The organism is Pseudomonas sp., assembly GCF_028293835.1.
Taxonomy (GTDB): domain Bacteria; phylum Pseudomonadota; class Gammaproteobacteria; order Pseudomonadales; family Pseudomonadaceae; genus Aquipseudomonas.
This window is the reverse complement of record NZ_JAQGNX010000156.1, coordinates 1-44,268: the sequence shown is the minus strand read 5'-3', so window position 1 is coordinate 44,268 and position 44,268 is coordinate 1. Positions and strand designations below refer to the sequence as shown.

At 56.8% G+C, this 44,268-nt stretch carries 35 protein-coding genes; 15 read left to right on the top strand and 20 right to left on the bottom strand.

Features of this window, described 5'->3' with window-relative positions:
• Window positions 1-590: 590 nt before the first annotated feature.
• The 5 genes from JWR17_RS21140 to lpdA all read right to left on the bottom strand — a co-directional run bounded on the left by JWR17_RS21140 (window position 591) and on the right by lpdA (window position 8,738).
• Window positions 591-2,477, bottom strand: coding sequence for an acyltransferase family protein (locus JWR17_RS21140; protein ID WP_299834486.1), 1,887 nt, complete (start codon window positions 2,475-2,477; stop codon window positions 591-593).
• A 28-nt stretch (window positions 2,478-2,505) separates the two neighbouring features.
• Entirely contained in the window at window positions 2,506-3,813 is a 1,308-nt protein-coding gene (locus JWR17_RS21135; RefSeq protein ID WP_299834484.1) for a hypothetical protein, read from the bottom strand.
• A 4-nt stretch (window positions 3,814-3,817) separates the two neighbouring features.
• Window positions 3,818-5,128, bottom strand: coding sequence for a hypothetical protein (locus JWR17_RS21130; RefSeq protein WP_299834491.1), 1,311 nt, complete (start codon window positions 5,126-5,128; stop codon window positions 3,818-3,820).
• A 393-nt stretch (window positions 5,129-5,521) separates the two neighbouring features.
• A complete protein-coding gene (locus tag JWR17_RS21125) occupies window positions 5,522-7,141 on the bottom strand; it encodes a glucan biosynthesis protein D (RefSeq protein ID WP_299834482.1) in 1,620 nt (539 codons plus the stop codon).
• A 196-nt stretch (window positions 7,142-7,337) separates the two neighbouring features.
• Complete coding sequence (gene lpdA / locus JWR17_RS21120) at window positions 7,338-8,738, bottom strand: dihydrolipoyl dehydrogenase (protein ID WP_299834480.1); 1,401 nt, start codon at window positions 8,736-8,738, stop codon at window positions 7,338-7,340.
• A 1,089-nt stretch (window positions 8,739-9,827) separates the two neighbouring features.
• Here lpdA and JWR17_RS21115 point away from each other — a divergent pair.
• The 5 genes from JWR17_RS21115 to cfaB all read left to right on the top strand — a co-directional run bounded on the left by JWR17_RS21115 (window position 9,828) and on the right by cfaB (window position 17,312).
• On the top strand, window positions 9,828-11,810 hold the full coding sequence (locus JWR17_RS21115; protein ID WP_299834478.1) for a protease modulator HflK: 1,983 nt from the start codon (window positions 9,828-9,830) through the stop codon (window positions 11,808-11,810).
• A gap of 11 nt (window positions 11,811-11,821) precedes the next feature.
• A complete protein-coding gene (locus JWR17_RS21110; RefSeq protein WP_299834476.1) occupies window positions 11,822-12,853 on the top strand; it encodes a protease modulator HflC in 1,032 nt (343 codons plus the stop codon).
• Window positions 12,850-13,908, top strand: a complete 1,059-nt coding sequence (locus tag JWR17_RS21105; protein WP_299834474.1) for a protease modulator HflK — start codon at window positions 12,850-12,852, stop codon at window positions 13,906-13,908. Before JWR17_RS21110 ends, JWR17_RS21105 begins: the two co-directional genes overlap by 4 nt.
• A complete protein-coding gene (locus tag JWR17_RS21100; protein ID WP_299834472.1) occupies window positions 13,905-15,851 on the top strand; it encodes a heavy metal translocating P-type ATPase in 1,947 nt (648 codons plus the stop codon). Before JWR17_RS21105 ends, JWR17_RS21100 begins: the two co-directional genes overlap by 4 nt.
• Window positions 15,852-16,127: 276 nt before the next feature.
• Complete coding sequence (gene cfaB, locus JWR17_RS21095; RefSeq protein ID WP_299834470.1) at window positions 16,128-17,312, top strand: C17 cyclopropane fatty acid synthase CfaB; 1,185 nt, start codon at window positions 16,128-16,130, stop codon at window positions 17,310-17,312.
• Window positions 17,313-17,315: 3 nt separating this feature from the next.
• Here the strand turns inward: cfaB and JWR17_RS21090 are convergent, their stop codons facing one another.
• Together JWR17_RS21090 and cls are read right to left on the bottom strand one after the other, a co-directional pair.
• Window positions 17,316-17,780 carry a hypothetical protein gene (locus JWR17_RS21090; RefSeq protein ID WP_299834468.1) on the bottom strand — a complete coding sequence of 155 codons (465 nt, stop codon included), beginning with the start codon at window positions 17,778-17,780 and terminating at the stop codon, window positions 17,316-17,318.
• A gap of 135 nt (window positions 17,781-17,915) precedes the next feature.
• Window positions 17,916-19,355, bottom strand: a complete 1,440-nt coding sequence (gene cls, locus JWR17_RS21085) for a cardiolipin synthase (protein ID WP_299834466.1) — start codon at window positions 19,353-19,355, stop codon at window positions 17,916-17,918.
• A 156-nt stretch (window positions 19,356-19,511) separates the two neighbouring features.
• Between cls and JWR17_RS21080 the strand changes: the two genes are divergently transcribed.
• On the top strand, window positions 19,512-20,033 hold the full coding sequence (locus JWR17_RS21080) for a DUF3617 domain-containing protein (RefSeq protein ID WP_299834465.1): 522 nt from the start codon (window positions 19,512-19,514) through the stop codon (window positions 20,031-20,033).
• A 13-nt stretch (window positions 20,034-20,046) separates the two neighbouring features.
• On the opposite strand, the gene JWR17_RS21075 is transcribed toward JWR17_RS21080, so the two are convergent.
• Window positions 20,047-20,940, bottom strand: a complete 894-nt coding sequence (locus JWR17_RS21075) for a zinc ABC transporter substrate-binding protein (protein ID WP_299834463.1) — start codon at window positions 20,938-20,940, stop codon at window positions 20,047-20,049.
• Window positions 20,941-21,414: 474 nt separating this feature from the next.
• Here JWR17_RS21075 and JWR17_RS21070 point away from each other — a divergent pair, with 474 nt between their 5' ends.
• Complete coding sequence (locus JWR17_RS21070) at window positions 21,415-22,644, top strand: N-acetylmuramoyl-L-alanine amidase (protein ID WP_299834461.1); 1,230 nt, start codon at window positions 21,415-21,417, stop codon at window positions 22,642-22,644.
• Between the two features lie 9 nt (window positions 22,645-22,653).
• On the opposite strand, the gene JWR17_RS21065 is transcribed toward JWR17_RS21070, so the two are convergent.
• Window positions 22,654-23,001 carry a glutamine synthetase gene (locus tag JWR17_RS21065; protein ID WP_299834490.1) on the bottom strand — a complete coding sequence of 116 codons (348 nt, stop codon included), beginning with the start codon at window positions 22,999-23,001 and terminating at the stop codon, window positions 22,654-22,656.
• 145 nt (window positions 23,002-23,146) lie between these two features.
• Between JWR17_RS21065 and zigA the strand changes: the two genes are divergently transcribed.
• On the top strand, window positions 23,147-24,355 hold the full coding sequence (gene zigA / locus JWR17_RS21060) for a zinc metallochaperone GTPase ZigA (RefSeq protein WP_299834459.1): 1,209 nt from the start codon (window positions 23,147-23,149) through the stop codon (window positions 24,353-24,355).
• Window positions 24,356-24,376: 21 nt separating this feature from the next.
• Here zigA and JWR17_RS21055 read toward each other — a convergent pair whose 3' ends face one another.
• Complete coding sequence (locus JWR17_RS21055; RefSeq protein ID WP_299834458.1) at window positions 24,377-24,733, bottom strand: NADH:ubiquinone oxidoreductase; 357 nt, start codon at window positions 24,731-24,733, stop codon at window positions 24,377-24,379.
• A gap of 40 nt (window positions 24,734-24,773) precedes the next feature.
• Here JWR17_RS21055 and JWR17_RS21050 point away from each other — a divergent pair, with 40 nt between their 5' ends.
• A complete protein-coding gene (locus JWR17_RS21050) occupies window positions 24,774-25,736 on the top strand; it encodes a GTP-binding protein (protein WP_299834456.1) in 963 nt (320 codons plus the stop codon).
• A gap of 39 nt (window positions 25,737-25,775) precedes the next feature.
• On the opposite strand, the gene JWR17_RS21045 is transcribed toward JWR17_RS21050, so the two are convergent.
• The 5 genes from JWR17_RS21045 to uvrD all read right to left on the bottom strand — a co-directional run bounded on the left by JWR17_RS21045 (window position 25,776) and on the right by uvrD (window position 30,812).
• Window positions 25,776-26,171, bottom strand: coding sequence for a DUF3301 domain-containing protein (locus JWR17_RS21045; protein ID WP_299834455.1), 396 nt, complete (start codon window positions 26,169-26,171; stop codon window positions 25,776-25,778).
• 116 nt (window positions 26,172-26,287) lie between these two features.
• Window positions 26,288-26,773 (bottom strand): acyl-CoA thioesterase, encoded by a 486-nt coding sequence (locus JWR17_RS21040; RefSeq protein WP_297836764.1) that lies wholly within the window; start codon window positions 26,771-26,773, stop codon window positions 26,288-26,290.
• A gap of 195 nt (window positions 26,774-26,968) precedes the next feature.
• On the bottom strand, window positions 26,969-27,376 hold the full coding sequence (locus tag JWR17_RS21035) for an SMI1/KNR4 family protein (protein ID WP_299834453.1): 408 nt from the start codon (window positions 27,374-27,376) through the stop codon (window positions 26,969-26,971).
• A gap of 161 nt (window positions 27,377-27,537) precedes the next feature.
• A complete protein-coding gene (locus tag JWR17_RS21030) occupies window positions 27,538-28,395 on the bottom strand; it encodes a Tim44 domain-containing protein (RefSeq protein ID WP_299834451.1) in 858 nt (285 codons plus the stop codon).
• A gap of 233 nt (window positions 28,396-28,628) precedes the next feature.
• Window positions 28,629-30,812, bottom strand: coding sequence for a DNA helicase II (uvrD, locus tag JWR17_RS21025; protein ID WP_299834449.1), 2,184 nt, complete (start codon window positions 30,810-30,812; stop codon window positions 28,629-28,631).
• Between the two features lie 244 nt (window positions 30,813-31,056).
• Between uvrD and JWR17_RS21020 the strand changes: the two genes are divergently transcribed.
• The 3 genes from JWR17_RS21020 (at window position 31,057) to JWR17_RS26395 (ending at window position 34,626) form a co-directional block, all read left to right on the top strand.
• Complete coding sequence (locus JWR17_RS21020; RefSeq protein WP_299834448.1) at window positions 31,057-33,093, top strand: EAL domain-containing protein; 2,037 nt, start codon at window positions 31,057-31,059, stop codon at window positions 33,091-33,093.
• A 219-nt stretch (window positions 33,094-33,312) separates the two neighbouring features.
• Window positions 33,313-34,179 carry a transcriptional regulator HexR gene (gene hexR / locus JWR17_RS21015; protein ID WP_299834446.1) on the top strand — a complete coding sequence of 289 codons (867 nt, stop codon included), beginning with the start codon at window positions 33,313-33,315 and terminating at the stop codon, window positions 34,177-34,179.
• A 201-nt stretch (window positions 34,180-34,380) separates the two neighbouring features.
• Window positions 34,381-34,626 carry a PA3496 family putative envelope integrity protein gene (locus JWR17_RS26395; protein WP_366944185.1) on the top strand — a complete coding sequence of 82 codons (246 nt, stop codon included), beginning with the start codon at window positions 34,381-34,383 and terminating at the stop codon, window positions 34,624-34,626.
• On the opposite strand, the gene JWR17_RS21005 is transcribed toward JWR17_RS26395, so the two are convergent.
• Entirely contained in the window at window positions 34,565-35,530 is a 966-nt protein-coding gene (locus JWR17_RS21005; protein WP_299834444.1) for a LysR family transcriptional regulator, read from the bottom strand. The two genes, JWR17_RS26395 and JWR17_RS21005, sit on opposite strands and share 62 nt — an antisense overlap.
• Before the next feature lie 203 nt (window positions 35,531-35,733).
• On the opposite strand from JWR17_RS21005, the gene JWR17_RS21000 reads away from it, so the two are divergent.
• Together JWR17_RS21000 and oadA are read left to right on the top strand one after the other, a co-directional pair.
• On the top strand, window positions 35,734-37,149 hold the full coding sequence (locus JWR17_RS21000; RefSeq protein WP_299834442.1) for an acetyl-CoA carboxylase biotin carboxylase subunit: 1,416 nt from the start codon (window positions 35,734-35,736) through the stop codon (window positions 37,147-37,149).
• Window positions 37,150-37,158: 9 nt separating this feature from the next.
• On the top strand, window positions 37,159-38,967 hold the full coding sequence (gene oadA / locus JWR17_RS20995) for a sodium-extruding oxaloacetate decarboxylase subunit alpha (RefSeq protein ID WP_299834440.1): 1,809 nt from the start codon (window positions 37,159-37,161) through the stop codon (window positions 38,965-38,967).
• Window positions 38,968-39,171: 204 nt separating this feature from the next.
• Here oadA and JWR17_RS20990 read toward each other — a convergent pair whose 3' ends face one another.
• Genes JWR17_RS20990 through JWR17_RS20975 form a run of 4 tightly spaced genes read right to left on the bottom strand, consistent with a single transcriptional unit; the run spans window position 39,172 to window position 43,973 of the window.
• Entirely contained in the window at window positions 39,172-42,144 is a 2,973-nt protein-coding gene (locus JWR17_RS20990) for an autotransporter domain-containing protein (RefSeq protein WP_299834438.1), read from the bottom strand.
• Window positions 42,145-42,201: 57 nt separating this feature from the next.
• Entirely contained in the window at window positions 42,202-42,876 is a 675-nt protein-coding gene (locus JWR17_RS20985) for a GNAT family protein (protein ID WP_299834437.1), read from the bottom strand.
• 16 nt (window positions 42,877-42,892) lie between these two features.
• Window positions 42,893-43,339, bottom strand: a complete 447-nt coding sequence (locus JWR17_RS20980; protein ID WP_299834435.1) for a GNAT family N-acetyltransferase — start codon at window positions 43,337-43,339, stop codon at window positions 42,893-42,895.
• 10 nt (window positions 43,340-43,349) lie between these two features.
• The gene (locus tag JWR17_RS20975) at window positions 43,350-43,973 is read right to left on the bottom strand and encodes an FMN-binding negative transcriptional regulator (protein ID WP_299834434.1); all 624 of its coding nucleotides are present in this window, start codon (window positions 43,971-43,973) and stop codon (window positions 43,350-43,352) included.
• An 89-nt stretch (window positions 43,974-44,062) separates the two neighbouring features.
• Between JWR17_RS20975 and JWR17_RS20970 the strand changes: the two genes are divergently transcribed.
• On the top strand, window positions 44,063-44,268 hold a 206-nt coding region (locus JWR17_RS20970), incomplete at its 3' end, for a GntR family transcriptional regulator (protein ID WP_299834432.1).

The following is a 44,268-nucleotide window of genomic DNA, read 5'->3' as shown; positions in this document are numbered from 1 at the left end:
TTCCTGTCCGGAGAACTGAAAAACCTGCGGGTTGTAATCCCTTTTCAGGTGAGCGACGGTCAGGGTGAATCTGTTCTGATTGTTTAAAATCGGCATGGGCAACCCTGTTTTGTAAACTTAAAATTCAGTGGTGGATAGGGTTGCGCAGACGGAACCATGCTGTATGTAGGATTTGTTACCTAATAGGGGAGGGCGTTTCCTAAAGGTGCGCAATACAAAGACTTCAGACGCGGAAGCATTGGGTTTTAATGTATAGGTCAAATATTATTACATCGTTTTTAGAGTTTATTAGTTGATATTAGCCCTTAGTGTCGGACTCACATCTGCCAGCACTCAACGTGACTTGAAACTTGGACTATTAAGTTGTTGGGCAGTGGCGTAGCAGGTGACGGAGGCGCAGATTTAAAACAAAAAAAAGCCCGCACAGATCATCAATCTGGCGGGCTTCGCTTTTATCAAACATCAGAATTATCTATATTTTTACCAATTTGCAGATTCCGCTTTATCGGCGAGGGTTAGCTGCTGCGAATTACTCGTCTCCGAGCAAGCCCGCTCCTACATTTGGTCGTAAGTAGGACGTGCAAACCCCCTCAATTCAACTTTTCAATCTCCGGCATCACAAAATTCTTGACGATGTATATCGACCCTTTTTCACTCAAATGCCCCGAGTCGATCTGCAGCAGCGTGTTATCCCCTTGCAGCCTCACCAGGCAAGAATCCTCGACGCATAGTTTGTCGATCAACGACACGAAATCCACGGCGTTGTGGTCGATTGAGCTTTGGGTGGCGCGGTCGGAGATCATGACGCTGCGGTCGAGGGCAGCGTCGGTGATGTGGGAGTCGTTGGCGCCCCAGTGGCGGTTGGCGATGACGCTGGGCAGGGAGGGGCTCCATTGTGGCAGCGGGCCCATGAGTACGACGTGTTTGACGCCGTAGCTTTTGAGCCGTGCGGCGATTTGGTCCCAGTGGGTTTTGTCGTGCTCGTCTTTTTGCGCGATGACCACAACGTCTGGTTTGTCGGCCTGGATGCTTTCCAGCGCGGTTCTGTTGGAGTAGTTGCAGGCGATGCGCGGAGGGATTTGCAGGCCCCCTTCGTCGGTCAGGCTGGGTTTGCAGGCGGCCGAGGTGACTTGGTAGAACGGCGTGTCTTTGGGCAGCAATGTTCTTAAGCCCAGGGACAGTGCCTGGGCGTGGGAATCGCCCCACAGGAAGACGCCGCCTTCGCCGTGTTTTGCCGTGCAGGACGGGTCGATCGCTTTCTGCCCGCGCTGGGTGAAGGCGGAAAACGCATCGCACTTGAGCCAGTAGGTTTCGTACAGGTTGTTTTGCCGGTCGGCGTAGTCCTGAACGAAACGTGCTTTATCGGAGATGCTGATGGCGCGCAGTGGCGTAACGGCGCCCTGGGTTGCTCTGACGGCGGCGCCAGCGGCAAACACCAATACAATCAGGCTGCTGACAGTGGCGAACTTCCAGGGGCGTTCGCGTTTTACCTTGGAGGTGCTCTCGATCAGCGAGAACGAGGCGAAACCCAAGGCGAATGAAGCGGCAATTCCCATCATGGCGCTGCGAGTGTCGCTCAGGTACCCGGCGTAGCTCATGAACACCACCACTGGCCAGTGCCAGAGGTATAGCGAATAGGACAGTTTGCCGGTCCATTGTGAGAAAGGGTTGTTGGTCATGACCGAATCTTGCCGCGCCGAGACGATCACCAACAGTGTTCCCATGACAGGCAACAGCGCCAGGTAACCCGGCCAGACGTCTTTTTCGGACAGGATGAAAAAGCTCACCAGCATCAAGCCAATACCCAAGGCTTCAAGCGCGCGTTGGGGCAGGCTTTTGAGCTTGATCGGGAACAGGCAGGCGATGCCGCCGGCCAGTAATTCCCAGGCGCGGGCAGGCAGCAAGTAGAACGCAGGTTCTGGCCAGTTGAACGACACGTACACGCAGGCGAGGAAACCGACAACGCTCCCGGCCAAAACAATCCAGCGCAGCAGGTGCAATGAAATCATTCGGCTGAGTAGCAGCAAGACAATCGGGTAGATCATATAAAACTGCCACTCCACCGAGAGTGACCACGTGTGTAGCAACCACTTCTCGTGGGCGCCAGCGGTAAAGTAACCCGCTTCGGACCAGTACACGAAGTTGGAAAAGAACCCCAGGCTGCTGGCGACGTGTTTGCCCAGCTCGCTGTATTCCAGTGGCAGCAGGTAGAACCAGCCGAAGACCAACAGCGCGCAGCACATGACCGCCAACGCCGGGATGATCCGTTTTGCTCGGGATTTGTAAAAAGCGATCAGGCTGAAGCTGTTTTTTTGCAGGCCTCGGAAAATAATCCCCGTGATCAGGTAGCCGGAGATCACGAAGAATATATCGACGCCCGCGTAACCACCGGGCAGCCATGCCGGGTTGAAGTGGAACAGGACGACGGCGATAACCGCAATCGCGCGTAGTCCGTTGATGTCTTTTCGAAAGTCCATGGCGATTCTATCCAGAGGCGGCAAATACTCAGCGTTTAACCATCTCGTTTGGGGCGTTCAGGCTGATGATTTTGGGAAAGCCGGTGAGGGTCACGGTCGCTGCACATTGCCCGGCGCTGCAGGTCCACGACGTATCGGTGTTGATCTGTCCTTTCGTCGGGTGTGCCGTGTCGATGAGTTGCAACCTGCCTGAGAGCTGGGCGTTGCCGACCACTTGTTTGTCTTGGGAGCGCCCGTCAGCCCAGCCGACAACCACGTGTTCCGAGCCTTTATTGAAATAAAGCAGGTAAACGTCGTTGGCCAGGGTGCTGGGGCCGGGGTCATAGGTGTAATCACGAACGAACGGGCTGACGGCTTTGAGCACGTCATAGCCAGGTTTAGGGTCCAGGTTCGGGTAGAGCAGGCCGAAGTTGTGTTCTTGATCGGTCTTGTCTTGGCCATCGTTGACCAGGTCGTACCACCACATGCCTCTTAGGCTCGGGATGGTCCGGGCCAGGAAAAACGTCCGCGCGATGTAGGAAGCGACAGTTTCCGGCGTGTTGCCACAGTTGCCGGTGTGGCTGGGCCAGCTGACTTCCGTCAGGTAAATCGGAATCTCCTTACCGGCTTTTTCGTTTACGTGTCGGACGTAATCACGGACCCATTTGGCCCAGGCTTCGGGGGTGTTTTGACCCCTGCCGGCGCAATGCACATAGGGGTGAACCGACAGGCCGTCGATGTGGTCCAGTATGCCGGCGTCGATCAAGCGATCGGCAAAACCGAAGTTCATGCCTTCAGGGGTGACGGAGCCCGCGAGAATTTTCGCCTTCGGATCGTTTTTACGAATCAACGGCACCGCTTCTTTGACCAACGTGGCGTAGTCGGCGGACAGCTTGGGGTCTTTGGGCCCTTCCAAGTCCCACTCATTCCAGATTTCCCAGTAGTCGGTTTTGCCGGGTAACTGGCGGGTCACGTAGTCGACGTATTTAAGATAAGCCGTCTTGACCTCTGGCGTCCGGGGTTTGAGGTTGCCGTGGAATTGGGTGCTGTAGTCGAGAATTGTCAGTGTGGTCAGTTTCTTGTCTTTAGTGGTGTTCAGAAAAGTGCGCCATGGCGCCACGATGCGTAGTTGATTAGCGGCCCATTCTGCCGTGGACCAATACGCGTCGTCTTTGACGGCGGTAATGCCAGCGTCAGAAACCATCTGCAGGGCTTTGGCCGGTGATGTTTCGTAGTTCATCAAGTGTGTGGCGATCCCGACGATAAAAACATCCTCAGCGTGGGACGCGGTACAGCACAAAGCCAGAGAGAGCGACAAAGCACAGGCAGAAATGCGGATTTTCGAAGGCATATGCATAGTCTCACCGCAGTTCGGGCAGTACAGAAAGTTCACCCAATCCCTGGGCTTTTGTCGTCACTGCGGCGGCGCTGGGGGAGCCTGCAAGCGCTCGCCCGATGGCGATGCCCATTAACAGGTTCGAGAGAGTGATTTCGAACATGTCGGTGGTCCAACTGGTCACACAGATGAACACGCTAATAGCGAGCAACGCGTTATCCATGCGCGAGGGACGGTCGCGCAATATGAAAAACATAGGAATTTGCAGGATGTACAGTCCGATTCCGATGATGCCGAACGTTCCCCATAGGTACATGACGCTGCTGTCCGAGCCGGACAATATCGCTGCACCTGGGACGGGGAACATGATTTGGCTGCTGCCGAACATGCCCACACCGGCCCCCGTCAGGCTCCAGCCCTGGTGATACAGGAACTGCGCAACGTTCGGCCAAGTATTGATCAAGCGGTCGTAGAGCGACATCAGCGAGGACTCGCCGCTGGTGATCTTGGCGGGGTCGAAGTCGAACGACACGCCAATGATGGGCAGCAACAACCCAATCGCAACGATTACAACGAACACCGAGGAACTGGTCCAGCGCAGACGCGAGAGCGCCATGACGCCGAGTGTGATGGCAAAGGCGGCGGCCGGTGCTTTACTGGTGGTTAGCACAATGGTGCAGAAACCCACGGCGGCAATGATGCAAATCATGACTCGTGAGCGGGTAAACATCGCCATGTACAGGCTGTAGACCGCAAGCAAAGTAGACAGCGCGTTGGAAACGCGGGTAAAGCCGGCGAGCCGGTCGAATTCGTCAGCGGCCCAGGCGGTGTTGCCCGCCAGCTCAGTGTTCCCCAGCATGTAGCTGTAGCCTTTCCAGGGAACGGTGGTGAATTTGTCCAGCAACAATCCCATCACGGAAGCGGCCATGCACACAACGATGACCCGACCTAACAGCTGTTTGCGATACAGAATGTGTTCGCTGCACACCGCGCCGAACAACAGTGGGCTGAAGTTATACAGACTAAACGCAACGTTGGTCACACTGGCGCCGTGCAGCATGGCCAGAGCGATTGAGAGCATGAGCAGCAGCAAGCTCATCCAGAGAATACGAGTCGCCTTGTACCGGAGCAGCTCCAGGGTAAAGAACAGCAAGCAGGCGAATTTTGGCAGGTACAACAGCGGCGAAACCCCCACTTGATCGAAGTAGTAGCGTAAGGCGCCGGCGAAGGTCTCGCTGACGATCACGCTGATTGCTACCCACACGATTAAGGTCGATTTATTAAACGTCAGGATCGACGGCCGTTCAGTCGAACTGAGAGCGGATTTGGACATTATGTTTGCAGCCTCTCAGGCGTAGGAAGTAAGAACTATCAGTAAGGAAGTAGGCGGCGCTGACCAACGAAGCGTAGGCATAGCTACCGCACGTCGTAGAGTCGAGGGAATCTGCGAGCGCATTAAACGAGGTGCTTTGGAGGAGTCGATATGGATATATCAACGTCACTTGAAGGCGCTGTCAAATTAAATCGTCAATTTTTTAGCGCTGATGCCCGAGCGGACCAATTCGCTCGTCTTAAGTGGTTGATAGTTAACGACAGACATAAAATTGACGCGAATTATTTGTACATCTTTGGGCTGCTAATGCATTCAACCTATGACTCGTGGACGTTACACATATGTAAAATCGGCTGACGTTTGAGGCGTCAGCCGATCAAATAACCGCAGTAGTTTTCAGCTATAACGGCGTTTTTCGGGTGCTGGCGGGAAGTACTGGAACAGCCAGGTTTCACTCAATGTTCTGTCCTGGGTGCGAATGAACAGACGCAGTTCTACGGGGTCGACCGAGTCGCTGTTGGGGTACCAGTCAAAAGTTACGCGACAGCCTTTGATGTCTGAAATCACCAATACGTTGAAATCTTTCACCGTGCCGCCAGAGACAGTCACCACCGGTTCGATAACGGTGCCGTCTGGTAGCCGATCGAGGCCCCCACCAGTGAAATCTACGGCAAAGCGACGAGCCCAGACTTCCGGGTAATGTTCGCCTGGCGCCCAGCCCTCGAGAAACCCGCCCATGCCTGAGCGAGTAGCGTGCACGCGGGCCAGCGGCGTTCCAACCGGGGGTTGTGCACTCCAGTACAGTTTGTAGCCAAAGTTCAGTGAAGTGCCCGCAGTGACCGGCGCTTTGGGTGTCCAGAACGCAACGATGTTATCCAGGGTCTCGCCGGTAGTGGACAGCTCCAGCAGGTTGACCGAACCTTCGCCCCACGGCGTGGTGGGCTCGACCCACAAGCTCGGGCGCTGGTTATACCAATCGACCGTGTCCTGATAGCTGGAAAAATCATGGTCGGTCTGGACCAGACCAAACCCCTTGGGATCTTTGTCAGCGAAGGCGTTGAATTGCAGCTTGGCCGGGTTATTCAGCGGGCGACAGATCCACTCACCATTACCGCGCCACATGGCCAAACGGTCGGAGTCGTGAATCTCCGGGTGAATGGTGTCACACATACGCCGCTCGTAAGTGCCGCAGCTGAACATGCTGGTCATGGTCGATATGCCCAGTTGCTCAATGTCTTTGCGGGCATTGATGTGGGCGTCGATGGCCATGACCACTTGATTGGCCTGACAGTCGATATCGAAACGGTACGCGCCGGTCGCGCTGGGAGAATCGAGCAAGGCATACACGACGAAGCGCGTGTTGTCTTTGGTCGGCGCTTCAAACCAGAACTTGGTGAAATTGGGAAACTCTTCCCGGCCCTTGGCATAGGTGTCGATCGCCAGGCCCCGTGCAGAGAGGCCGTATTGCCCGGAACTGTCGACGGCCCGGAAGTAGCTGGCGCCCAGAAAGGACAGGATGTCGTGAGTGGCGATTTCCGGTGCTTTAAACAACTTGAACCCGGCGAAGCCCAAGTCGCCTTTGAGCTGGGATTTATCTACGCCGCTTTTGTCATAGTTATACAGATCGGGCCGGAAGTGCACTTCGCGCGACTGACCGCTCTGTGGGTCGACGCTGTACATACGGATAGGTTGTTTAAAGCCCATACCGACATGGAAAAACTGCACGTCCAGTTGACCCTTATTGTCGCCCCACAGTGAATGGGCCGGGTCGTACTGAATGGCGTTGAATTTTAGCGGCTCTAAATTCGCCAGCGTTGGCGGCAGCTGTTCATTGGTATCAACGAAGGGCGTACTGGCCAGTTGTTTGGCGTTGGCTTGCAGGCCTGTAAAATCGAAATGCTCGACGTCGCCATCAGCCGTGGCTGCGAAAGCCCGAGTTGCGAATAGTCCGGATGCGGGCAAGCCAGTGTAGGCCGCGAGCGCTAACGATGCTTTCAGTAGATTCCTGCGATTCATAACGGTGAAGCCTCAAAATTAATACCGTGCTGCCCTGCACATGAGCGTGGGGAATGCGCCCGATCAAGCCCCAGGCGCATACAACTACCCACCACTAGATAACAAAGTTGATGACCCGTTCGCTACGGGGCGTAAAAAAAATGACAGTGGGCTGTGGGGAAAACCGCTATTTGGCCTCTGCGGTGTGGCTGCAGGGTCAGGCTTGCATGGCCATGCCCGCGACGTTCATCGCCGCTTGGCGCAACGCTTCGGAGCGAGTCGGGTGGGGATGGCAGGTCATCGCTATGTCTTCGGCCGATGCCGAGAACTCCATCGCAACGCAATATTCGCCAATCATTTCGCTGACGCTCGGGCCAACCAAGTGAACCCCCAGGATTTCATCGGTGCGTTCGTCGGCCAGTACTTTGGCGAAGCCTTCGGTTTCATGGTTGATCCTGGCGCGGCTGTTGGCGCTAAACGGGAATTTCCCGACCTTGTAGGCCCGTCCTGCGCTCTTTAATTGCTCTTCGGTCTGACCGACGCTCGCCAGCTCCGGGCGGGTGTAGATCACGCTGGGGATCAGGTTGTAATTGACCTCGCTGGCCTTGCCAACGATTTGCTCGAGGCAAGCGATTGCTTCGTCTTCCGCTTTATGCGCCAACATCGGCCCGGAGGTAACATCACCGATCACCCATATGCCTGCGGCTGAGGTGCGATGCTGTTTGTTTTCCAGCATGCCGCGATTATCGGTCGCCAGGCCGACACTCTCCAACCCTAGCCCTTTGGTGAAAGGCCGACGACCGATACTGACCAGTACGTAATCAGCTTCGATCAATTCGGCTTCACCGCCCGCGGCGGGCTCGACACTAAGCTGCACGCCAGTGCCCGAAGACGTGGCCTGCACGACTTTGCAGCCAAGCTTGAAAGTGATGCCTTGTTTGGCCAGGGAGCGCTGCAAGGTTTTACCTGCTTCCAAATCGGCACCGGGGCAAATTCGGTCGAGGTATTCCACCACCGTCACTTGGCTGCCCAGCCGACGCCAGACCGAACCCAGTTCCAGGCCGATGACCCCGGCGCCAATCACTACCAGGTGCTTAGGCACTTCGGGCAGTGACAAGGCCCCCGTGGAGTCAAGGATGCGCTTGTTATCGATTTCGACACCCGGCAGCGGCATGGGCTCCGATCCTGTGGCGATAATGATGTCTTTGGCCTGAAGTTCGGTTTCAACACCCTCGTTGTTGGTGACAATCACTTTTCCCGGCCCGGCGATTCGGCCCCAGCCCTTAATCCAGTCAGCCTTGTTCTTGCGGAACAGGAACTCGATGCCCTTGGTTAAGGCCGTCACGCTCTCGTCTTTCTGCTTCATCATTTGTGCAAGATTAAGGGTGGGTTTGACTTCAATACCCAGATTTGCAAATTCGGATCCGACCGCGGCTTCGTACATTTCCGACGCATGCAGCAGCGCTTTGGAGGGCATGCAGCCCACATTCAGGCAGGTGCCGCCCAAGGTTACGCCACCTTCAACGCAAGCGACTTTCAATCCCAGCTGACCGGCACGGATGGCGGCGTTGTACCCACCAGGGCCACCACCAATGATGACAACGTCATAGTTACTCATGGGTTAACTCCAGAATAAAGAATCGACAGTGGAGGGAAGCGTAGACGGTCTGGAAAAAGGTTCGGACAGCCGTCTGCACATAAAATTATGTACGTAATATGATCGGCCGATAGAGGCTTGGTCAAGTCGCCAGCAGGTGAGCCTCTCTCAAACAATGCATAACCTGCTGCGATACACCGATCCGGTGCGCACTTATTCGCGAAGAAGATCACTCGGTCTGCCTGAGTCACCTCGGCCCGGCAAAGGCCTTCGCGAATAAATTAGCCCCACCGGTTCTGTCTTGGGCCAGCTATTGCGATTTGATGCCGACCTTATCGCAGCTTTCTACGCTGCCAGGTATTGCGGGGTCGCTGAGGAAAGTGGTCGATGGAAACTTGCTGTTGGAATTGAAGTTGATGCGAGAACCCCGGATGGTAATTGCGCAAGGATCGGCTTTGACATATAGCGTTTGGCCACTTTTAAATGTAAGGCGATGGATTTGCTTGCCGCCCTCTTGGCTTATTTCGTGGCTGACAACGTCCAGCAGATTGCACAATCCAAGGCTCGAGCCAGGCTCATTGATGGTCAGGCAGCTCGTGTTACTCATTTCTGACGCGCATACGGGTACGCGGAAATCCAAATGGTTATTCATATTGGTGGCGCCGTATATTGGATAGAGGCGGTGAATGTAATCATTCGGACTTGTAGCAGCAAGGCACTTAGAAACTGATTTGTAACGGCGCATAGTGTGCTGTAACCAAATACAATTTCAACGCCTAGGAGTTTTCTGAGTTTGTTGTAGGACTTGTTACGTTAAAAAAAGACCTAAGCATTAGACTTCCTGCTTGAAGTGCTAACGCATGTTCGATCTGTAATAGCCTTAAACTGAAATTTGGATAGAAGGTTAATATTTCGGCAAATATTCTGCGGTACACCTGCGGTGAAATTGAAGTTAATAATCAGAAAATCTGCCGCTATTTCATCAATACAGGTCCATGCTGAAATTTTTAGCAACATCTGAACAAAAATTTCACGTCCTTTGTTATATCATAACGCTCGTTGGGCCATGCCCCACGGGTGTCTTCATTATGAGTAAGGTCTGGAGTGTCGATGCGGGTTGATCTGGATGGCGAAAACGCTGGGCTTGATGGCTTGCCGCGTTTTCAAAGGGCCGCGTTTCATACTCGTCGGTTGCTTCGGCTGGGCTGCGGTCTGGCGGGATTGGGACTGTTGGGCTTGGTCCTGGCGATGTTTGCGATGCTGTTTTCGCCCGCAAGCTTATGGTCTGCGGTTCTGATGAACAACGCTGCCGCGCTGTGGGTGTTGGTCGCGGGAATGCAGTCCGCGTATTGGATAGCCCGCTGGCGTGCGCACGCCCTGGCGGTTTCTCACGGCTCGGTGATTATCGAACCGCTAACGGTAGACGGTCCCCTCGATCCTGATCAACCGCCCGGTTGGTATGACCGAATGTTAGGTCGTGTCAGCGGCAGCAGCGTATCGCTATTGACCCACATCGGGCTGCCGACTGTTTGGCTTGGTGGCTGGGCATTGCTATCACTGTTGGTCGTTAAGTGGGCATGGAACCTCAGCCTCGTCGGTTCGGCGCTAGGCCCCATGGGCAGTATCGTTGGGGCCGTTGCCCTGTTAATGGCCTTCGGGTTGTTGGTGCTGGAGCGTCAACTGACCCACGAATTGACGGCTGAATGGCCGGAAGCCGCGCAGCTCGCGCAACTGACCCGGGTGGCAATTGCCAGCCTGTTGCTCAGCGCGCTGTGCCTGTTCTTCTCGACACCTGATCGCGTCTGGCCTGCACGCCTTGCCGTGCTGATCGGGCTGTTGCCCGTTTTGGTGGCCTTGGAATTTCTCCTGCGGGCGATCATGTCGCTGTTCAGCCCTCGTAGCGAACGAATCGAACCGCGGCTGTTGGCCAGCAGCTTCATGGCCGGTCTGCTGCGCTGGCCACCGCAGCCGTTATTGGCGTTGCAGAATGAACTGCACAACCGATTCGGTATAGACCTGCGTCAAATATGGGCGTTTACCTACATGCGCAAGGCGTTTTTGCCGGTGCTGGCGGTGGTACTGGGCCTGGGTTGGGTGCTGAGCGGTGTGCATGAGATTCCGATGCAGGGCCGTGGTATCTACGAGCGCTTCGGCAAGCCGGTACAGGTTTACGGTCCCGGTTTGCACGGGGGGTTGCCTTGGCCTTTCGGGCGTATGTTGGCCGTGGAAAATGGCGTGGTGCACGAGCTCGCCACCAGTGTTTCGGAGTCCAACGCGGTTGAACAGGTTCTCGAACCCGCTGAAGGTCCGGCGCCGCTTAGCGCCAATCGTCTATGGGATGCCACCCATATCAACGACAAATCTCAAGTGATCGCCAGTAGCGCAGGCGACAAGCCTTCTGCGCAAAAGCAGAGCTTTCAGATCGTTAATATGGACGTGCGGTTCGTCTATCGCATTGGCTTGACTGATCAGGCTGCAATGGCGGCGACTTATAATACTGCCGACATCCCGACGCTGATCCGCAGCACCGCGAGCCGAATCCTGGTGCACGATTTTGCCTCTCGAACCCTTGATGAGTTGCTCGGTGAACAACGAGCAGCGCTGTCAGCCGACATCGGTAACGCCGTGCAGGCCGATCTGAAGAAACTCGACAGCGGGGTAGAAATCCTCGCCACCGTCGTCGAGTCGATTCACCCGCCTGCGGGGGCAGCCAACGCTTATCACGCGGTGCAGGCGGCGCAGATTGGTGCCCAGGCATTGATCTCTCGGGAGCGCGGCGCCGCCAGCGAACAGTCTAACCTCGCCGAACTGAACGCCAGCGTGGTAACCGATAACGCTTCGGCAGGTGCCCGTGAAGTATTGGCGACGGCCCAAGGCGCAGATCTGCGCTTCAGTGCCGAGCGCAAGGCGTATGACCAGGCCGGCAAGGCGTTTTTGCTCGAGCAATACTTGACGCAACTGAGCCAGGGGTTGACCCACGCCAAGCTGTTGATTCTCGATCATCGGCTCGGCGGCGATGCTGCACCGACCATCGATTTGCGTACTTTCACGTTACCGGCAGACCCAACGGCGCCGAGTAAAGCCGTCCATTAAGGAGTCGTCCCTTGAGTCTGTTTCATTCCCACGATCATCATGACCACGCGGGCCACGATCACGGCCATGCCGGGCATCACCACGGTCATCAGCATGGCGATACATCGACGCCAGCCGCTTTCCCTTGGCGCCGGACGGCATGGGCGCTGCTGCTGATTCTTTTTGCCGCTGCGGCGGCAAGCCTGGTGCAAGTGCGCTCGGGCGAAGCGACGGTCATTACCCGTTTCGGCAATCCATCGCGGGTGTTGCTCGATCCCGGCTTGAGCTGGCGCTGGCCGGCACCGTTCGAGGCAACGATCCCGGTTGACCTGCGATTGCGCACCACTTCTAGCGGTCTGCAAGACGTCGGTACCCGCGATGGCCTGCGAATTATCGTGCAGGCCTATGTCGCTTGGCAGGTGCAGGATGATCCGGACAATGTGCAACGTTTCATGCGTGCGGTGCAGAATCAGCCGGACGAAGCAGCACGGCAAATTCGAACCTTTGTCGGCTCGGCGCTGGAAACCACCGCAGCGAGCTTCGACCTGTCGAGCCTGATCAATACCGATGCCGGTCAGGTAAAGATCGCTGATTTCGAAGACCAATTGCGGCATCAGATCGAACAGCAATTGCTCTCGACCTATGGCGTTCGCGTCTTACAAGTGGGCGTCGAGCGTCTGACCTTGCCATCGGTCACGTTGAACGCGACGGTCGACCGTATGCGCGCCGAGCGTGAAACTATCGCCACGGAACGGACGGCTGTGGGTAAGCGCGAAGCGGCGCAAATTCGTTCTGCCGCTGAACGTGACGCCCGGATCGTCGAGGCGGACGCCACAGTCAAGGCGGCAGATATCGAAGCGCAATCGCGGGTCGAAGCCGCTCAGATTTACGGCAAGGCCTACGCCGGATCGCCACAGCTCTATAACCTGCTGCGTTCCCTGGACACCCTGGGCACAGTAGTCACCCCAGGGACCAAACTGATTCTGCGCACTGACGCTGCGCCATTCCGCGTGTTGGTTGATGGACCGCCGACGCTGGACGCCAAAAGCGGATCGCAACCATGAGTGAAGTCGTCCCTCAACGGCCTCCAGTCAACAGCCCATGGTTGCAGGCAAGCCGCCTGGCGTTCCTCGGTTTGTATGCCGTGACGTTGCTCGCAGCCCTCGGCTGGGCGTTGTCCAATGTGCGTCAGATTGACCCGCAGAATCGCGCCGTGGTTTTGCGTCTCGGTGCCCTCGAGCGTATTCAAAACGCTGGTTTACTCACCGCGTGGCCGCAGCCGTTTGAACAAGTGGTATTGCTGCCGTCGGCGGACCGGGTGATCGAACGTCATGTTGAGACCTTACTGCGTTCGAAACAGGCGTTGGATGCAGATCGAGTTTCAAGCTTCGCCACGCCCATGAGCGATGCGCTGGCCGGCTCGGGGTATTTGCTGACCGGCGATGCTGGCGTCGTACAGCTGGACGTAACGGTGTACTACAAAGTGACCGACCCTTACGCCTTCGTACTGCAAGGCGAACATGTACTGCCGGCACTGGACCGTCTGGTCAATCGCAGCACCGTGGCCCTCACCGCCGCCCGTGACCTGGACACGATTTTGGTGGCACGTCCGGAAATGGTCAGCCCTGACAGCAAGTCCGCTGAGCGTCGCGAGCGCTTGCGGGGCGATCTGGTCCACGGCATCAACCAGCGCCTGACGGAGTTGGTCGGCACGGGCGTGGGCCTGGGCATTGAAGTCGCGCGGGTCGATGTGCAATCAAGCTTGCCGACCACCGCCGTAAACGCCTTCAATGCAGTGCTGACCGCCAGTCAACTTGCAGATCAGGCCGTTGCCAATGCACGCACTGAAGCGGAAAAGTTGACTCAAACCGCAACCCAGCAAGCTGATCGCACGGTGCAGGTCGCCCATGCCCAAGCGTCCGAGCGCCTTGCCAAAGCCCAGGCCGATACCGCAACGGTGACCAGCCTGGCGCAGTCGGTGCGTGATAAAAGCGATCCGGGTTTGCTGATGCGTATCTACCGCGAACGCGTGCCAAAAATTCTGGGTCAGGCTGGTTCCGTGACTACGGTCGATCCCCGTGACGATTCCCACCTGATTATTCAGGGAGCAGAGAAATGAGTGTCCACGCTCACGCAGCATCGGCTGAGCCCGAGTCCACCGAAGTCCCGGTCAGCATGTTAAGCAATGCCGAGCAACGCAATGCCGCTCGGCAATTGACCTTGGCCATGCTTGCCTTGGGCTTGTTGGCGTTAGGGCTCGCCTGGCGATTTTTTGTACCGGAGCAAACCGGGGTCAGCCAATTGCTGCTGGGCGTGGCCTCTTTGCTGGTCGCGGTGCCAGTGGTCAGCGCCGGTTGGCACAGCCTGCGTTACCCCAGCCTGCACGGCATCACCGACCAGCTGATCGCCTTGGCCATGCTCGGCGCCTGGGCCACTGGCGATCTGATGACTGCGGCCTTGCTGCCCATCATCATGATCTTCGGCCATGTACTGGAAGAGCGCAGCGTCATCGGCTCTCAAGAAGCGATTCAGGCCTTGGGCCGACTGACACGCAGCCACGCACGATTGATCGACGCCGACGGCACGGTGCGCGAGGTGGACAACTCGGTGCTGGTGGCCGGCGATTTGGTGGAAGTGCGGGCCGGTGACCGTGTGCCCGCCGATGGCGTGGTGCGTTCAGGCCAAGCCAGTCTCGACACTGCGCCGATAACCGGTGAATCGGTGCCGCTGGAGGCGCATGTCGGCATCGAAGTCTTCGGTGGCGCCATCAACCTCGACGGGCTGCTGCGCATTGAAGTGACGCGCATTGGCAACGAATCGACGTTAGGTAAGGTCATCGCCCTGATGCAAAGCGCCGAGCGCTCCAAACCGCCGATCACTCGGCTTCTGGAGCGCTACGCCGGCAGTTACATGGTGCTGGTGTTGATGATTGCCGCAGTGACCTGGTTCATCACCAACGACGCCCAGGCGATGTTGGCGGTGTTGGTCGCCGCGTGTCCTTGCGCACTGGTGCTTTCGGCCCCGGCGACGGCTATTGCCGGCATCGCGGTCGCGGCACGGCACGGGATTTTGATTCGCAGTTCAGCGTTCCTTGAGGAACTGGCCGACCTGACTTCATTGGTCGTCGACAAGACCGGCACCCTGACCTACGGGACCTTACGCCTGCAATCGATCCAGTCCGTGCTGGCTCAGCAAAGTTCTCTGCTGCCCCTCGCGGCAAGTCTTGGTTCGGCCAGCAGCCACCCGGTTAGTCGTGCGCTGGCCGGGTTGGTGGAAAAAGATCAACTGCTGATACTGACCGATATCCATGAGCGACAAGGCTTGGGCGTTGTCGCTCAAACCGAACATGGCCTTGCAGCACTTGGCCGCCCGGAATTGTTTGAGCAGCTGAACATCAGCACTTCGCCAGTCCCCAACCATGATGGTCCGATTGCCGGGCTGGCAGTCGATGGCGTGTTTCTGGCGTGGCTGCTGCTGGCGGATAGCCTGAAGCCCGAAGCCCGTCAGGCCCTTGCCGAGTTGCGCGACCTGGGGCTGGGGCGTCAATTACTATTGACCGGCGATCGACAAAGCGTGGCCGATAGCCTGGCGCTGGAAGTGGGCATCAGCGATATCGAGGCCCAGGCGTTGCCTGAAGACAAGCTCAATCGGGTAATGGGCGAAATCAGCAGCGGCTTCCGGCCCATGGTGGTAGGTGATGGCATTAACGACTCACTGGCGCTCAAGGCCGGGGTGGTGGGTGTCGCCATGGGTGCCGGCGGTGCAGACATTGCACTGGCATCGGCTGACATCGTTTTAATCGGCAGCGACCTACGCCGTTTGGGTACATGCGTGCGGTTAAGTCGACAATGCCGTCGGACGTTGCACGTCAATGTGATCATTGGCTTGGGTTGGACCTTGGCCATTGTTGCCATGGCGGCCTTCGGTTTTCTCGGGGCTGCGGGTGCGATGATTGCCGCATTGCTGCATAACCTCAGCACGCTGCTGGTGCTCGGAAATGCCGGACGGTTGTTGCGTTTTCAAGAGCCGCTACTAAAGTTGGAGAGTAAGCCAGAGGCCTGAATATTCGGGCCTTTCACCGAGAACCTTGTGCTAGACCTGTTCCTTAAGTATAAAAATTTGCTTGAGCTTTGTAGAACTCTGTTACAAATTAGTAGTCATTCTTGCTGAGGGTGCTCCATCGCACGCTGCAAAAATTGGCTCGAAACATTGGGCGACAGGCTGTAACCCCAACGTTTCTTCATCGTCACACGCTACAAGCCAATCGCCGAGGGTTTCGGCATCAGCCGTGCTTCTGGACTACCCTTTTCCCTGAGTTTCTGGAAAGAGGGTTTACTAATGCTCGCGCAACTTCCAACGGCCTTGCAGAATCTTCACCTGCCCCTACGGCTGAAATTGTGGGATGGCAACGAACTCGATCTTGGCCCGACGCCCAGCGTCACCATTGTGGTGAAAGACCCACAATTGGTCTCGCAATTCACTCGCCCCAGTCTGGACCTACTCGGTAGTGCCTTCGTCGAAGGTCGATTGGAGCTGGAAGGCTCGATCAGCGAAGTCGTCCGCGTCTGCGATGAGTTAAGCCAAGCGTTGCTTGATGATGACGGCCCTTATATATCGGCCCGCCTGGAACACGACAAAGCCACCGATGCAGCGTCGATTTCTTACCATTACGACCTTTCCAATGAGTTTTATCAGCTCTGGCTTGACCGGGAGATGGTGTATTCCTGCGCCTATTTCAAGACCGGCGAAGAAACCCTAGAGCAAGCGCAGCAGGACAAGTTTCACCACTTATGCCGCAAGCTACGGTTGCAACCGGGCGAATATTTATTGGATGTCGGCTGCGGATGGGGCGGTCTGGCGCGGTTTGCTGCCCGTGAATACGGGGTAAAAGTATTCGGCATTACCCTGAGCAAAGAGCAATTGGCTCTGGCCCATGAGCGGGTCGTGGCGGAGGGTTTGCAGGATCAGGTGGAGTTGGTGCTGCTGGATTACCGCGATCTGCCCCAGGACGGCCGTTTCGACAAAGTGGTCAGCGTCGGCATGTTCGAACATGTGGGCCATGCCAATCTGGAGCTGTATACCCAGTGCTTGTTTGGTGCGGTGCGTGAAGGCGGTTTGGTCATGAACCATGGCATCACCGCCAAATACACTGACGGGCGTCCGGTTGGGCGGGGCGCGGGCGATTTTATCGAGCGGTACGTGTTTCCCAACGGTGAACTGCCACACGTCTCTATGATCAGCGCGTTCATCAGCGAGGCGGGCCTGGAGATTGTCGACGTGGAAAGCTTGCGGCTGCATTACGCACGCACGCTGGAACACTGGAGCCAGCGCCTGGAGGCGAGACTCGACGAAGCTGCGCAAATGGTCCCGGAACAGACGCTGCGTATATGGCGCCTGTACCTGGCCGGCTGTGCGTATGCCTTCGCACGTGGCTGGATCAATCTGCACCAGATCCTGGCGGTCAAACCGTATGCCGATGGTAGCCACGGCTTGCCGTTGACCCGGGAAGATATCTATCGCTGACGGTTAGTTCCATTTTTCGGTGAGTGGATTGGTGACGGTGTTGGTTTCGAGCACGAAAGTCCCGTACTGCAAGGGGATGTTTTTATCCACGTAGGCGAGGGCTTTTTGTTCGAAGGTCAGAGAATCACGCTGAAAAATCAAATCGTGGCGGGCGACATTGCCTCCCCAGTCAGATGAGGGCAGCGATATATAACTGATTGAATAGGTGTCATCAGACACCTCGCCCTCTGTGACGTAGACGCCGTAATGTTCTTCTCCCGGCGAAATAATTTTGTACAGGCCATTGTCGTAGTAATACAACACAGCCTGTTCAAAGGGTTTTTCGCTATACATTTTTTTGTAGTACAAGCGATGGATGAACGTTGGCTTGCCGAAGCCAGTCGTTATCGCGGGTTGCGGCGTAGCCTCTGCTGCAGCTTCGCTCAACACGCTGGCGCTGAACAACAGCCCTAAAGCGGTCATTTTCATCGATGGCTTCCTGTCTTCTCTGGGTTTGATTCGAAAGAAACTAACCCAGCATAGAAGACCTCCCGCGCTGTTTGGCAAGGGTATTAGCAAATAGGAAGCGCCTTACATACGGTGACGAATTTGCCTACGGTTGGTTCATAGAATGGGTGATACCAGGCGCGCAACCCGCATGCCGAGTTTCTGCAGGCGGTGGGTTTCCTTGCCTTCCTCCAGCGCTATTTCCCGGGCCAGAGCGAAGTCATCATTAAGCATGCTTTCAACCTGGCTGGCGAAGTCGCGGTCAACGGTCAATAACATCAATTCAAAATTGAGCCTGAACGAACGATTGTCCATATTGGCGCTGCCAATGGCGCTGATTTCGCTGTCCACCAGCACCACCTTTTGATGCAGAAATCCTGGCTCATAACGGAAAATTCGTACCCCGGCGCGCACCGCTTCGAAAGCGAACAGGCTTGAGGCGGCATAAACCACGTAATGGTCCGGCCGCGACGGCAGTAAAATCCGTACGTCAACGCCGCGCAAGACCGCCAGACGCAAGGCTGCAAATACAGCTTCGTCAGGAATGAAATAAGGACTGGTGATCCAGACTCGTTCTTGCGCCGCGTGTATGGCTTCAACGAAAAACAGCGAACAGGTTTCTTGCGCGTCCGCCGGACCGCTGGCCAGTAATTGGCAGAGTACGCCGTCTTCGGGGTAGCTCTCAGGCAGGATCAGCGGTGGTAACTCGCGGGTGGCCCAGAACCAGTCTTCGGCAAACGACTCCTGCAAGCACGCCACTACCGGCCCAATAATCGATACATGGGTGTCGCGCCATGGCGCCAGCGGCGGTTGTTTACCCAGATATTCATCGCCGACGTTATGCCCGCCGACAAAACCCTGTATGCCATCTACCACCACGATCTTGCGGTGGTTGCGGAAATTGATCTGAAAGCGATTCAGCCAGCCGCTACGGGTGGCAAATGCTTTTATCTGCACGCCGCCGTTACGCAAGGTTTCGCTGTAGCTGGCGGGCAGCGCGTGGCTGCCAACGCGGTCATAAAGCACATAAATCGCCACGCCTTCGGCGGCCTTTTCCAATAGCAGCGATTGCAGGCGTCGACCGAGGTCGTCGTCGTGGATGATAAAAAACTGGATCAGTACCGCTTGTTTGGCGCCGCGAATAGCCTCAAAAATAGCGGCGAAGGTCGCTTCTCCGTTGATCAATAACGCTACTTCGTTATTCGCCAGACACGGCATGCGGCCCAAGCGTGGCATGGCCCGTAACGATGCGTACGCATCAGAGCGGCGGGCTGTAACGGCTTCTTCTATCCACGGTCGCCAGTTCAGCGTGCCGATGGCCGTGCGCATCTCCCGGTTTGCCTGGCGCCGGGCCATGATATAGCCATCAAACGTGCTGCGACCGAAGACCAGGTAGGGGATAAGGGTGACGTACGGAATGAAGATCAGCGGCATGGCCCAGGCGATGGCGCCTTGAGCGGTGCGTACCGTAAGCAGTGCGTGAATGGCAGCGATGAGTCCAACCAGATGAGTGAAGCCGATCAAGTAGCCGACAAAAGACGGTATATGAAAATCCATGCGTAGCTCTACTCCGGGTTCTTTAAGTCTCTAACAGACCACAGCCGCTGTTAATTGTCGCTATTTTATTCAGGTTGAAACTGGTCGGTGCTTGCATCGTCTAAGACTCATCGTCAGGCTGGCGCACGACCGGCCGTTTCACACAGGGATATGCACATGAACAAACGTTTTTTGCCTTTGCTGTTTTGCCTCGGCGCGCCTTTGGCTCAAGCGCAGATGCTGCAGCCGGGATTGTGGGAGCTGACCACCAGCAACATGCAGGTGGACGGTCAGCCTTTGCCTGACTTGCAGTTAATGCTGAATCAATTGAAAAGCCTGGCGCCTGATCAGCAAGCCATGATGGAACAGGCCATGCAGAAACAGGGCGTGACTTTGACAGGGAAAGGCGTGCGGGTTTGCCTGACACAGGATCAGGTCAAGTCAGACAATATTCCACTGACGGACCCCAAGTCTGGCTGTAATCAACAGATCACCGACCGCAATGGCAAGACCTGGAAGTTCCGCTTTAGCTGCCCTAAAGCGCAAGGCACCGGCGTTGCGCAATTCCAGAGTGATCGTGAATTCAGCACATCGGTTGTCGGGACGTTCAATGCGACTGGGGTCCAGCAAAACGGCAGCATGGACACCCGCGCGGTGTGGCTAGGCCAGCAATGCGGGGCCGTTAAACCGCGGACTTGATGCTCGATCTCCGTTAAGGCTGACTCAACGCATCGCGCAGTGTGTTGATATTGGCCTGGTACATTCCGACAAATGTACTTGCCTGGCCGTTGGCTGACAGGGCGTCCAAATACAACGTGCCCTTCACTGGCAGGCCGCTTTTGTCAGCGATTTTCCGAAGTTGATCCGGAGCTTGGGTGTTGTCCAGCAGCACCGCTTTGGCCTTGCCTTCATGAATTTTCGCGAGCAGCGAGTCGACCTGTTCGGCAGTCGGTACTGCCTCTGCTGGAGCGCCTTGTGCCGTCAAAAACTCAATTTGATAAGAGCGACTGAGATAGCCAAACGCGTTATGAGATATCACGAAGCGTCGGCTGCCTGGCGGTAACGTACCTGACGGTATCAAGCCAATTTTTGCGTGGGCGTCAGCAATCAACGAGTGAAGTTGCTTGGTATAGGCTTTTCCGCCGGAAATATATGCATTTTCATGGGTTGGGTCCGCAGCGCTCAAGGCCGTGACGATGTTGTTCACGTAGAGCTCCGCATCCGCAACGCTTTGCCAGGCGTGTGGATCGAGGACGGTTTTACCGTCTATATCCCACGTACGCGGCGTCACGCCGTTGCTGACCGTGATCACCGGCGTCCTGGTTCCACTGCGCGCAATCAATCTCTCCATCCATGGCTCATACCCCAGGCCATTCTGGATAATCACATTTGCTTGCGCCAGTTTTTTCGCGTCTTCGGCGGTTGGCTTAAAACCCTGAGCGGCTTGATCAGGGCCAACCAGACTGACGACTTGAACGTGTTCCCCACCGATTTGATGAGCCATATCGGCCAGAATGCTGAAGCTGGCGACAACTTTCAGTTTCTCAGCTGCGGACAACGATAACGGCAACAGCAACAAACTGGACAGGAGTAAGGCGACGCGCATCGGGTGAAACCTCATTTAAATTAATCGGCATTCTTTGCCAGCGGCTTCTTGGCCACGACCGTCCGGGGCGAACACCTGCTGGATGAGCTGCCTAGGGGTGCTGCGGAACAAGGAAGCGGACGAATAACTGGTGTCGAAGCTTAGTTCCACGTGGAACACACCCATTCAATACGCCCAGACATTTCCAAGGATATGATTTCCATTCGGTCAGCGCCCTAACTAATGCGGACCGCTTCAGCAACAGTTCAGCTTCAATACGCAAAAATGCACTATTTGACAATTCCCTGCGGGACTCCAAAAGCTGTTCCGGTAGTCGACAAAAAAGCGCCGGGCTGAGCTTCTCGGCAAAGGCACGGCAATGTCAGCGCGTTCATAAAAGGCCCGTCTTTGAAGTAAATAGACATGTTATATTGTAACTATTAGTCCAGCGAAGCCTTGTTGAGCCTGGATGCTCTCCCCATTCTTGGAACACCCATGCACAGACGTCAAATGTTGCTCAACCTTCTATTGGCCAGTGCGGCCTTGGCATTACCGTTGGGTGCATCTGCTGCTCAAATTCGCGCTGTGCGCTTATGGCGAACAGACGACAAACTACGCTTGGTGTTCGATTTAAGCGGCCCAGTGCAGTACAAAACCTTCATGTTAAGCGCGCCTGAACGGTTGATCATCGACCTCAGCGGTGCGCAATTGACGGGCAATTTCAGTCAGTTAGCCTTGGCCAATACCCCCATCAAATCGATTCGCTCCGGGCATTTTGGTCAAGGCGACACGCGCATCGTGCTGGACCTTAACAACCCGGTTCAGCTCAACAGTTTTCTGTTAGGCCCTGAAGGCTCGCAAGGTCATCGACTGGTGGTCGATTTAGGCAACGCTGCGCAGGCGTCCGTGCAAATAGCCGCAGTGGGCGCCTTGGCGCCACCGGAAAAGCCGTCGCCGTTGCGAGACAACGCTCATCCCAAGCGCGACATCATGGTGGTAGTCGATCCCGGCCATGGCGGTAAAGACCCCGGTGCCATTGGTTCGAAAGGCCAGCGCGAGAAAGACGTGGTGTTGTCCATTGCTCAACTGTTGGCCAAGCGCCTCAAGCGTGAGAAAGGATTTGATGTGCGCCTGGTGCGCAATGACGATTTCTTCGTACCGTTGCGCAAGCGCGTGGAGATTGCACACAAGATGAACGCCGACATGTTCATTTCCGTACATGCCGACGCTGCGCCGCGCCTCACAGCATCCGGTGCCTCGGTGTATGCGCTTTCAGAAGGCGGTGCCACGTCGGCTACGGCGCGCTTCATGGCCCAGCGCGAAAACGGCGCCGACCTGATTGGAGCCACCAGCCTGCTTAATCTGAAAGACAAGGATCCGATGTTGGCCGGGGTGATTCTCGATATGTCGATGAACGCCACAATTGCAGCCAGCCTGCAGTTGGGTAACACCGTGCTAGGAAGCTTGTCCGGCATAACTTCGCTGCACCAGAAGCGCGTCGAACAGGCGGGTTTTGCGGTGCTCAAGTCGCCGGACGTGCCGTCGATTTTGGTGGAGACCGGCTTTATCTCGAATGTGCAGGACAGCCAGCGACTGGTGACTGCACGTCACCAGCAGGCGGTGGCCGATGGCTTGTTTGAGGGCCTGCAGCGCTATTTCAAACACAACCCGCCGGTTGATTCCTACATGGCCTGGGCGCAAGAGCACAAGCAAGGCCAGGTGTGAGTTTCGCCGTTAGTGGCAGCCGCCCATGCGGTTGCAGGTGAATGTGTTGCGCTTGCCGTCAGAGCTGGACACTCGGGTGATGGTTGTCCAGCCGACGCGTTGGCTGTAGCCAATCCAGGTTTCGCCGTTGGACGCCAGTCCGCTGAAAAACGTCAGCATGCCGTATCGGCTACTGGTTTGTGCCCAGAGTCGATCGCCCTCGACTTCAAAGCCACGCACGTAGGACGTCGAGCCCGCCGTCGCCACGCTGTAACGATTGCCCAGTGCATCGCTACACGCCAACACGTTTGCGCTCTGGGTGCAGCGAGTGGTCTGTGCCTGCATCTGCGTCGGGGTCGCTTGTGCCTGCACGGTCATCAGCAGCGCCAGCCCCATAAAACCTTTCGAAACGTAATTCATTGAAGCGACCTTTGTCAGACAGGTTGGCTATTTTGTATTGTTATACTATAACATCCGTCGGCCAATTGCTGTTTGATGCCCTGCGCCCGATGAGGACTACCTGATGCCCAACCGTCTACCCGTTACCGTGCTGTCCGGATTTCTTGGCGCAGGTAAAAGCACCCTGCTCAATTACGTCCTGCGCAACCGCGACAGTTTGAAAGTCGCGGTGATCGTCAACGACATGAGCGAAATCAACATCGACGGCAGCGAGGTTCAACGGGATGTCAGCTTGAACCGTGCCGACGAAAAACTCATCGAAATGAGCAATGGCTGCATCTGCTGCACCTTACGCGAAGATTTGCTTGAAGAGGTCAGTCGGCTGGCGCAAGAGGGCCGTTTTGATTACCTGCTGATCGAGTCCGCCGGCATCTCCGAACCGCTGCCGGTGGCTGAAACCTTTACCTTTCGCGATGAGCAAGGCAAAAGCCTGGCTGACTTGGCGCGTCTGGATACCATGGTCACGGTAGTAGATGGCATGAACTTCTTGCTCGACTATCAGGCCGCCGAAAGCTTGGCGATCCGTGGTGAGACCCTGGGTGAGGACGATGAGCGCTCAATTACCGATTTGCTGATTGAGCAGGTGGAATTTGCCGACGTTATTTTGATCAGCAAGATCGACTTGATCAGCTCCAGCGAACGCCGAGAGTTAATCGCGATTTTGCAACGGCTCAACGTCCAGGCAGAAATTATTCCCATGGTCATGGGCGAAATACCGCTGAAAAACATACTTAATACCGGCCGTTTCGATTTTGAACGGGCTTCGCTGGCACCGGGCTGGCTTAAGGAATTACGCGGTGAGCACGTGCCGGAAACCGAGGAATATGGCATCGCCTCGACGGCCTACCGGGCACGTCGGCCGTTTCACCCCCAGCGCTTTTACGACTTCATCGACCGTGAATGGATCAACGGCAAATTGCTGCGCTCCAAAGGCTTCTTTTGGCTGGCGAGCAAGCATCAGGACGCTGGAAGCTGGTCGCAAGCAGGCGGGCTGATGCGGCATGGCTTCGCTGGACGTTGGTGGCGGTTTGTACCCAGGCAACACTGGCCACAGGAGCCGGAAAGCGCGGCGGCGATCATGGCCAATTGGGTCGAAACAACCGGCGATTGCCGCCAAGAGTTAGTGTTCATTGGGCAGCACATTAATTTTGCTCGGCTACACGACGAGCTGGACAGCTGCCTGCTGACCGATGAAGAAATGGCCCTGGGCGCCGAACAATGGCGTTTGTTTACTGACCCGTTTGGTCCATGGCACGAAGAGCAGGCGGCCTGAGGCGGATCGCTACAGGTCCGCTTACGGCGTTAGCCATTTACCCTGGCTCTGGCCTTCGCAAAAGGGCTTGAGGTAATGGGCATCGGTGGCAACGCCGTAATAGTGAATGTTTTGGTGATAGGGCATATTGGCGACTTGGGCGTTGTCGCAGACGCCGAATGCGCCTGTGGGGCATTGCTCGACAAAGGTGACATCGACTTTTTGCCCGGCAAATTGCGGCTGGCAGAACCCATCGTGAAACAGCTTGGTCGGAATGTTGCGGTTTTCTTGGCAGACTTTGACATCAAGCCGTTCAGCCCGGGTATGTACCACGCAAGCTTCTGCCCGGGCGCCGCTTGAAAACATTAACAGCAGTGCTGCCAGCCAGATTACGCGCATCGTTTATCCCGTACCTTTCACTCTCAAGAAGCCGGCCATTATGTTGCAGAACATCCCGACCCATGTCATTGCCGGCCCATTGGGCGCGGGCAAAACCACTTTAATCAAACAACTGTTGGGGCAAAAACCGGCTGGCGAGCGCTGGGCCATTTTGATCAATGAGTTTGGTCAGATCGGCCTGGATGCCGCGTTATTGACCACGGCCAAGGATGGTATCGCACTTGGCGAGGTCGCAGGCGGTTGCCTGTGCTGTGTCAACGGCGCACCGTTTCAGGTCGGCCTTGGCCGGTTATTAAAAAAAGCACGGCCAGACCGATTGTTCATCGAGCCGTCTGGGCTGGGGCATCCGGCGCAGTTGATGGAACAACTGCGTGAGCCGCCGTGGGAGGGGGTATTAGCGGTTCAGCCGAGCGTCATGGTATTGGATGCGGCAGCGCTTGCCGCCGGTCAGCCATTGCCCAACAGCCAGCGCGCGGCGTTGGACGATGCAGGTTTGTTGGTCATGAACAAGTCTGAAAGCCTGAGCCCAGCTATACGCGACGCACTCGCCGAGAAGTTGCCCAATCGGCGGCTGTTCTGGACCGAACAAGGCGTGTTGCCGCTGGTTGAATTGCCAGGCGTCAATACACAGGCAAACGCGGCTGTGGATAACTTCAATCCACCCAAAAGTCTGGCGCAGTTACCGGCAATTTGGACCGATCCGCGTCAGCCGATTTGTTTGAGCCAAGGTCAGGCTGAAGGATGGAGCATTGGATGGCGTTGGCACCCAAGCCAGCAATTTGAATTGATGCGCGTGCAGCAATGGCTCGGTAGCCAAGCATGGCGGCGGGCCAAGCTGGTTATCCACAGCAATGCGGGTTGGTTGTCAGGCAATGCGCTGGAGGGCGCTGCGATTCATTGGCAAAACAGTGAATGGCGCCGGGATTCGCGGCTGGAATTGATTTTCAGCGGACCCCAGGATGAGGCAAGGCTGCAAGTTGAGCTGGCTGCATGCCTGATCTAGACGGGTTATGCACAGCCCGGTCTACTTATGCACACTGCTCTACAACTTGCGCTTGATGTGATTTTCGCGCCATTGACTCATTTCGATCACATTGTCGCTGGTCGGCGGCGGCGTTTTTATTTCAAACGGGTAGGGCGCCAACTCGATCTGAGCGGTATGCGCGCCGAACATCGTAATTGTGCCCGGGTGCCGCTGCTCGCCGGTCACGGTAAATTCAAAGTTATAAATCCGCGCCAGGCGTTTTCGGCCGTTTGCGTCGCGTACAAACCCAAGGCGGCGCAACGCCACGTTACCGTCCAACAATTCGATGTCGAGTTTCGCGCAGTGTTGCTTGACCCGCGCCAAGGCCCGCTCGCGTAAGCCATGGGAATGCCACAGCCACGCGGCACCCGATGCCAGCACCATCAAGACGAAAAAATTACCCAGCGTCAGCATGAAAATGTGCTCCACCAAAGAACGTCCAGCTTAACCGGGTCCGACGATTTTCAGCCATACCGCTCGACTTAATTTTCGTCAGTCTTTCTGGTCAATGTTCCGTTTAGCGACCGGCCTTAAGGCGCCTCTTCCTTGATTTCCTGGTAACGCTTCTCAAGTTCCTGGCGCAATTGACGCCGTTGCTTGGCCTGAACGAAGCGACGCTTGTCTTCGCTGGTTTGTGGCTCAAGCGGCGGCACGGCAGCGGGTTTACGCTGATCGTCCACCGCCACCATGGTGAAGAAACAGCTGTTGGTGTGGCGAACTGAACGCTCACGGATGTTTTCAGTAACGACCTTGATCCCGACTTCCATCGAGGTATTGCCGGTGTAGTTGACCGACGCAAGGAAGGTCACCAGTTCGCCAACGTGGATCGGCTCACGAAAAATCACCTGGTCCACCGACAGAGTCACCACGTAGCGCCCGGCGTAACGGCTGGCGCAGGCGTAGGCAACTTCATCGAGGTACTTGAGTAGCGTGCCACCATGGACGTTGCCAGAGAAATTGGCCATGTCCGGGGTCATCAATACGGTCATCGATAGCTGGGCGTTTCCGGGTTCCATAGCGTACTCACGGGGTGGGTATGTCAGAAGTGCACCTTATGGCGGTGCTTACGTTTTTGGTCGATTTTTTATACAGCAATAATCGGGACGACAGCGAAGGGGCCGCCGTCACGTAAGCCTGCATTTCAGGTCCCACAGAGTAACGTTAGCTGGAACCGTCCTGGTGTTGCCCCGGAACGGCATCCAAATGTTGGCTTAGCTTTCCAGCCAGACATCCCGGGCCCAGTGCCAGACTGATTCCCAGCTTTCTTCCGTGACCAACTCTTCTTCGGCGGACCACAGCACGACAGTGCCGTCTTCCTCCACGCAGTAATAGTCGTCGCCGTTCTGGCAGATCGGGATCAATTCCCGTGGTACGCCAATGTCCCATGCCGTTGCACAGACTTCTGGCAGGTAGGTATGAGACTGCGGGTCCATCACGGTCACCGGTTCCAGACTGCCATACACCACGTCGCTCACGGTCAGCAGGAACTCTTTGAAAACGAAAGGAATATTGATGAACAACTGTTCCTCGATTTCTACCAGCACGTCTTCATCGGGCAATTCGAGGGGCACGGGTACCCGTTCGTTCTTTTCACGCAGCTCTTCAATGACTTCTTCCACGACCTAGATCCTCTAAACTGTTGGCGCGGGTTATACAGTAGCGTAAAGCATTTCTCAAAATAACTACCCGAACGGATAAAACAAAACCCCGGCCAAAGACCGGGGTTCTGTTTGTCCTGGGCGGCCGATTGAAGCGGCAGCTACCCAAGGTATAGCGCGGATCAGCCGTTTTGGCGGATACCGGCGACCAGCCAAGGTTGGTTGTCACCTTGTGGACGCTCCATGTTCCAGCTCTCGCTGAACACTTCACCTTGATCGAAACGCGAGGTCTTTGACAGACCGGAGAAGGTCAGGGTGGCAACGGTTTTATCCGAGCGATCATCCAGGCCGTCGAGTTGCACGGTGAGGTTGTCGATATACGTCGACTGGAAGCCGTCGCCCAGGCTGGCACGTTCCTGCTTGAGGAATTGCAGCATCTGCGGCGTGACGAACTCGCTAATCTTGTCCATCTCGTTGGCATCCCAGTGCTGTTGCAGCGACTGGAAGTGACCACGGGCGGCATCAAGGAAGCGCGATTCGTTAAACCAGGCCGGCGCATGAATCACCGGTTTGGATGCAGCAGCGCCTGACGAGCCACCGAACATCGAGTTTTGAGCCGGTTGCTCGATGGTTTCACGCTGAAATGGCGTATGGCCAGCTGCGGCCATGTCTGGTTGCTGCTTGCGACGACGCGCGGCGATGAACCGGAAGATCACGAAAGCAATGACGGCCATGATCAGGATGTCGAAGAACTGCATGCCTTGAAAGCCGCCGCCCATGAACATCGAGGCCAGCAAGCCACCGGCTGCGAGACCGGCCAACGGACCGAGCCAGCGAGAGGCGCCGCCTGCAGGACGAGCGGCAGCAGCTGCTGCACCCGTGGCTCCCGGAGCGGCAGATGGAGAAGCTGAAGGTGCCTGGCGCATTTGATGGCTCGGCGCTGAACCGAAGGATTTGCCGCCACCGAAGCGCGCGTTGGCGTCGAGGCTCATTGTGAGCCCGATGCACAACACCATAACGATGCTTAAGAAACGTTGCATAAGGGATTCCCATTTGTGAATTGCATGCGCGTCATGTTGCACAGGAGCCATGGCGATAGCTAGTGACTAAATGTTTCGAGCTTTTACCTGATTTGGTGAGGCCCGATTCTACGTGGCTTGTACGACAGTTCTCTGTAAGGGCCAGCGTGTTGCCGAGGGGGCATATCAGGCACCCCGCATAAAACTCTCGCCAACAAGTTGCTCCTGCCGACTGAGGATCCGGATCAGCCCCTTCAAATCGCTTCCAGCTTGGCATAGCCCATCATCAGCCATTTACTGCCTTCGTCGAAATTCACCTGGACCCGTGCCTGAGCCCCCGCACCTTCGAAATTCAGAATGACGCCTTCGCCAAATACCGAATGCTGCACCCGTTGGCCCAGGCTAAACGCGGTCTCAGGAATGCCGGTGCCATTAAACAGGCTGCTGGTGCCCATTTTCTGCACGCCGCCGAACGGCCGGCTAACGCTGTTTGACAACCGGACTTCCTGAATCAATAGCGGCGGAATTTCCCGGACGAAGCGCGAAACCTTGTTATAGGTCTCGGTGCCATATAAGCGACGGGTCTCGGCGTAGGTCATCACCAGCTGTTGCATGGCGCGGGTGATGCCGACGTAGGCCAATCGGCGTTCTTCCTCAAGGCGGCCGGGCTCCTCCAGGCTCATTTTGTGGGGGAACAGGCCTTCTTCCATGCCCACCAGGAACACATACGGAAACTCAAGACCTTTAGCGCTGTGCAAGGTCATCAACTGCACGCTGTCTTCATGTTCCTCAGCTTGCGTGTCACCGGCTTCCAGCGATGCGTGGCCAAGGAATGCCGCCAGCGGGGACAAGTCGGCGTCCTCTTCGGCGTTTTCGAAGTTGCGCGCGGCGCTGACCAATTCCTCAAGGTTTTCTACCCGAGCCTGGCCTTTTTCGCCTTTCTCTTCCTTGTGGTAATTAATCAGCCCTGACTGCTCGATCACCGTTTGCGTCATCAGATGCAACGGCATTTCCATAACTTTAGCCGACAGGTTCTCGATCAGCTCGACGAACCCGCTTAGGGCGCCAGCTGCGCGACCGGTCAGGCCTTTGTTGGCGATCAGTTGGCGCATGGCTTCCCACATCGACACATCAGCGTGACGGGCGTGTTCACGAATGGCCTCTACGGTTTTTTCGCCAATGCCCCGCGCCGGAACGTTGATCACCCGCTCCAGCGCCGCGTCATTGCCTCGGCCGTCGAGCAGGCGCAGGTACGCCATCGCATTCTTGATTTCAGCACGCTCGAAGAAACGCTGGCCGCCATAAATCCGATACGGAATGCGCTCACGCAGTAATGCTTCTTCCAATACCCGCGATTGGGCGTTGGAGCGGTAAAGAATGGCGATGTCGCTGCGCATCAGGCCTGTTTTCAACGCGCTTTCGATGGTCTCGACCACGTAGCGCGCTTCGTCATGCTCGTTGAACGCTGCATACAAATTGATCAGCTCGCCGTCACCGCCATCGGTCCACAGCTCTTTGCCCAAGCGCCCGCTGTTGTTGACGATCAGTGCGTTGGCAGCCTTAAGAATGCTCGCTGTGGAACGGTAGTTCTGTTCCAGACGGATGGTTTCGGTGTCCGGAAAGTCTGAAGAGTATTCGTGAATATTTTCGATTTTCGCGCCGCGCCAGCCGTAAATCGACTGATCGTCGTCGCCCACCACCATCAAACTGTCGCCACCTTGGGCCAGCAGACGCAGCCACGCATATTGCACGGCGTTGGTGTCCTGGAATTCGTCGACCAACACGTGGCGGAAGCGACGCTGGTAATGCGCCAATAAGCCAGGGTTGTCGCGCCACAGGTCCAGCGCGCGCAGAAGCAACTCGGAAAAGTCGATGACGCCGGCCCGCTGACAAGCGGCCTCGTAGGCTTCGTAGATGGCTTTCATGGTGGTCAGGAACAGATCGCCGCTGGCCTGAATGTGTTTCGGGCGCAGACCTTCGTCTTTCTGTCCGTTGATGAACCACTGGGCCTGACGGACCGGCCAGCGTTGTTCGTCCAGGCCCATTTCGCGCATCACGCGCTTGACCAACCGTTGCTGGTCATCGCTGTCGAGAATCTGGAAGTTCTGGTTCAGGCCGGCTTCCTGCCAATGCGCCCGCAACAAGCGGTGCGCCAGGCCGTGGAAGGTGCCAACCCACATGCCGGCCGGACTGACATCCATCAGTTGCTCGATGCGGTGGCGCATCTCGGCAGCGGCTTTGTTGGTAAAGGTCACCGACAAAATCGAGTGAGAGGAGGCCTGCTCGACCTGGATCAACCAAGCGATGCGGTGCACCAGCACACGGGTTTTACCGGAACCCGCGCCGGCAATGACTAACTGACGACCCACGGAGGCAGCTACGGCCTGACGTTGGGCATCGTTGAGGGAGTTCAGTAAAAGAGAGAGATCATCGCGCATCAGCGCATTCTAGGGTGCTGCGCCAAGTCGGGCAAACCAAGCTTTGCATTAGCCGATAAATGTACACCAATGATGACCGGTTAGTCCGGTCTGCAAGCGGCGCCAGCTATGGCTGAGCCATCTGAAGCAAGGCGTCCGGGCCGACCGCCGGGCGGTTTTTATGATCTGCGACAGTTTGGTCTATCGAACAGCTTGTGTATGCTCCGCCAACGTTCGAGGCTCAACCATTATAAGAATATTACCGATGACCTCTACTTTCAGCTCCTCGGGCGCCGACATTGCGACTCGACGAGTGATCAGTGAGCAATTTGCCACGCAAATTGCCGCTGAGCGCACCCGACTGCTTTACCAGGGTTCGCTATGGCCAACCCTGTTCATGTTAATCAACGGATTGGTTTGCAGTTGGCTGCTCTGGAGTCCACAGCGCTATTTGCTGATCAGTATCTGGCTGGGGTGGCTGACCACACTGGTCATTCTGCGCGTCATGCAAGTGGCGGCGTTTAATGCGGCTGAGCCGTTGCGCCAGGCACAGCCGATCTGGCGACGCATGTTTTTACTGGGGGCGGCCGTCAGCGGACTGACGCTTGCCAGCGCTGCAATCGCTTTGGTTCCTACCGACAGTTTTGTCGAGCAGGCCTGGGTGTTTGGCCTGATGGGCGCTGCCACGTTGTCGGCCAGTGTCGCTTACGCGGTGAGCATGCCTGCGTTCCTTACCTTTGCCCTGTCGTGCCTGCTGCCGGCGATCATTTGTCTGTTTATCCAGGGCAGTGAGCTGCAACAGGGCTGGGCATGGCTTGCCTTGATTTTTTTGGTCGGGTTGCTGGTGGTGGCGGTGCAGACCAACCGATTGATCCGTCGCGGCTTGTTGAGGCGGTTTGAGAACCAGGCGCTTATCGAACATCTGCAACAGGCTCAGGCTCGGGGCGAGCAGCTTAATCAGGCGCTGGCGCGGGAGGTTGAGGAGCGTATGCGCTACCTCACCCACTACGACGAGCTGACGGGGCTGGCTAACCGCGCGCTGTTTACGGAACGCCTGCGCGAAGCCAATCAGCGCGTGCGTCAGGGCGGTCGGGGTCTGGCCTTGCTGCACATCAATCTGGACCGTTTCAAGCTGCTCAACGACAGCCTGGGCCATGAAACTGCCGACCAGTTGCTGCGTCAGGTCGCTCGACGGCTAAGCGCTGCGTTACCCGAGGCTGATACCATTGCGCGGTTGTCGGGGGACGAATTTGCTGTGTTGCTCGACCCCTACGGCAATCTGTCCAGCCTGGCGCGGGTGACCAGCCGGTTGTTGGCCAAATTGCGCACACCACAGCTGATCGACGGGCAAGAGTTGGTAATCAGCGCGTCGATCGGGATTAGCCTGCTGCCTGGCTCGGCCCGAGAGGTTTCGGCGCTGGTCAGCCAGGCAAACATGGCCATGCAGCATGCCAAACACGTGGGCGGCAATAATTTCCAGTTTTATACGGACAGCCTGCAGGCCGACAATTTGGATCGTTTTCAGCTGGAAAACCAGCTGCGCAAAGCCATCGAAGAAAAGCAGTTGCAGGTGTTTTATCAACCGAAACTCTGCCTCGCGACGGGTCGTTTGAATGCCGCGGAAGCCTTGGTGCGCTGGAAGCATCCGACCCTGGGCATGGTGCCGCCGGGGGAATTTATCGGGCTGGCGGAAGAAACCGGGTTAATTGGCCCCATTGGCGAGTTTGTATTGAGGCAGGCCTGTTGGCAGGCGCGTGAATGGCAGCGTCAGGGGTTGGAGCCGATTCGGGTATCGGTCAACGTGTCGGTCCATCAATTGCGCCAAGGCAAGCTCGTCAGCTTGGTCCGCCAGGTGCTCGAAGAAACCGGGCTCGAGCCGCATTACCTTGAGCTGGAGCTTACCGAAAGCCAACTCCTCGACAGCGTTGAGCACATCATCGCGACCTTCCATCAATTGCGTGATCTGGGCGTGAAGTTGGCCATTGATGACTTCGGCACAGGTTATTCATCACTGAGCTACCTCAAGCGCTTCCCGGTGGATTACGTGAAGATCGATCAAACATTCATTTGTGGTCTGGGCGAAAGCACCGAAGACGCGGCTATCACACGGGCAATCATTGCAATGGCCCATGGCCTGAAGCTGAAAGTCGTCGCTGAAGGCGTGGAAAACCAGGAGCAACTGGCCTTCCTCAAAGATCACCAGTGCGATGAAGTGCAGGGCTACCTGATCAGCCGACCGGTGGAGGCACAGGCCGTTGCGCAGTTGTTAGTGGAATGGGGTTCACGCGCAATCCCCCTGTAGGAGCCAACGTGTTGGCGAGAGGGCATCGAGCCGAGATGCTGCGCGCCGGACAACCCGCCTCGCCAACAAGTTGGCTCCTGCAGATATTCACAAAACCCGGATACTGGTATGTGAGACGTTTCGAGTTTCCAAGCGTTTAGCTGTGCGCCCCGCAGGTCATGTAGTATAACTACAAGAAAACTACAACACGGCCAAGCCGCCCTAACCGAGTCCACCCCTTTGAATCTGTTGCAACACATCGGCCAGTCACGCCATTTGCTACGTAAGTCGGAACTCAAGGTTGCCGACCACGTGCTGCTGGACCCTGCGGCCGTGATGCACAGCTCCATGGCTGACCTCGCGCACAGCGTGGGCATCAGTGAACCGACCATCGTGCGCTTTTGCCGCGCCATTGGTTGTACCGGTTTCCAGGATTTGAAACTCAAGTTGGCGCAAAGCCTGGCCGCAGGGGCCAGCTTTGGTCAATTCGCGATCCATGAAGACGATTCTGTCGCCGATTACAGCCTGAAGATTTTTGACACCACGCTGCACACGCTGATGGAGGTTCGTGAAAATCTCGATCCCCACGCGTTGCAATCGGCGGTGACCGCCATGGCCGCCGCCCAGCGTGTCGAGTTCTACGGCTTCGGTGCGTCTGGCGCGGTTGCCGCCGATGCGCAGCACAAGTTCTTCCGTTTGTTGCTTACCGCTGCTGCCTATTCCGATCCGCATATGCAAGCCATGTCGGCCGTCACGCTCAAGCCCACCGACGTTGCCATTTGCATTTCCCAGTCCGGGCGCTCGAAAGACTTGCTGATCACTGCGAACCTGGTGCGTGAAAGCGGGGCCACGTTGATTACCCTGTGCCCGAGCCAGACGCCGTTGGCTGAATTGGCCAGCATCAACCTCGCCATTGATGTTCACGAAGACACAGAGATCTATACGCCGCTGACGTCTCGAATCGCCCACCTGGTGGTGATTGATGTGCTGGCAATGGGCGTCGCCATGGCCCGTGGTCCAAGCCTGGTCAACCACTTGAAAAGCGTCAAGCGCAGCCTGCGTAGCCTTCGCCTGTCGCCAAAATCAGCCAAGCACCTGGATGACTGATCTGTAGGGCACCGCATTCTCTCGATCTGTAGGAGCCAACGTGTTGGCGAAGCGGCGGATCAGATAAATCCCTCGCCAACAAGTTGGCTCTACAGAAACTGCTCCCGCTTAATTGTTCATCATCCTGTCACCTGATCGCCGCGTAATCGTCATTGCCAACGCTCATGCTCTAGCTCCCGAACACGTGATGGGAGACAGGACATGCCTCGGCACTACGATGAATCACAGCAGCACGCCACCACCGCGACCGCTGCCCATACCTCCAAAAACACCCGTCGGCAGCAGGAAGATCAGCGCCGCATGGAATTCCGGCGCGCCATCGAGAGTTATTCCGAGCAGCGACAATTGGCTCAGGAGCTTTCTGACTATTTCGATCTGGGGCCGATCAATACCGTGTGGCAACAACCTGCGGAAGAGTCCCGTCGAAACGCTCAACAAGCCGGCTGATCTGTGCACGCTCAGCGCGGATGAACCCCAGAAACGCCCGTGCGACCGGCGACAGCGGCTTGTCCTTGGCCTGCACTACGCACCAGCTGCGATACAGCGGCAACTCGGCCACCGGTAGCTCACGCAGCATGCCGGTGGCCAGTTCCAGGCTTAACGCATGGCGAGTCAGCATCGCCAGCCCTAGACCCGCGACCACGCTTTCGCGCTGGGCTTCGTTCGAAGACACCTCGAGCGTGTGATTGAAATGCACGCGCTTCTCTTTGAAGTACTCCTCACAGGCTTTTCGCGTGCCGGAGCCGGGTTCGCGGATCAGCAGCGTATACGGTTCCAGATCTTTCAGGGTCAAGGTTTCGGCTAGACTCAGTGGGTGATCGGGCGGCGCCACCGCGACGATGGGATTGTTGAGGAACGGCATGAACTCCAGGCCCATGTCCTGGGGCACCATCGACATAATCACCAGGTCATCCCGATTGTCCGATAACCGCCGAATCGTTTGCGCACGATTAACCACCGTCAGGTTCAGGATGACGTCAGGGTATTGCCGCTTGAACGCGGCAAACAGATGCGGCACGAAATACTTGGCGCTGGATTCAATCGCTAGTTTGAGCTGGCCTTGCAACGATCCCTGCATGTCGGTCAGTTGCATATCAAGATTTTCCAGCCGGCCAAAAATGTCGCGACTGGCGGCCTTGAGCGCTTCGGCGGCCTCTGTCAGGTAAAGTTTTTTGCCAACGTAATCGAACAATGGCTGACCAATTAGCTCTTCCAACTGGCGAATTTGCAGGCTTACGGCGGGCTGCGTTAAAGACATTTCCTCGGCTGCGCGGCTGTAAGACTTCAAATCGCACACTTCATTGAAAATTCGTAATTGGCGCAATGTCATACGCATCAATGACTTACGCATTTTTCCTGCCTTTTCTCAACTCCGATAAGAACGACTATAAGGTTTTCCTTATACACATCTCAAATTTAACTGATTTTTATTAATTCTCCTCGCGGCTTAGGGTAGGTTCCGTATGCGACTGCACGCAGTATGCGGTCACACGCCGAACGGCTCAGCCGGTTCGTCTGTACTTACGGTCGAGGCTTATCAGTCGAGGAATGCCAGTGATAACAAAAATCCTGATCGCCAACCGCGGTGAAATTGCTGTCCGTATCGTGCGTGCTTGCGCCGAGATGGGCATCCGCTCGGTTGCGGTCTATTCCGACGCCGACCGTCATGCGCTGCATGTTAAACGCGCTGACGAAGCCCATAGCATTGGTGCCGAACCGCTCGCGGGTTATTTGAACCCGCGCAAGCTGGTCAATCTGGCCGTGGAAAGCGGTTGTGATGCGTTGCACCCAGGCTACGGTTTTCTCTCGGAGAACGCCGAACTGGCGGATATCTGTGTCGAACGTGGGATTAAATTCATTGGTCCATCGGCAGAAGTAATTCGCCGGATGGGCGATAAAACCGAAGCGCGCCGCAGCATGATCAAAGCCGGTGTGCCGGTGACGCCGGGCACCGAAGGCAATGTTGCGGATATCGCAGAAGCGCTTGTAGAAGGCGAGCGCATTGGATATCCGGTGATGCTTAAGGCCACCTCGGGCGGCGGCGGCCGTGGCATTCGCCGCTGCAACAGCCGCGAAGAACTGGAGCAAGCCTTTCCCCGGGTAATCTCGGAAGCGACCAAGGCCTTCGGTTCGGCGGAAGTGTTCCTCGAAAAATGCATCGTTAACCCCAAGCACATCGAAGCGCAGATTCTCGGCGACAGTTTCGGCAATGTGGTGCACCTGTTCGAGCGCGACTGTTCGATTCAGCGCCGCAACCAGAAACTGATCGAAATCGCCCCTAGTCCACAGCTGACCCCTGAGCAGCGCGCCTACATCGGCGACCTCTCGGTGCGTGCGGCCAAAGCAGTGGGTTACGAGAACGCCGGTACCGTGGAGTTCTTGCTCGCCGAGGGTGAGGTGTACTTCATGGAGATGAATACTCGGGTGCAGGTGGAACACACCATCACCGAAGAAATAACCGGCATCGACATCGTCCGGGAGCAGATCCGTATCGCCTCCGGCCTGCCGCTTTCGGTCAAGCAGGAAGACATTATTCACCGTGGCTTCGCCCTGCAATTTCGGATCAACGCTGAAGACCCGAAAAACAATTTCCTGCCGAGCTTCGGCAAGATCACCCGTTATTACGCGCCCGGCGGCCCCGGCGTGCGGACCGACACGGCGATCTATACAGGCTATACGATTCCGCCGTACTACGATTCGATGTGCCTGAAATTAATTGTCTGGGCGTTGACCTGGGAAGAGGCCATGGACCGCGGCCTGCGCGCCCTGGATGACATGCGCTTGCAGGGGGTCAAGACCACCGCAGCGTATTACCAGGAGATTTTGCGTAACCCGGAATTTCGTAGCGGTCAGTTCAATACCAGCTTCGTTGAAGCGCACCCGGAACTGACCAACTACTCGATCAAGCGCAAACCCGAAGAGCTGGCCTTGGCCATCGCCGCCGCCATTGCCGCCCACGCGGGCCTGTGAGGAAGTCTCATGTCTAAGAAGATTTTTGTAACCGACACCATCCTGCGTGACGCCCACCAATCGCTGTTGGCGACCCGCATGCGCACCGACGACATGCTGCCGATCTGCGAAAAGCTCGACAAGGTTGGCTACTGGTCGCTGGAAGTGTGGGGCGGCGCGACCTTCGATGCTTGCGTACGTTTTCTGAAAGAAGACCCGTGGGAGCGTTTGCGCCAGCTGCGCTCGGCTTTGCCAAATACGCGTCTGCAAATGCTGCTGCGTGGCCAGAACCTGCTGGGTTACAGGCATTACAGCGATGACGTGGTGCGGGCTTTCGTGGCCAAGGCTGCGGACAACGGGATCGATGTGTTCCGTATTTTCGATGCGATGAACGACGTCCGAAACCTTCGCGTGTCGATTGAAGCGGTCAAGGCTGCTGGTAAACATGCCCAGGGCACCCTCGCTTACACCACCAGCCCGGTTCACACCATTCAGGCGTTTGTGGCGCAGGCCAAGCAGATGGAAGCCATGGGCTGCGACTCGGTGGCGATCAAGGACATGGCGGGCCTGCTGACGCCGTATGCCACAGGTGAGTTGGTCAAAGCGCTGAAGGCTGAGCAATCACTGCCGGTGTTCATCCACTCCCACGACACCGCTGGCCTGGCTGCGATGTGCCAGCTGAAAGCCATTGAAAACGGTGCCGATCACATCGATACCGCGATCTCCAGTTTCGCCTGGGGCACCAGCCATCCAGGCACCGAATCGATGGTCGCCGCGCTCAAGGGCAGCGAGTTCGATACCGGTTTGAACCTGGAGTTGCTGCAGGAAATTGGTTTGTACTTCTACGCAGTGCGTAAGAAATATCACCAGTTCGAAAGCGAGTTCACCGCCGTCGACACCCGCGTGCAGGTTAACCAAGTGCCGGGCGGGATGATTTCCAACCTCGCCAATCAGCTTAAAGAGCAGGGCGCGCTGAACCGCATGGCCGAAGTGCTGGCTGAGATTCCTTTGGTTCGTAAAGACCTGGGCTACCCGCCTTTGGTGACGCCGACGTCGCAGATAGTGGGCACCCAGGCGTTTTTTAACGTACTGGCAGGCGAGCGCTACAAGACCATCACTAACGAAGTGAAGCTTTACCTCCAGGGCGGCTACGGTAAAGCGCCGGGCGTGGTGGATGAAAAACTGCGCCGTCAGGCAATTGGTAACGAAGAACTGATCGACGTGCGTCCAGCTGACTTGCTTAAGCCGGAAATGGTCAAGCTGCGGTCGGAAATCGGCGCTTTGGCCAAGTCTGAAGAAGACGTGCTGACGTATGCGATGTTCCCGGACATCGGACGCAAATTCCTCGAAGAGCGCGAAGCAGGGACCTTGAAGCCTGAAGAGCTGTTGCCCATCCCCGAAGTGGGCGGCGTCAGTAAGCCGGGCGGAGAGGGCGTACCGACCGAATTCGTAATCGACGTACACGGCGAGAGCTACCGGGTAGACATCACCGGTGTTGGCGTCAAAGCCGGCGGCAAGCGCCACTTTTACTTGTCCATCGACGGCATGCCGGAAGAGGTGGTGTTCGAGCCGCTCAACGAATTCGTCGGCGGCGGGATCGGCAAGCGTGCGCAAGCCACCGAACCGGGCCACGTAAGCACCACGATGCCGGGCAACATCGTTGATGTACTGGTCAAAGAAGGCGACGTGGTCAAAGCAGGCCAAGCCTTGCTGATCACCGAAGCCATGAAGATGGAGACGGAAGTACAGGCCACCATCGCAGGCAAAATCACGGCGATCCATGTCGCCAAAGGTGACCGCGTCAACCCTGGCGAAATCCTCGTGGAAATCGAAGGCTGATTCGATACCCGCTTAACTGTTTACTCTGGGGGGAGCACTCGTGGCTCCCCTTTTTTTATTGCGCTCAGTTCAATCTGTAGGAGCCAACTTGTTGGCGATATCAGCAGCATCGCGGGCAGTCATATGAACCGCGTCGCCTGTCTAGCCAACAAGTGTCTCCTACAAAAAGTTTGAATATGCCTGGGGTTGCGCAGGATATTCGGCTTAAAAGCTCATCTGCCATTGCCCCATCAACCCATGGTTGCGGCTGTTGCTGCCCAGTTCGCCGTTGTAGCCGACGCTTAGGGTATGGCGGGCGGAGAGGCCGATGTCCAGGCCGGCTTCGACCATCAGGCTATCCCGGTCCAGAGCGTTGCCTTCAACGCTGAATGCGCTGCCGCCGAGGACGAAGGCTTGGCGGGTCTCGCTGTCGACATCGCCGTACACGTGGCGGCAGCCGAGGCTTGCGCGTGGGGTAAGGCTGATGCCGTTCTCCAGCTGGTTGAGGTGCGCCATGCGCAGACCGAAGGTGCTGCTGATGTTGTCTTGGGTTTGCGCGTCGACCTGCAAAGACGCTGCGCCGCCTTTCTCGGTATAACTGTCGCGGTGGTAGCGCTGATAGCCGAGGTTCGCAAAAGGCTCGGCGCTGAGTCGACCGCTGCCCAGCGCATAGCCTAGCTCAACGAATGCCTGCTGGCTGTTGGCGTCGTAATCACCTTCTGGCCGATCATTGAAGCCGTTGAAGTCGACGCTGCGTTTGCTCTCGCCATCGTGCTTGCTATAAGCGGCGCCCAAGCGCAGGGCCAGCGGACCGCTTTGGCGCATGGCATAGGCACCCACGTGCCAGCTGTCAACAGTGCCGTCGGCGCCGGTGCTGTCCAGATCAGTCTTCGAATAACCGCCGACCACGCCCAAACGCCAGCTCGGGGTCAATGCCCAGTCGGCGCCGAGCAGGCTGCCACGGGTGCGTTGTTCCAGGCTGCTGCTGCCATGCTCACCGTCGAGCTTGCCGTAGCTGCCGATGCCTTGCAGCCACAGTCGGCCTTGGGCGTTGGGGTCATTCAGGTTCTGCGCGCCACCGGGTACGCCCGTAGCGGCGAGGGCCGGGGTGCGTGCCTGATCGAGGCCGACCAGCAGGCCCGCGCCGCTGCCCATTTGCTGCATGGCGGCGAGCATGCTGCCGCCCACTTGAGCACTGCCGGCCAAGGTTGCACTGCTCAGGCTGGCGTTGCTGCTGCCAGCCAATTGCTCGATTGCCGAACCCGCGCTGCCTGCGCTGGTATTCAGCAGGGCGTTGTACAGCGTGTTGTTTTTGCTCAGGGACGCCAGGCTGCCGGCCGCCCGACCACCGTTGGCTGTGCTGGCGTAATCAGTGAACGCGACGTCATTGCGGGTATAGGTCAGGTCAACTTTTTTCGGATCGTACGTCAGCGTCGGAGTCAAAAACGCATAGTCGCTGCTGACGCTGCCAAATTTACCGCTGATGTTGCCAGCTTCGAGCACCGTGTAGCTGCTCTGCCACGGATACGCGTTGCTGGTGGAGTTAGCATTCACCACCAACGACGCGCCATTGAGATTAGCGTTGCCAGCGACATGGACCGTCGCGCTGCTACCATCCGCGTTGGCGCCGAAGGCCAGCGTCGAGCTGCTGCCCATGTTCAAGTCGCCATTGACCCTGGCTGCACCGAGTACGGTATTGGCGAGCAAGGTGCCGTTGATGTTTAGAGCGCCCACCGTACCACCGCCTGCATACACAGCGCCTTGATCGACGGTCATGGTGCCGGCGATTGCGCCTTGGTTGATCAGTTCTGCGCCACCGAGTACCGAACCACCGATGCTGAAATCGCCACTGCCGGTCAGGGTCCAGACGCCCTGACGAACTTGCAGTGATTCGAAGTTCTGGCTGGCGCCGAAGCTGCCGCCCAGAACATCGTCCATGATCAATGTGTCGGTGCCGCTACCGCCGTCCACCAGCCCGCTGAAACGGCTGCCGTTGCGCAGGGTCAAGGAGTCGTTGCCGCCGCCCAGGTCCAGGGCCAAGCCATTGCTGCCGCTGATGAGGCCGGCGTTGATCATCTGATCGTCAAACTCGCCGACGAACTTGACGCCAAACCCGTCCAGGCCGCGAATGGTTCCGTGGTTCTCCAGATAAGTAGCGCCAACCCCGGACCCACCGCTGCCATCATCGACCAGGATCCCGCTGTTGGCGCCGCTGATCATTGCGCTCCTGGCGTTGAAAATGTAGCCGCCGCCAGCCGCGATACCCTCGCTGCCATTGGCAAAGCCATTTTTATCGACGCCACTGGCACCCACGCCCTGAATGGTGCCGTAGTTCTCTATATGGCCGATTAGATCGATGTCCACGCCATCGCCATCACCGTTAGGTTGCAGGCCGTTGTTGGCGCCTGTGATGGTGCCGTAGTTGATAACCGTGCCACTGCCATCGGAACCAAAGCCGGAGCCGTTACGCCCGATCACCGTGCCAAAGTTGCTCAGCGTTGCGCCGAGGTCAGTGGTAATGCCATGGCGCCCGCCGGAAATCAGTCCGTAGTTAGTGACGCTGACACCTGTAGCTGAATCAATATCGATGCCGTCGAATTTATCAGTGTCGACCTTCGAATCACCTGTAGAGATCTCGCCATAGTTAGTGATACTGGCATTGGAACCGGTCTTCATACCGTCGCTGAGGTCGCCTCGGATCAAACCACCTTCGCGGTTGATAATCGTGGTTTTCACATCGACGCCGCGCACGGCATCAAGGTCCAGGCCTTGGCCGGTCAACGAATGAATGGTGCCACTGTTGTCGATGACGAGGGTGCCGCCGGGGATGTTGCTATTGATCCGGATGGCATCGTCGAAGCCTTCAATCAGGCCGCCCGCACGGTTGGTGAGGGTGTAATTGCGCGCCTGTGTTTCATCACCGCTGCTGTCAAAAGCCCGGCCACCGGTTGAAATAATTTTGCCTGAGTTGTCCACCACCACGCCCGCACCACTGGTGGTGCCCTTAAAACTGACCGCCTTGCCACTGACCGTGACGCTGCCGGTCGACAGCGTCGTCAGTGAATCACTGCCAGCAAGCTCTAAGCCCGTAGTCGTCGGCTGAGAAATGACTAAGGTTTGCGCAAACGCAGGCAGGGCGGACCCTGCAGAAACGATGAACGCTATAGAAAGCGCAAGGCGATGCTTAGAGCAATACATTTCAGACGGCCTTATTTGTAAACGAGCCGTCTTATATAGCGGTTAGTTATGACAGATTCATAACGACCGAAATGATTCCAGTGACTTTAGTTGCTGCCCGTCGTGGAAGTTTTCGATGGCCAGCCAACTTTCGAACGCGTGCTGCAGTGCGGGCCATTCGCTGTCCGTTATCGAGTACCACGATGTGTCGCGGTTGATCCCCTTGACCACCATGTGCTGGCGGAACGTGCCTTCGAACTTGAAGCCAAATCTCTCAGCCGCCCGTTTAGAGCGTTGGTTGCTGTCGTTGCACTTCCATTCCAGACGGCGGTTGCCCAAGGCAAAGGACTCTTTAGCGAGCAAGTAAATGGCCTCAGTGCCTTTGGCGGTGCGTTGCATCGCTGCGCCGAACGTCACGTGGCCAATTTCGATCCGGCCATGGTCAGGCACGATGGACATCAGGCTCAGGCAACCGTTAACCACGCCGGTTTCGCGGTCGATCACGGTGTAAAACCATGGATCGCTGGTGGACGCATTGCCGCTCAGCCATTTATCGAAATCGGCGCGTTGGGTGAAAGGGCCGTAGGGCAAATAATCCCACAGCTTCGGGTCTGAATTCGGACCTTCCAACGCTGCCCACATGCCATCGCCATGGCGAGCCGGGTCAAGTTTTTCGAGACGAATAAAGCGCCCTTCAATGGGTTTGGCGTTCGGCAGTTTGGCAGTTTGCCAATGCAGTTCAGCGGTCGACATGAGCAAAATTCCAGAACTAAAGCGGTTTACGAAATTGGATAAAACCGGGACGTTCAGCGATGCGTTCATACAGCTGGATCGCCGTGGCGTTGGTTTCGTGGGTCAACCAATGCACCTTGTCGCAGTTGTTGTCGCGGGCGGTGGTGTAGACGTACTCGATAAGCTGTCTGCCGACGCCAGTGCCGCGTTGCTCTGGAGCGACAATCAGGTCTTGCAAGTAACACGCGTTCTTGATGCTCCAGTTTGAGCGGTGGTAGATGAAATGAACCATGCCTATGGCTTGGTCCGCGTCCCAGGCCAGGGCCGCGTTGGTTGGTTCGCTTGGGTCAAGGATGCGCTGCCAGGTGACATCGCTGACGCTGTCAGCCAGCTCGGTCTTGTAGAAGGTCAGGTAAGCCTTCCACAAAGGTAGCCACGCCGCGTGATCCTTCTCCGTAACGGCGCGAATCTGAATGTCGGTCATCAATGGCTCCTTAGCGCATCAGTTGGGCGAGTTCATTGTCATTGGGCGCAGCGCTAGCGGCGAGGCCATCGCGAACGCCTGCAATGTCGGCGGCGTTGCGATTCTGGTTGAGCTTGCGCTTGCCTTCCAGGCGAGTGATGGGTACGGAGAAGCCGACAATAGCACCGAGCATTTTGTCGATGTATTCCTTAGGCGCATCGTCAACCGCCCACGGTTTGGCGCGCCCGGCCTCATGCTTGTCGGTCAATGCGCTGACCAGGCTAAGCAGGCGCTGTGCATCGTGGAACACCTCGGGTATGCCATAGGCATGGATGGCGAGGAAGTTCCAGGTCGGCACCACCTGGCCGTGCTCGGCTTTGCTGGGATAGAACGAGGGACTGACGTAGGCATCCGGTCCCGCAAAAATCAGCAGCGCCTCGGCGCCATTGGCCAACTCCTGCCATTGGGGATTCGCTTTAGCCAAATGTCCGTGCAGCGTGCCGTTCGGCCCTTGTTCAGGACTAAGCAGCAGGGGCACATGGTTCGCCAATAAACCACCCGTGCCATGGGTGACCAGAACGGCGAGGCGCGTGCCTTCGATTTGCTGGTGCAAGAGGGCAAGGTCCTCTTCTTTAAACGCGCTGGGTACGTACATGTGTTTTTCCTTGGCTGATGGCTAAATCTTAGGCAGGCTATTGGTTGGTTGTAAGAGCCATTAACGCTCAATTTCGTAGGGCCAATTTCATGACTTTTAACGCTCCAGGCTTTCCATTCAACTTGGCGGGTATCGAACTTGATCGCGGTCGCGGGTTGAGCCGTCAGCTTTATCAAATCCTGCGCCAACGTATCCTTGATGGAAGCTTGAGCAGCGGCACTCGATTGCCAGCCAGACGGGACTTGGCCGGTTCGATGTCGATCTCGCGAAATAGCGTAATGCGCGCCTACGATCA

Excerpts from the sequence above, each read along its gene's own strand:
- JWR17_RS26395 (WP_366944185.1), top strand. The coding sequence starts at position 34,381 with ATGCCTCGGCACTACGATGAATCACAGCAGCACGCCACCACCGCGACC.
- JWR17_RS20980 (WP_299834435.1), bottom strand. The coding sequence starts at position 43,339 with ATGACCGACATTCAGATTCGCGCCGTTACGGAGAAGGATCACGCGGCG.
- JWR17_RS21115 (WP_299834478.1), top strand. The coding sequence starts at position 9,828 with ATGCGGGTTGATCTGGATGGCGAAAACGCTGGGCTTGATGGCTTGCCG.
- uvrD (WP_299834449.1), bottom strand. The coding sequence starts at position 30,812 with ATGCGCGATGATCTCTCTCTTTTACTGAACTCCCTCAACGATGCCCAA.
- JWR17_RS21090 (WP_299834468.1), bottom strand. The coding sequence starts at position 17,780 with ATGAAAATGACCGCTTTAGGGCTGTTGTTCAGCGCCAGCGTGTTGAGC.
- JWR17_RS21045 (WP_299834455.1), bottom strand. The coding sequence starts at position 26,171 with ATGCTGACGCTGGGTAATTTTTTCGTCTTGATGGTGCTGGCATCGGGT.
- cls (WP_299834466.1), bottom strand. The coding sequence starts at position 19,355 with ATGGATTTTCATATACCGTCTTTTGTCGGCTACTTGATCGGCTTCACT.
- JWR17_RS20990 (WP_299834438.1), bottom strand. The coding sequence starts at position 42,144 with ATGTATTGCTCTAAGCATCGCCTTGCGCTTTCTATAGCGTTCATCGTT.
- JWR17_RS21135 (WP_299834484.1), bottom strand. The coding sequence starts at position 3,813 with ATGCATATGCCTTCGAAAATCCGCATTTCTGCCTGTGCTTTGTCGCTC.
- JWR17_RS21055 (WP_299834458.1), bottom strand. The coding sequence starts at position 24,733 with ATGCGCGTAATCTGGCTGGCAGCACTGCTGTTAATGTTTTCAAGCGGC.
- JWR17_RS21005 (WP_299834444.1), bottom strand. The coding sequence starts at position 35,530 with ATGCGTAAGTCATTGATGCGTATGACATTGCGCCAATTACGAATTTTC.
- oadA (WP_299834440.1), top strand. The coding sequence starts at position 37,159 with ATGTCTAAGAAGATTTTTGTAACCGACACCATCCTGCGTGACGCCCAC.
- JWR17_RS21075 (WP_299834463.1), bottom strand. The coding sequence starts at position 20,940 with ATGCGCGTCGCCTTACTCCTGTCCAGTTTGTTGCTGTTGCCGTTATCG.
- JWR17_RS21065 (WP_299834490.1), bottom strand. The coding sequence starts at position 23,001 with ATGACCGTGCAGGCACAAGCGACCCCGACGCAGATGCAGGCACAGACC.
- JWR17_RS21070 (WP_299834461.1), top strand. The coding sequence starts at position 21,415 with ATGCACAGACGTCAAATGTTGCTCAACCTTCTATTGGCCAGTGCGGCC.
- JWR17_RS21105 (WP_299834474.1), top strand. The coding sequence starts at position 12,850 with ATGAGTGAAGTCGTCCCTCAACGGCCTCCAGTCAACAGCCCATGGTTG.
- JWR17_RS21030 (WP_299834451.1), bottom strand. The coding sequence starts at position 28,395 with ATGCAACGTTTCTTAAGCATCGTTATGGTGTTGTGCATCGGGCTCACA.
- JWR17_RS20975 (WP_299834434.1), bottom strand. The coding sequence starts at position 43,973 with ATGTACGTACCCAGCGCGTTTAAAGAAGAGGACCTTGCCCTCTTGCAC.
- zigA (WP_299834459.1), top strand. The coding sequence starts at position 23,147 with ATGCCCAACCGTCTACCCGTTACCGTGCTGTCCGGATTTCTTGGCGCA.
- JWR17_RS21020 (WP_299834448.1), top strand. The coding sequence starts at position 31,057 with ATGACCTCTACTTTCAGCTCCTCGGGCGCCGACATTGCGACTCGACGA.
- JWR17_RS21125 (WP_299834482.1), bottom strand. The coding sequence starts at position 7,141 with ATGAATCGCAGGAATCTACTGAAAGCATCGTTAGCGCTCGCGGCCTAC.
- JWR17_RS20985 (WP_299834437.1), bottom strand. The coding sequence starts at position 42,876 with ATGTCGACCGCTGAACTGCATTGGCAAACTGCCAAACTGCCGAACGCC.
- lpdA (WP_299834480.1), bottom strand. The coding sequence starts at position 8,738 with ATGAGTAACTATGACGTTGTCATCATTGGTGGTGGCCCTGGTGGGTAC.
- JWR17_RS21040 (WP_297836764.1), bottom strand. The coding sequence starts at position 26,773 with ATGGAACCCGGAAACGCCCAGCTATCGATGACCGTATTGATGACCCCG.
- cfaB (WP_299834470.1), top strand. The coding sequence starts at position 16,128 with ATGCTCGCGCAACTTCCAACGGCCTTGCAGAATCTTCACCTGCCCCTA.
- JWR17_RS21080 (WP_299834465.1), top strand. The coding sequence starts at position 19,512 with ATGAACAAACGTTTTTTGCCTTTGCTGTTTTGCCTCGGCGCGCCTTTG.
- JWR17_RS21050 (WP_299834456.1), top strand. The coding sequence starts at position 24,774 with ATGTTGCAGAACATCCCGACCCATGTCATTGCCGGCCCATTGGGCGCG.
- JWR17_RS21100 (WP_299834472.1), top strand. The coding sequence starts at position 13,905 with ATGAGTGTCCACGCTCACGCAGCATCGGCTGAGCCCGAGTCCACCGAA.
- JWR17_RS21140 (WP_299834486.1), bottom strand. The coding sequence starts at position 2,477 with ATGGACTTTCGAAAAGACATCAACGGACTACGCGCGATTGCGGTTATC.